Source organism: Mesorhizobium qingshengii, from assembly GCF_027563465.1.
Classification (GTDB): domain Bacteria; phylum Pseudomonadota; class Alphaproteobacteria; order Rhizobiales; family Rhizobiaceae; genus Mesorhizobium; species Mesorhizobium qingshengii_A.
On record NZ_JAPFQA010000001.1, the window covers coordinates 1 to 55,997 of the forward strand.

Sequence of the window (55,997 nt, forward strand, 5' to 3'; positions counted from 1 at the left end):
ACATTCATCCTAATGGGCAAACAGGCCGGACCAGCTAATCCAAAAGTGGAGTCTTGGCCGGGATACCCGCAAAAATGCGGCCGCACGCAATTCTGGCTGTTTATAGCTGCCGCAATCCCGAGGGCAACCAGTGCATCGAAGTGATGCGAAACCACCAGCGTGCGAGCGCATTGGCACTGCGATCCATCGACGTTCAAAGACTGCGTGGATGCGGCAGGAGGCTGGCAGCGGGATTTGAGGCGAAAGGACGGTCGCCAGCAATTGCGCGGGCGTTCTGGAGGAAGCCCCGTGCGGAGGATCTGGAATACCTCCCCGCGTGACCACGGGCGGTCGCTCTGCAACCAGGTCTTTTTTGCGGGAAGAACGTCTCCCTCACAATCGTTCTACAGGTCTGATGGGCGATGGGGTTAGAAAAATGTCTCGAAATGACGCGGAACTATGCGCTCGGGCGAGTGCACGCGGCATCACGATCTATCAGCGTTCAAAGACAGTGTGGATTGCGGCGGGAAGCTATCGGGGGCGGGATTTTGAAGTGAAAGGACGGTCTCCGGCAATCGCTCTCGCATTCTGGGTGGAAGCCGCTCGGTATAGAGGCTCGGGAATATAAAGCAGTCCAGGCCCCGTTGGACGGAAATTGGTCGCGCCCAGTTCGGAACTCTTGCCTCACACAGAGCAGTGAAGTCGGATGCAAGTAACTCGAAAGCCGTTAAGAGCTGATCCGCACCCACTTCCCGCTGGCGGACTGGGATTGGCGGGCAAAATAATGGTACGAAGTGCGTGACCAGTCCCTGATCACACTGCCACGGTTGTCCAGGATCAAGTCTCCCTTGTCGGTTCGCACCGTGAGCACCGTGTGACCCTCGCCGCCGAGCGTCGCGACCGTCAGGAGCAAGGCGGAAGCTGGCCATCCACGCTTCAAAAGCTCGCTCTTCTTCAGGATCGCAATATCCTCGCAGTCGCCCTGTTTGGTCGGCACGCGCCAATCGTCGACGCTGCCCGCCGTGACGAGGTCGCTACGCTCCTCGATCCGGCGATTGACGGAGGTGTTCACGGCTTCGAGTTCGGCCTTGCGTGCCGGCGTCAGCGTCACCAGCTTGACCTGCCCGTCGGTGCTGCAGAGTCTTGGGTGGCTGGTGCAGAAAACGCGAGCGGCCGGCGAGGGAATGCATACCCCTTTGTGACCATCATCGCATTGGTTGTCTGCATGGTTTCACTGCAACCGGTTGCCACCATGGCTAAGGCAACAAGCGTAGCGAAACGTACCACGTACCGTCTCCTTTAGTTGTCAACTCAACGAACAAGCCTCGCACAATGTGGTAAATCAATCCTTAAAAAGGTATTCTCGACCAATATACATAACAATATGTTACCGAATTGTAGAAATTGGTTGATAGCGCCTTGGTTTGGGGCCATGTGCGCTTTCCGTTGGAGGAAGAAATGCTACGATATCGGGCTTGGAGGGGAAGGACTCATTCGATCTTGCTCATTTCATCTGCTTCTTTGGCCATGAATTGGGCGAGTTCAACAGCAGCACAGGACAGTATTCGGCCGCGGCTGACAGCAGCCCAATGCCAACCACTTACCGACGCCAACTATGCGCGGTGTTGTATCGCGATCAATCGCAGGAGTATCCTTTCGTCGGACCAAATTGAACAATGCCCACCCCTCACAACTTCGCTGATAGCGGCAACGCTTGCACGTCTGGGTGACAACACCGTTCCCGGCGCTGGAGATGATTCCAGCGCCGGTGATATCGGAGGCAAGAGCGGCGACACCGGTGGCAAGGGCGGTGATTCCGGTGGCAAGGGTGGCGACACCGGCGGCAAGGGTGGCGATTCCGGCGGCAAGGGCGGCGATTCCGGCGGTAAAGGTGGCGATTCCGGCGGCGGTTCCGGCAACTAGGCTCCGGGGGTTGCCGAAGCGCCTGCTGGGGGTATCACTTCACGTCCAGCCTCCGCACGAATCCGTGTTTTGCCTCGGCGAAGCTGCGCTCCAATACGGCCGGTTGAAGATCCGGGGGCCGCCGAGGCCCCCGGAAGTCGGTCTAGGCCGATGCGGCCTTCGAAAAAAGCGTTCTGTAATCGAGCGCCTTCAACTGCCCGACGCCGTCCAGCACCATGCTGCCCGCGACATAGACAATGACCGCAAGGCCGAGCCAGCCGATCCAGCGGTATCTGGCCAGCAGCGCCGCCACCAGCGTCGAGGCGACCGCCATCAGGACCACCGACAGGATGAGACCGAAGATCAGCGCATCCATGTCGTCGCTTGCCGCGCCGGCCACGGCGAGCACATTGTCCAGCGACATCGAAACGTCGGCGACAATGATCTGAATGATCGCTGTGCGTAGCGCCTTGGCCGGTCGTTTCGCCACAAGGCTGGCCGTGTCGGGATCGACGTCCATGCCGTTTCCGCCATCGGCATCGCCGGCGGATCGCAATTCCTCGAACATGTTCCAGCAGACCCAGAACAGCAGCAGGCCGCCGACGAGCATGATGCCTGGGATTTCCAGCAATTGCACCGCCACCACGGCAAAGACGATACGGATCACCGCTGCCGCGGCAATGCCGGCCACGATCGCCTTCTGGCGCAGGTCTCTTGCCAGGCCGGCCGCCGCCATGCCGATCGCCACGACATTGTCGCCCGAGAGAACGAGATTGATGGTGATGACTTCCAGATAGGCTGCGATCGTCGCCTGGTCGATCTCAAACGGCATCAGGCAAGCTCCGCTGGGGTAAGCAGCAGGCCCATCGCCGGCATTGCTCGAAAAAACAGCGGCATGCCGGCCGGGCTCGTCAAGAAAATCAGCAGCAATGTGACGTCCCCCGCCCGACGGCGTCCAGCAAGATGGCTGGATCGTACCATGGATATGGTGCTTTGCGTCCGAGAAGAAGGGCCACTGCCGCCGAGGAGATGGGGAAACTGTTCATCACCGCCGAACTGGGCGGCGGCGGCACTTCGCATACGCATACCGTGCGGATCGCGCGGCGCGGCGGGCTCAACGCTGCGCCATGCGGGCATCGTCACCGGCGCGGTCGAGACGAGCCCGATGCAATGGCTCGACATGCCGTCGGGTGACTGTTTCTCTTCGCCGAGGATAACGGCGTGATCGAGACTATGGTCGATCTTGGCGAACCCGTCGAAGAAGATAAGGTGCTGGCGCGGGTTCATTCCGTCGACCGTACCGGTGTTGCGTCCCAGGAGATCCGGGCAAAGATGTCGGGCCTGCTGGCGGCGCGACATTTCCCCGGCCTGGTGAAGGCCGGCGATTGCGCGGGCGTGGTGGCTGTGGAAGTCTGACGATTCCGCGGGGGATTCCTTGTCTTGCATCCTTCGCGGAGCCCTCTGACGTGGCGGAAAGAAGCAGGATGGCGAGCGGAGTCGACATTGCATGAGGAAGTCACTATATAGCGGCGGCTTCGACCCGCGTGCCTGAAGGCAGTGCCCCCGGAGCAACTGTGAATGTGTTATGTGTTGCGCCATCTTTTGTGACGAAATCGGCTCGGAAACCGGAAAAAGCAAATAGAAACAGTGGCGCAAGCTGGGGCGACCCCAGCCAACGGTACCGACCCCACCAGAATCAGAAAATGTTCTTGACCCCTCGATTTCCTATGGCTCTGTGGACCTTGGACGGCATCGGCTTGCCGGGCGGCCACGACTCGGCTGGAATGGGGGCATGCATCCTTCGCCGGATGCCGACGTTTATGATTACCAACCGGCTTTGCCGCCAGGGAACAGCAGTATGAGTGAACACGCGATCGAGTTCTTGCGGGGATGGATCGGCGAAAAGGTCCAGTGCCAGCCGTCCCAGGCCAGGATCGAGAAGCAGGCCGAGACGCTGGCCAAGGAATGCGCCGCCAAGGCGGCGGAAGTCGGCATTCCCTTGGAGGACATCCAGGAGGAAGTCGGCGACATTCAGGAACTGATAGCTTCCCGGCTCGAGGAAGCGGCCGAGGCCGACGAAAACCAGCAGGCATCCAGCAAAGCCGCGGAATGACTGTCTAGACTTAGGGGCGACACTGGTCTTGAAACGCGGGTCCATTCGGCCCGCGTCTTTGTCTCGGCTGTCCTCAGCCAAACGTCTCTTTCAGCCACGTCTTCGGCAGCGCAGGGACGAAATTGCCGTCACGCCCGGTCATGTCGTCATTGGCGACCAATGCGTTGAGGATCGCTTCCTCCACACTCTGGATCACCGCATCGAAAAACGGATCGATGTCAGTGTCCGGGATGAAATCAGCGCTGGCGATCCGGCCTGACGGAGCCAGCGCAGCGGCAGGATTGGCGGTCGAGAAGGCGAGAAAAATGTCGCCGGAACTGTGATAGCCGAAGCCGCCGGTCATGGCGACGCCGAGCGGCACGCGCCGCGCCAAGCGCTTCATCTGATGCGGCAGGAACGGCGCGTCGGTGGCAATGATGGCGATGATCGAACCCTTTTCAGCGCGCGGCGTACCCTCGTGGATCGCCGGTTCGGCAAGCTCGGGCCCGGCGCGCAGGCCGCGAACCGTGAAATTATGCCGTTTGCCGAAATTCGACTGCACGAAGGCGCCGACCGTATAGCAGCGGCCGTGCCATTCGACGACGCGCGATGCGGTGCCGGAACCGGCCTTGAAGCCGAAGGTGATCATGCCGGTGCCGCCACCGACGCTGCCTTCCTCGATCGGGCCGCTGGCCGCGCCGTCAAGCGCCTGGCCGACATGCTCTGATGTCAGATGGTAGCCGTTGATATCGTTGAGGAAACCGTCGTAGGTCTCCGCCGCCACCGGCAGGCCCCAGGCGCTGTCGAGGGCCGCCGGCAGCACCTGGCTCATCCAGCGCAGCGTGCCGTCGCGTGAGACACCGCAGGAATGCGTGTTGGTGATGGTGACCGGGAAATTGAAAGCGCCGGTTTCCTCGACGATGTGCGAGCCGGTCAGCTCGCCATTGCCGTTCTGGCTGAAGATGCCGGCAAAGACCGGCGTGGCAAGATCGGCGCGCGGCCTGGGCAGTATCGCGGTCACGCCGGTGCGCACCGGTCCCTGGCCGACGACAAGCGCGCCATCGCCGGAAATCAGCGTCGCATAACCGACCGCGACGCCGGGCACGTCGGTGATCGCATTGAACGGTCCGGGCGTCCCGTCGAAGCCGATGCCGAAGCTTCGCGCGCGCGGTTTGCCGGAAGGTGTTGCCAGATGGTGCGGATTGTCGGTCATGGCCTCAGAACAGCGATCCCTGATTGCCGGGCTCCCTGGCCTTGGCCGCTGGCTTGGCCACCGCTTTCGGTTTGGCCGCGCCGCCGGTCGCGACCGCATCCGCGGTGCCGTCGGCGAATTCCAGCGAAAGCGCCATCCCCGACGTCACGTCGGCCGCCTGCTTGATCACCGCGCCGTCGGCGTCCTTCACCAGGGCGAAGCCGCGCGCCAGAACGGCCTTGTGCGAAAGCGTGGTCAGCAGGCGCTCGGCCTGGCTCAGTTGTCCGCGCAGGCGCTCCAACCGCACGGAAATGACACGATCTTGCCGGCGCGCCAGCGCCGTCAGCATGTCTCCCTGCAGTTTCTGGCGCCGTGCGATCGGTGCCGGCGACAGCCGCGTCGCGGTGCGCGAAAATCGCGCGCGGCGCTCGCGTACGATGGCGAAGAACGCCGCCTGCGCGCGGGCGAGGTCGCGGCCGGTCAGCGTGCGGGCTTCGTTGATGCGCCGCGACAGCGTGGCCGGTGTCAGCCTTTGGCCCTGAAGCCGTGCCCGCTTGCGGTCGACGCTGACGGACAGGGCCCGGCCGAGCCGGCTCGTCGCTTCGTCGAGGCGTCGGCGCGGCAGCGCCAGCAATTGGTCGGGCGAGGGCAGCGCGCGGGCGGCGGCGCGGACTGCCTGCCGCTTGCGTTCGAAATTGCGCGACACTGCCGCCTTGAGCCGCGCGCCAAGACTGGCAAGCGTCGCCTCGAGGTCGGCCTTCACCGGCACGGCTATTTCGGCCGCACCCGTCGGTGTCGGCGCCCGCACATCGGCGACGAGGTCGATCAGCGTCCAGTCGGTCTCGTGGCCGACGGCCGAGATCACCGGAATGCCGGAGGCGGCGACGGCGCAGGCGAGCGCCTCGTCGTTGAACCCCCAGAGGTCTTCGAGGCTGCCGCCGCCGCGCGCCACGATCAACAGGTCCGGGCGCTGAATGGCCCCATCCCAGGCCAGCGCGTTGAAGCCGTTGACGGCGGCGGCCACTTCCGCGCCTGACGTCTCGCCCTGCACGCGCACCGGCCAGACCAGGACATGCAATGGAAAGCGATCCTTGATCCGGTGGATGATGTCGCGGATGACGGACCCTGTCGGCGAGGTGACGACGCCGATGACGCGCGGCATGAATGGCAGCAACTGCTTGCGACCGCTGTCGAACAGGCCCTCGGCCTGCAGCCGGCGCTTGCGTTCTTCCAGCAGCGCCATCAGCGCTCCGGCGCCGGCGGGCTCCAGATTGTCGATGACGATCTGGTAGTTGGACTTGCCGGGATAGGTGGTGAGCTTGCCGGTGGCGATCACTTCCATCCCCTCCTCGGGGCGGAATTTCAGCCGGCTCATCGTGCCCTTCCACACCACCGCGTCGAGCCGGGCGCGGTCGTCCTTCAGCGCGAAATAGGCATGGCCGGACGAATGCGGCCCGCGATAGCCGGATATTTCGCCGCGCACCCGCACATTGCCGAAGACGTCCTCGACCGTGCGCTTCAGCGCGCCGGAAATCTCGCTCACCGTGTATTCGGTGGCGTTGGTGCGTGATTCGGATGCTGCCTCGCTCATCGCCCGATTGGGCGATGGTTGGGCGTCTGCGTCAAGGCACCTTTCATAACGCGATCTTAAGCCTGGTTTGATTGAGTTGGATCTAAAGGAACTGGCTAAGGACGTATGAGCGCAGGCGCACACCGCAGCCCACTGACATACCAGGTTACGCTGACGGTGCTGGTGCTCGCCGCCTTGGCACTGCTGATGGTCGTCGGTCTTGGCTCTTACGCGATGGTCCAGGCCGACCGCACCTCGCTTGAGCGACAAAAGATATTCTTCGCCAACGGCTTGCAGGATCAGATTGCCGCCGTCGAACGCGAGCAGGAAAGTGTCACGGTCTGGGACGATTCCGTCTCCAACGCCAAGGCCAACAATCAGACCTGGATGGTCGAAAACCTCAGCGTCTGGATGTATTCCTATTACGGCCACAATCGAGTCTATGTGCTGGACGAAGCCAACCGGCCGATCCACGCGATGCGCGAAGGGCAAGTGGTGGCACCAGCCGCCTATGGCGAGGACGAGCCTGCTCTGCTGCCCACCATTGAAAAGCTGCGCCGGCTGATTGCCCAACCGGCGAAAGAGAACGCATCCGGCGGGCCGCTCAAATTGGTCGCCGAGGATCTAGTGTCGCTTGACGGAAGGCCTGCCATCCTCAGTGTCATGCCGCTGGTGCCGAGTTCGGACCGTGTCTTTCAGGCGCCGGGAAGCGAGTATCTGCATGTCTCGGCTGAATTCATCGATGATGCCGTCGTCGGCAGGATCGCCGAGAAATACCTGCTCGATGGCGCGCACCTGCTGCCATTGTCGCAACCGGTCGGCTCTGCCTCCATTCCGCTAGTCGATTCCCGTGGTGTCATTCTCGGCTATGTCGGGTGGGATCAGGAGCGTCCTGGCCTGACACTCGTGCGCAAGGCCGGTCCGGCTCTGATCCTCGCGGTTTTGGTCGCCGCGAGCGTGCTGGCGTTCCTGTTGCGTCGTCTGCGCCGCGCATCGTCGGCCCTGCAGATCAGTCAGAGCCAGGCCCAGTATCTCGCCTTTCACGATACCCTCACCGGTCTACCCAACCGGGCCCTGTTCGAGGACCGGCTGCGTCGCGTGTTGCTGACGGCCAACCACGACGGCGTGAAGGTGGCGCTGCTCTATCTCGATATCGATCGGTTCAAGCATGTCAACGATACGCTCGGCCATCCCGCCGGCGACGAGCTCGTGCGCCAGACCGCCTCGCGGCTACAGCAGACAATTCGCGAAGTCGATACGGTGGCCCGGCTCGGCGGTGACGAATTCGCCATCATCCTCATCGATGTCCGCGACGTTCGGGATGCCGAGGATATGTCGGAGCGCCTGCAGCAGAAATTCCAGCTACCCTTCAGCCTGATGGACGATCAGGTTTTTGTCAGCGCCAGCATCGGTATCGCCTTGTCGACGGCCCCCGAGACCGATGCCGATGACCTGCTGCGCAGGGCCGACATCGCTCTGTATGAAGCCAAGAGGAATGGCCGTGGTCGCTACCAGGTCTTCGCCGGCGACATGGACGATCTGTTGCTGCGCAAGCGCAAGGTCGAAAGCGAACTTCGCAACGCCTTGGCCGGTGGCGGCGGCATCAAGCTGACATATCAGCCGATCTTTGCCGCCGACGGCAGGACTATCCTCGGTGCTGAAGCGCTTGTGCGCTGGACGCACGAAGTCCACGGCGCATTGCCGACACAGCAGTTCATCGCCATTGCCGAAGAGCGCGGCATGATCGGCGAACTCGGCAAATGGGCGCTGCTCGAAGCCTGCCGCTTTGCAGCCGGGACACGCTTGCCGTGGGTGGCCGTCAATGTTTCACCCTTGCAGTTGCGCGATGTCGGATTTGCCGAACAGGTCGCCTCGATCCTTGCCGAGACCGGGCTGGCGCCGGGGCGCCTGCAACTCGAGATCACCGAAAGCGTGTTGCTCGAAAACAACGACACGACCCTCACTGCCCTGGCAAAGCTACGCAGGTTGGGGATCAGTGTGGTGCTCGATGATTTTGGTACCGGCTATTCCTCACTGGGTTATCTGCGCCGTCATGCCATCGACAAGCTGAAGATCGACCGTTCATTCGTTCGTCTTCTCGACGAGGACAGCAGCGCTACCGCCATCGTCAGGGCATTGATCGACCTTGCGATTGCTCTCGATGTCGAGGTGACCGCGGAGGGCGTCGAGACGGAAGTGCAGAAAGCCCTGCTCGTCGGCATGGGTTGTCACCAACTGCAAGGCTATCTTCTGGCCCCGCCACTGGAACCGTTCCAGTTGCTGGGTCTCCCCGGTCTCTCGCTCGGTCAGAACGAGCCAGCCCCGGTCCGGGCGTAGCCTGCCTACCAGCCCGGCAGGATCTGGTTCGGCTTGGTCCGCTTCATCTTGGCGAAGGCGAGGGCCGCGAAGTCGAATGTGCCGGTCTCTTCGCCCAGCGGCACGGAGATGTTGTCCAGGCTTTCCGAAATATGGCGGGCGAGCGCGTCGACGATCTCCGGTCGCGATGTCTGGCCGCGCATGATGCCGATGCGGCAATCGGGCAGGGCGCCGAAGCCGTCGGCTTCGCCCAGCACCCGCATGCCGGGCCTGAGCGCGCATTCCGGCAGCACCGAGATCGCCAGGCCCGAAAGCACCGCTGCGGTGATGACGGTTGCCGAGAAACTGGTGAACAGGATGCGATAGTCGCGGTTCTGCCTGTCGAGCACGTCGACAGCGGCGCGCCGCCAGATGCAGTTCGGCCGGCCAAAGGCCATCGGCAACGTCTGCTGCTCGTGCGTTGCATGGTTGGCCGAGGTGACCCACAGCAGCGGCTCGCGCCGCACCACTTCCGACTGGCCGCGCGTGTCGTTGTGCGTCACCAGCGCCAGATCGAGATTGCCGCGCTTGATATGTTCGACCAGCCCCGGCGTCGGTTCGCAGATGACGGTCAGTTCGACGCGCGGATTGGAGCGCGTGAACCGCGCCATGATCTCGGGCAGGAAACGATCGGCATAGTCGTCGGGCGTGCCGATGCGGATCGTGCCTTCCAGCCGCTGGTCATCGAAGGCCGCCAGCGTTTCGCGGTTGAGATAGAGCAGCCGCCGCGCGTAGGAGAGCAGCTTGTCGCCTTCCTCGGTCAGCTTGTTGGTGCGCCCATCCTTCTCGAACAGCGGCTTGCCGATCCGCTCTTCCAGCCGGCGCATCTGCATCGATACCGCCGACTGGGTCCGGTGCACCTCTTCGGCCGCCCGGGTAAAGCTGCCTGTGTCGGCAATCGAGATGAAGGTCTGCAACTGATCGAGATCGAGCGGCGCTTTCATCGGTCCAATCCATCACTAGTGTTGATGCTAAAGATTAGAAACATTCGTTGGATTAATCAATCGGGCGATGGCAAATTGCCGATGTCCACATGAAGGCATGTGATTGGGACCGGAACGGTCGCTGTAGCCAGCGCTGATCGCCTGGTTTCGTCCGCCCCTACGGCGCTGCGCGTCCTTTGGACGCGCAAAGGACGCTGTAGCACTTTGATTTTGCGCATGATCCTTTTCCGAACCTTCGGTTCGGGGTCATGCGGCGGTCTGAAGGAGGCCGATAATGACCACGTTCGATTTCGCCACCGAGACCTCGCGCATCACCTCGCGTCCGGCCGTTGCGACGCGCCTGGCAAACACCGTCTCCAACGCCTACCGCGCCTGGAAAAACCGCCGCGCCTTCTATCGCCTCGGCGAAATGTCGGATGCCGAACTCGCCGATATCGGCCTGACGCGCGCCGACCTCCATGTCGCCATTGACGCGCCGTTTGGCCGCGACCCGACGGCGATCTTGCGCGAAATCGCAAGCGATCGCGTCGAGACGATCGAGGATATCGCCCGCAAGGCGGCCTGACCGGCTGAGTTCCGGTCCAGTTGAACCTTTTCAGGGTTCAGCGCGACCAAGGTTCTGCAGGCTCCCCACTCCCTGCCGGTTCCCCGCCGGCCTGCCTGCACGTTGCCCGGTCCTCCCAAGGACCGGGCTTTTCTTTTTCTGCGTTGCCGAAGACCGGCCGTTGGCTTGCCGGCTACCGCCGGTCCATATCGCGCTTGAACTGGTCGAAGATCGTTTCCACGCCCTTCTGGTACTCGTCGCGCTGCTGGGCGCCGGTTTCGAACATCTTGCCGAACAGATCGTCGAACGGGTTCCTCGGCCGGCCGCTCGGGTTGGTCTGCGGCTGCGGTGCCTGAGGTTGCGGTGCCGGCTGTCCGCCGGGCGTGCCGAAGCCGCCGCCACCACCTTGCCGCAGCATCTCCTCGAAGATTTTCCCCAGCGGGTTGTCGCCGTAGGGGCTCTGCGTCTGTTGAGGCTGCGGTTGCGCCCGGCCTTGCGGCTGTGGCGCGCCGCCGCCGAACATGTCCTGCAGCACCTTGCCGAGCGGATTGTCGCCATAGGGATTGGGTGCCGGTTGCGGCTGGCTTTGCGGCTGCGGCGTCCCGCCGCCGAACATGTCCTGCAAAACCTTGCCGAACGGATTGTCCATCGGATTCTGAGGCTGTGGGGCTGGGGCCTGCATGCCTACACCTTGCCGCATCATCTGCTCGATGATCTCGCCGAGCGGATTGCCGCCGCCACCGAAACCGCCTGCGGCCTGCATCTGGCCCCCCGTCAACTGGTTCGTCGTCTGCTTGAACAGTCCGCCCATCACCATCGAGGCGATCGCTGGCAGCATCTGCTGCAGGATCTGCTGGCTGACGCCGCTCGCCTGCGCCGCCTGGCTGGCCACGGCGCGCGACAGGTCCTTCGAGCCGAACAGATGCCCCAATATGCCGTTGCCCTCGTTGACGCCTTGTGGCGAGAAGGCTCGCGTTGCGTCCTCGAAATACTTGGCGTGCTGGCCACTCGCCATCGCCGTCATGAAGGCGCCGAGCCCATAGGGATCCGCGGTGTTGCGTTGCAGTCCCTGCGAGAAGGCCGGCAGCAATGCGGCAACCGCCGCCTGCGTCTGTTGCATCGAAAGCCCGTATTGCTGGGCAAGCGCCTGCATGCCGCTGCCATTCTGGGCCTGCGCCAACATGTCGAACAAGGTAGGCATCGGCTTCTCCTCCGGGAAATCCTCGGCGGAGAGCCTAATTCGTTTCGATGCCCGGTTGAAGCGACTTTTGCCGCTCCCTAACGCGCAGGGGTCAATAGGCGTATTCCATGAACACCGGTTCGATCGAACCGCCCCAGCGTGTGTGAAAGGCGGAGAGCAGTTCCTCGGCGCTGGTGGTGCCGCGCGCGACCACTTCGTCCAAAGTGTTGAGGAACGATGTCTCGTCATAGCCGTCGCGGTTCTTCTTGCCGCGGTTCTTGAGACCCATGCGCGAGATGACCAGCACGTCACGCGCGATCTCGCGCAGCGTGGTGTTGCGGAAGGGCGCGGAAATGGCTTGTTCCGGCACGGCATTGCGCATCGCCAGCACTTCTTCATATGTCCAGCTAGAGGTCAGTGCCTCGGCGGCATCGAGCGCTGCCTCGTCATAGAGCAGCCCGACCCAGAACGCCGGCAGCGCGCAGATGCGCCGCCACGGTCCGCCGTCGGCGCCGCGCATTTCCAGAAACCGCTTCAACCGCACGTCGGGGAACAGCGTCGACAGATGGTTCGCCCAGTCGCCCATCGTCGGCAGCCCGTCCGGCACTTCGTTGCGCGCGGCACCGGCCATGAACTGACGGAAGGTGATGTGAGTCATGTCGTGATAATGGCCGTCGCGAATGACGAAATACATCGGCACGTCGAGCGCCCATTCGACATAGTCGGCAAAGCCGAAATCGGGTGAGAAGCAGAATTCGAGCAGGCCCGAGCGCTGGTTGTCGGTGTCGCGCCAGATGTCGCCGCGCCAGCTTTGCAATCCGTTCGGGCGGCTCTCGGTGAACGGCGAATTGGCGAACAGTGCCGTCGACAGCGGCTGCAGCTTCAGCGACACCTGCATTTTGCGCCGCATGTCGGCCTCGCTCTCGAAGTCGAGATTCACCTGGATCGTGCAGGTGCGGTACATCATGTCCAGGCCCTTGCTGCCGACCTTGGGCATGTAGCGCGTCATGATCTCGTAGCGCGACTTCGGCATTTTCGGGGTCTCGGCCAGCGACCATTTCGGGCTGCCGCCAAGGCCAAGAAAGCGGATGCCCATCGGTTCGGCGATCTCGCGCACTTGCGCCAGATGCGCATTGCCCTCGCGACAGGTTTGGTGGATCGTCTCCAGCGGCGCGCCGGACAATTCGAACTGGCCACCGGGCTCCAGCGAGATCGCACCCTGGCCTGTGGGCTCGACCAGGCCGATGATGCGGCCGTCGTCGATGATCGGATCCCAGCCGAGCTTTTCCTGCATGCCTTCGAGGATGGCGCGGATGCCGCGCTCGCCGCCATAGGGCACAGGCGCGTTGCCGTCGACATAGAACGGGAATTTCTCGTGCTCGGTGCCGATGCGCCACTTGTCGCGCGGTTTGTTGCCTTCGGCCAGGTGCTCGACGAGTTCGTCGATGCCTTCGATGGGCCTGAAATCGGTTGTGTCGCGCGCCATGGTTCAACCCTCAAAGGCGATCAGACGATCGCCGGCGGTAAATGGACGAAATGTCAGCAGCCGATCAAGCGAAAAATCCTGAGCCAGAGGTCAAGTGGAATTGATCACCAGTCTCCGACCGTTGCCTGGATCACCGCAAGTGCGGCCACCGCCGCCGTATCGGCGCGCAGGATCCGAGGGCCAAGCGGAATGGCTGTCACGAAGGGCAGGGCGCGCAGTATCTTGCGCTCGTCATCGGAGAAGCCGCCCTCCGGCCCGACCAGCAGCCCAAGCTTCTTCTCCGTCACCGCCTGCAGGGCAGGCAGCGGATTGTTGGTCGCGGCGTCCTCGTCGCAGAAGATCAGCCGCCGCTCTCTGTCCCAGCCGGTCAGCAGGCGATCGAATTTTTCCGCTTCGCGCACATCCGGCACCGCCAGGATGCCGCATTGCTCGGCCGCCTCGACAACATTGGCGCGCAGGCGATCGATGGAAGGCTTGGCCACTTGCGTGTGCTGGGTGACGACAGGCTGCAGGATGCCGGCGCCCATCTCGACCGCCTTCTGCACGAGATAGTCGAGCCGGCCCTGCTTCAGCGGCGCGAAACAATAGACGAGATCGGGCAGCGGCGGCTGCGGCCGTTGCGGGACCAGCACTTTCAGCCGCACCGCCCTTTTTGTTTTCGCTGATATGGCCGCCGACCACTCGCCGTCACGCCCGTTGAACACAAGGATCTCCGCGCCTTCGCCGAGCCGCAGCACATGCATGAGATAATGGCTTTGCTGCTGACCGGCATCGAACTCGGCATCCGCCCCGAGATCGTCGGGCACGAACAGGCGTTGCATCTTGTAGTTGGCGCGCATCGCCGAGGAATGGGCGAGCGGGCCGCCGACGTCAAGCCATGCGTGCCGGCCGTGCCGCAAAGACGACACGGCACTGTCGGAATACCGATGCCGGTCTTTTGCTCCATCGCGCAGTCTGGCTGGAGTGCAGGATAACGCGATCCGGAGACCTGGAGTGGACAGGATTACACGAGGCGGCTGTTTGTGCGGTGCCGTCAGCTATGAATTGACCGGTGAACTACGTCCGATCGTTGCTTGCCATTGCAATCAGTGCAGAAAGGCAACCGGCCATTTCGGGGCGGCCACGCAGGTTGAACAGAAGCAGGCGACCATCACCGGCGACACGCTGCGCTGGTTCAGATCGTCCGAACATGCCGAGCGCGGCTTCTGCTCCATATGCGGTGGAAATCTGTTCTGGCGCCGGTTTGGCAGCCCGTTCATTTCCGTCTGGGCCGGGACCATAGACGGCAAGACCGGTCTGAAAATGGAAAGCCAGTTGTATCCGGAATCCGCAGGCGACTACTACGACTTGCCGGCGATACCCGTGGTGCCGCAATCGGAATTGAAGTAGCGCCGCTGGTCAGTCCGCCCAAACCGGACGATATCCGGCGCCAAGCACGGCAACGGTCGTCGTAGGCGTAATCATGAACGGATCGACAAGCTCGGGCGCATCGAGACCGATCGCCGGTCTGTAACCGCCGAAACCCCAGGGCAGCGCCGCACCGTCACGCAGCGCGTAGGGCCTGTCGCCGGCTGCGATCATCGTGCCGTCCGGCAGGGCCGCCAGCGACGCGTTATCGAGCTTCACTGCTTGCCCACCGGACGCCAGCCGTTCCTTGTGCAGCCGCTTGTCCACCTGCGGCGCGCGCGGCTCGGCAATGCCAAAGGCTTCGCCGAAACGGTGGACAAAGTCCTTGGCCCGTTCGCGCCGGCAATAGAAGCAGGGGCGGTGCCCGGCAGCCAGCGCCGTCACCTCGTCGAGGAAGAACAGCTCGGTCCAGCCGGCCTTGCCACCGGGCCTGTTGCGGCCCATCGGCTCGCGCCGCACGTTGCGGAACTCACAGACGCAGATGATCCAGGCTTGAAGCGCCCAGCGCTTTTTCAGCAGCGTCTTCGTTTCGGGATCATGGATGATGCCGCGATTGCCCATGAACAGGCCGCGCTCGGGCACGGCGTACAAGGCGCCGAACGGGTCGACCCGGTTTTGCAGTGGCATAGCTTTCTCCCAAATGCGCATCTTGGCTGCAAGGCCGGCGGCATGATATCGCTCGTCGCATCTTTTTCATGTCAGCAGGGTTTTCCATGCGGGTGCTGGTGGTCCAGAACTACGACAATACCGGCCTCGGTCAGCTCGGCGCCGCTCTTGCGGAAGCCGGCGCCGACCTCGATCTGCGCCTCCCTTACAGAGGCGATCCGCTGCCGGATGACGCGGCCGAACATGACGCCTTGGTGGTGCTCGGCGGCGGTCAGAATGCACTGGCCGATGATGAATATCCCTATTTCCCGGCGCTGCTCGAACTGACCCGCGATTTCGCCGGCAAGGATCGCGCCGTGCTCGGCATATGCCTCGGCAGCCAACTCGTTGCCCGCGCCTTTGGAGGCGAGAACCGCATCGGCGGCGCCAATGAGTTCGGCTGGCGCGGTGTGTCGCTGACGTCGGATGCAAAGGCCGATCCGGTGCTGGCTGAGCTGCCGGAAGAATTCCCGATCTTCCAGTGGCACGACGACACCTTCGTGCTGCCTGAGAACGCCGTGCGGCTTGCCGGCAACGATGTCGCCGAGAACCAGGCGTTTCGCGTCGGCCGCGCCGTCTACGGCTTCCAGTTCCATTTCGAGGCCGATCGGCCGATGGTGCAGGACTGGAGTTCATCCTTCGCGCCGACCATCGCCGCGCGCCACCCCGACTGGGCCGGCAAGCTCGATGGCGAAATGGCCCGCAACGGGCCTGACGCGGACGCTGCTGGCCTCGCCATTGCCCGCGCCTGGGTGGCGACGATCTGAGCGGTCGCCCCTGCGCACTCGCGGCGTGACATACGCGGCGTGACATAATTGGCACGCGGCGGTGAATCCGCCTGGGGAAAACCGCTTTCATCCTTGGCTTGTGGCCGCCCGCCATCCTAGAAGGCGCGCGCTCCGCATCGGCAGTGCAACCGCGATGAACCTTTTGTGTGACCCGCGCGACACACCGCCGATACAGAACACACCTAGAAGCGCGAAATCGTCGAAACTTTGAAGCGAATTCTCCGTTTCAACGCATTGGTAACCACCTCGTGAACAGATGCCGAAAGCTCAACAAGAGATGACTTCCGTGAAAGCAGCGCTTCTGTCCTTTGCCATGCTGTCAGCCATTGTGCTTTGCGGTCTGGGTATCTATGCCGCCGACGCAGCCAGCAACCACAACGCCGTCGACGGTTACGGCGTCACCGCCTCACTGCGCTAAAAGCTGGAGCGTCTTTCGCGTCCTCGGACGCGGACGCTCATGCTTCCCTTATCGCCATTTCCAGGATGCGTTTGTCCGTGCCGTCGACGACGAGCGCGCTCAGCATGCCTGACTGCCAGGCAAGCGTGTCGACATTGACACGATTGGCCATCACCTCGGCCCCCGGTACCGGCGTGTGGCCGTGCACCACGATCTTCGGATAGAGGCCGGAATGGTTGTGGAAGACGTCGCGGATCCAGATCAGATCCTGTGGGGTTTGGCTCTCGAGGGGGATGCCTGGCCTGATGCCGGCATGGCAGAAGAAAAAGTCGCCGAAACTCACTGAGAATGGCAGCGACCGCAGGAAGTCGATATGGCTTTGCGGCACGGCCTCGACCAGGGCTTGATGTCCCTTGCGCATGGCGGCCTCGGCCTTGCCGAACCACGCGCTGGTGCCCTCGATAATTTCCACGCCATAGGATTGCGCCGTCTGGATGCCGCCAAAACGGATGAAAAGCCCTTCCGGGTCGGGGGTTTTGAGAAAATCGAGAAAACCGATGTCGTGGTTGCCGGCCAGCACCAGATGACGCGGATCGCGTTGCCGCGCTTCGATCAGGAAGTCGATCACGCCCTTCGAGTCTGGTCCGCGGTCGACATAGTCGCCAAGATGAATGACGCGCCAGTCGGCCGGCGCCTCCCGCTCGATCTCTGAATTGATGCGCTGATGCATGGCGGCCAGCAGGTCGAGCCGGCCATGCACGTCGCCAATCGCGTAAAGACGCACGCCGTCCGGCCCACGCGCGTCTAGAAAATGAATGCCGGGTTCTGCCAACGTCTCGTTGTCTCCGTGGTCAGGCCGTCACGGACTTAGCGCCGGAGCTGGTCCTTGCCCATGTCGGTGACCAGACGCTTTCCGCACAGCGCCAGCGTTATGTCCATCTCCTTGCGGATGATTTCCAACGCCTTGGTAACCCCTTCCTTGCCGAGCGCGCCCAGGCCGTAAAGAAATGGCCGGCCGATATAGGTGCCCTTGGCGCCAAGGCAGAGCGCCTTCAGCACATCCTGGCCGGAGCGGATGCCGCCATCCATATGCACTTCGATCCTGTCGCCGACCGCATCGGCGATCTCTTCCAGCGCCATGATCGACGACGACGCGCCGTCGAGCTGGCGCCCGCCATGGTTGGAAACGATGATTGCATCGGCGCCGGTCTTCACCGCCATCAGCGCATCCTCCTTGTCGAGTATGCCTTTCAGGATCAGCTTGCCGCCCCAGCGCTCCTTGATCCAGGCGACATCGTTCCACGACAGATGCGGATCGAACTGCTCCGATGTCCACGATGCCAGCGAGGCCAAGTCGCCGACGCCCTTGGCGTGGCCGACGATGTTGCGGAAGGTCCGCCGCTTTGTGCCGGCCATGGCGGCGCACCAGCGCGGGCGGATGGCCATGTCAACGATGTTCTTCAATGTCAGCCTGGGCGGCGCCGAAAGTCCGTTGCGGATGTCCTTGTGGCGCTGGCCGAGAATCTGCAGGTCGAGCGTCAGCACCAGGGCCGAGCATTTCGCCGCCTTCGCCCTGTCGATCAGGTTGAACACGAAATCCTTGTCGCGCAGCACGTAGAGCTGGAACCAGAACGGCTTCGTGGTCACGGAGGCGACATCCTCGATCGAGCAGATGCTCATCGTCGACAGGGTGAACGGCACGCCGAATTCCTGCGCCGCCTGCGCCGCCAGCATCTCGCCATCGGCATGCTGCATGCCGGTCATGCCGGTTGGCGCCAGAGCCACCGGCATCGAGACCTTCTCGCCGATCATCGTCGAAGCCAGCGACCGGTTGTCCATGTCGACCAGGACGCGCTGGCGGAATTTGATCTTCTGGAAGTCCTCCTCGTTGGCCCGATAGGTGCTCTCGGTCCATGCGCCTGAATCGGCATAGTCGAAGAACATCTTGGGCACCCGCCGGCGAGCGAGGTCCTTGAGGTCGGCGATGGTCAGGATTTGGCTCATGGGCTTTCCGTTTCGATATCAGGAGCGTTTGCGTGCAGGTTCGGTATCGGTCGCGTCGACGCGCTGCTTCAGCCTGAGCCGCGACACGCGCTGCCAGTCGCCGCTGCGCTCGGCCTCGGCCATCGACCGCTCGACATAGATCATGTGGTCCATCGCCGCTTGGCGGGCGGCAGCCGGGTCGCCGGCCTTCACCGCTGCATGGATCGCCCGGTGCTGGGCAAGCAGCGCCTCGCGCGCGCCAGGCACGGTGAACACCAGGAGCCGGTTCTGGAACACGCCTTCCGACAGCAGCCGATAGCACGAGCGCAGCGTGTGCAGGAGCAGGATATTGTGCGCGCATTCGCAGATCGCGTGATGGAACTCGACGTCGATTTCGGCTTCGTCGTCGAAATCGCCGGTCCGGTGCGCCTCGTCCATGCGCGCCATGATGCGGTCGAGCAGCGCCAGATCGTCCGGGGTGGCACGCCGCGCCGCGTATTCGGCCGCGATGCCCTCGATCTCGCGGCGGTATTCCAGATAGTCGGTCACCGCCTTGCGGTGCGTCGAGATCAGGTCCGCCACCGGTTTGCTGAACAGCTGGCCGATGATGTCGGCGACATGCGTGCCGCCGCCGGCCTTTGTCGTCAAAAGGCCGCGCCCTTCGAGCGCCTTCAGCGCATCGCGCAGGATCGGCCGCGACACGTCGAACTGGCGCGCAAGCTCGCGTTCGCCCGGTAACCGGTCACCGGTGCGCAGGACACCTTCGAGGATGAGGCTCTCGATCTGCTGCACCACCTCGTCGGCGGTGCGCGAATGCTCGATCCTGGAAAAAATGTCGCTCAACAGGGTGCCTGGAAGGTGAACCGGTGTCGCGCAGGATAAAGCCTGCGTCGCCAACTGGTCAAATTATTTATCCAATTGGTCGTAGCGGGTCGGTTTTGCCGCCCGGCGCCATATCATCTTCGGCTAAACTTTGCTGTTTGCGTCATCTGGTGATTGGCTCTAGAGGGACGCGATTGCAAGAGGGTTCACAGAAACCCGGGGGACAAGCCGTGTCAGACGACCCGTCCAATCTCGAGTTCCAGCCGCGCGCCAAGGGCAGCGTCATGGGTTTTCCCGCGCATGAGGGACGGCCGGGCGCGCTCGGCGAGGTCCATGCCCGGCCGCATCCGCTGATCGAAAAGCCGCGCGTCCTCGTGCAACTCGCCTTCATGACCGAGGGCGGCTCCGGCGTCGATCACGCGGTGCTTTCCGAACTGTCGCGGCGCCTCGGCATCGCCGCGCCCGACCGCCAGGCCCGTCACCACGCCATGAAGTGGGGCAAGGGCTCGCTGCGCTGGGAGCGGCATACGGAGTTCTCGACCTATCTTTGGGAAGGGCCGCTCTCCGAAAGCGGTCGGATGCAGGAGGACTCGCCGTTCGGCAACGGGTTTTCCCCGCCAGGAACCGTCATTTCGGGCATCAGGCTCGAAATCCGCAAATGGACGCAGGCGAGTGAGCGACTGATCGCCGGCTTCGATCCGACCAGCCTGTGCTATTCGCTGGTCGAGCGCGGCAATGCCGCCATCGTCACCGACTTTCGCCAGGATGGCGACGGCATGACGCGCATGCTGGTGCTTGATCGCGGCCTGACGCCGGCGCGCACCGGAGCACTGTCGCAACGGCTGATCGACATCGAGACCTATCGCACGCTGGCCATGCTCGGCCTGCCGCTGGCGCTGACCCTATCGGGCCGTGCCCGCCGCATCGAGGACAGGCTGGCCCAGACCACGCTGGAGATGAAGGTCGCCGAGACCCGCGACAGCCAGACCTTGCTGGCCGATCTCACCGAGCTTGCCGCGGAGCTGGAAGCCGACGCGGCGTCGAGCCTCTACCGTTTCGGCGCCAGCCGCGCTTATGACGGGATTGTCGGCGAGCGGCTGGAGGCGCTCGAGGAAGAAGCCGTGCCCGGCTACGACACCTGGGGTGGGTTCCTGCAGCGCCGCGTGGCGCCAGCGATGCGCACCTGCCGATCGGTCGAGGAGCGGCAGGCCAACCTGTCGCGCAAGCTGACCCGCGCCACCACGCTGCTGCGCACCTGGGTCGATGTCGAGGTCGAGAAGCAGAACCGCGACCTGCTCGCCTCGATGAACAACCGCGCGCGCCTGCAGTTGCGCCTGCAGCAGACCGTCGAAGGCCTCTCGGTCGCCGCCGTCTCCTATTACGTGGTTGGCCTCATCGGCTACGTCGCCAAGGGCGCCTCGATCTTCGGCCATGCCTTCGCGCCCGAGGTCGTCACCGCCGCTTCGGTGCCGGTCGCCATCCCGCTGGTCTGGTGGGGCGTGCGCCGCGTGCGCCGGATGCATTCCGAACCCGGCAAGCTGGCGGGCGAATAGCCACCGCTTTTACCCTCCCCCTTGTGGGGAGGGTCGGCTCATGATCGCAGCGTAGCGAAGATCGTGAGACGGGGTGGGGGTGCTCATAAAACGCCGCGCCGACCCCCACCCCGCTCACTTCGTTCGCGACCCTCCCCAGAAGGGGGAGGGTGAAGCAGCGGCAGATTGCCGCTGCGGAAGCTTGTCCCGGCCTTGACGTTGGAGTCTTCACCAAGCCAGCATTTGCAACGGACGCGCTTCACTGGTAAAAGAATTTGACCAGTCAATCGAAATGAGGCTGTTGATGTCCGGCCTGGCCATGCCGAAACCAGACGACGCCACGATGCGCCGGCGCGACGAGATCGTCGCCGACATGCGCATCATCGTTCCGGGCGAGGGTGTCGTCGACGCGGCCAACGCCATGCGTGCCTTCGAGAGCGACGGGCTCACGGCCTACCGGCAATTGCCGCTGGTCGTGGTCTTGCCCGAAACGGTGGCGCAGGTTTCCCGCGTGCTGAAATATTGCAACGACCGCAACATCCGTGTCGTGCCGCGCGGCTCCGGCACCTCGCTGTCGGGTGGCGCGCTGCCACTCGAGGACGCGGTGCTGCTGGTCATGAGCCGCTTCAACCGCATCCTCGAGATCGATTTCCCCAACCGCGTCGTCGTCGTCCAGCCGGGCGTCACCAATCTCGGCATCACCACCGCCGTCGAGCAGGAGGGCTTTTATTACGCCCCCGATCCATCCTCCCAGATCGCCTGCTCGATCGGCGGCAACGTCGCGGAAAATTCCGGCGGCGTGCACTGCCTGAAATACGGCCTCACCGCCAACAATGTGCTCGGCATCGAGATGGTGCTGATGAACGGCGAGGTGGTGCGGCTCGGCGGCAGCCATCTCGACGCCGAAGGTTACGACCTGCTCGGCGTCATGACCGGTTCCGAAGGCCTGCTCGGCGTCGTCACCGAGGTCACCGTGCGCATCCTCAAGAAGCCGGAGACGGCCCGCGCCTTGCTGATCGGCTTTCCGACCAGCGAGCAGGGCGGCCAGTGCGTCGCCGACATTATCGGCGCCGGCATCATTCCTGGCGGCATGGAAATGATGGACCGGCCGGCGATCCACGCGGCGGAAGATTTCGTCCATGCCGGCTATCCGCTCGATGTCGAGGCGCTGCTGATCGTCGAGCTCGACGGGCCGGGCGTCGAGGTCGATCATCTCATCACCGCGGTCGAGGCGATCGCCATCCGCAACGGCTCGACCACCTGCCGCATATCGCAGTCCGAGCAGGAGCGGCTGAGCTTCTGGGCCGGCCGCAAGGCGGCTTTCCCAGCCGTCGGCCGCATCTCGCCCGACTATTACTGCATGGACGGCACCATTCCACGCAAGGAACTGCCGCGCGTGCTCGCCGGCATGCGCGAGCTGTCGGAGAAATATGGGCTCGGTGTTGCCAATGTCTTTCATGCCGGCGACGGCAACCTGCATCCGCTGATCCTCTACGATGCCAATGTGCCGGGCGAACTCGACAAAGCCGAGAGCTTCGGCGCCGATATCCTGCGGCTCTGCGTCAAGGTCGGTGGCGTGCTCACCGGCGAACACGGGGTGGGCGTCGAGAAGCGCGACCTGATGCCGGAGATGTTCAACCAGATCGACCTCGACCAGCAGATGCGCGTCAAATGCGCCTTCGATCCCAACCATCTGCTAAACCCGGGCAAGGTGTTCCCGCAGCTTCGCCGCTGCGCCGAACTCGGCCGCATGCACATTTCCGGCGGCAAGCTGCCGTTCCCGGACATTCCGAGGTTTTGAGATGATGATGTCTCAGAATGGGGGTTCCTCTCCCCCGCAAAGCGGGGGAGAGGTGGCTCGGGCAAAGCCCGAGACGGAGAGGGGGTCTGCGACCGACCTGCCAAGCCGCCGCTCGCCCGAGAAGATCGCCCGCGCCCGTGTGCTTCGCCACGGTGATAATCAGGCGGAGGCAACCCTCTGGAATGAGCTGAAAGCCAGAAGGCTGGGCGGCTACAAATTCGTTCGCCAGATGCCAATCGGGCCATATTTTGCGGATTTTGCCTGCCGCAGCGAAAAATTGGTCGTCGAGCTTGACGGAAGTCAACACGTCGACAGCTCCTATGACAGGCGGCGTGACGACTTCATGCGTGATGAAGGCTTCTCGGTGTTGCGCTTCTGGAATGTCGACATTTTTAAGGCCCACCGGACTGTCTGCGAGACCATACTTGCGGCACTGGAGGGGCGATTAGCCGAAGACGTGATCGCCTCAGATCTAAGGTTCGTTTTTGCGGCCAAGAAGGTCGGAGGCGACGCCCTATGATAGCCCCCTCTCCGTCTCGGGCTTCGCCCGAGCCACCTCTCCCCCGCTTCGCGGGGACGAGAAACCAGGATCGACCATGACCACCTTCACCCCGACCACGTCAGACGAAGTTCTGTCCACCGTCGCCTGGGCGGTGGCGGAGGAATCGCCGCTGGAAATCCTCGGCCATGGTTCCAAGCGCGGCATCGGTCGGCCGCTGCAGACCGAGCATACGCTCGACCTGTCGAAGCTCACCGGCGTCACACTCTATGAACCCGCAGAACTGGTGCTGTCGGCGAAGGCCGGCACGCCGCTGGCCGAGATCGAAAGGCTGCTGGCGGAAAACGGTCAGCAGCTGGCCTTCGAGCCGATGGACTACGGCCCGCTACTCGGTGGCGAACCGGGGAAGGGCACGATCGGTGGCGTGCTCGCCGCGAACCTTTCCGGTCCGCGCCGGCTGAAGGCGGGCGCGGCGCGCGACCATATTCTGGGCATCAATGTGGTCTCCGGGCGTGGCGAAGCGTTCAAGTCCGGCGGCCGCGTGGTCAAGAACGTCACCGGCTACGACATGTCGAAGCTGATGGCGAACAGCTGGGGCACGCTGGCCGTCTTCACCGACGTTACCTTCAAGGTGCTGCCCGCCGCAGAGACCGAGGTCACGCTCGCCATCCGTGGCCTGCTCGACGATGCCGCAGCAAGCGCCATGGCGCTGGCGCTCGGCTGCAGCGCGGAAGTGTCGAGTGCCGCCCATCTGCCGGAGCGCATCGCCGCGCGTGTCGCCGGCGGCACGCTCGGCAGCGATGCCGCCACGCTGCTGCGCGTCGAAGGTTTTGGCCCCTCGGTCGCCTACCGCATCGCCGCGCTGAAAACGCTGTTCGCCAATGCCGGGCCGCTGCAGGAGATTTCCGGCGAAGCCTCACGGCTGATCTGGCGCGATGTGCGCGATATCAGGCCTTTCGCCGACGGCAGCGAGAAGCCGGTCTGGCGCGTGTCGATGACGCCGTCCCAAGGCCACCAGATGGTGTTGACGCTGCGCATGCAGGCTGCGGTCAGCGCCTTCTATGACTGGCAGGGCGGGCTGGTATGGCTGCGCATGGAAGAGGGTGATCCGGAAGCCGCTCTGCTGCGCGGGCTGTTGCGGAAACATGGCGGCGGCCACGCGACGCTGGTGCGAGCCGCACCCGCCCATCGCGCCGCCGTGCCGGTGTTCGAACCGCAGGCGCCGCATCTGGCCGCGTTGTCGGCCAGGCTCAAGGCCGAGTTCGATCCCAAGGCCATTCTCAATCCCGGCCGCATGGCGCCGGGCGTAGGCTCTGCTACTCTCGGCATCGCAACCTAGGGAGCGACACCATGAGCGACATCAATTCCGGCCAGAACGACAAGCCCGCACCGCGCCAGACCGACCGCTGGCTGGAACCAGGGCCGACCAATGCACTGGTCATCTACATCCTCTATCTCGCCGGCCTGGTCATCGGCATCAGCGGCCTTGTCGGCATCGTGCTGGCGTATGTCAACCGCGGCAAGGCCGGCGGCTTCGTCGAGAGCCATTACACATTCCTGATCCGTACCTTCTGGATCGGCCTGCTCTATGCGCTGATCTCGGTGGTGCTGATCTTCGTGGCGATCGGCTTCCTGCTGATGTTCGCCGTCGCCGTCTGGTTCATCGCCCGCTGTATCCTCGGCCTTCAGGCGCTGCAGCGCGGCGAGCCGGTCAAGAACCCGGAAAGCTGGTTCCTCGGACTTTAGAGCATGATCGCGAAAAGTGGGGACCGGTTTTCGGAAAAGATCATGCTCGGACAGTAAGGAATTCTCCTAGTGCAGACCAATTTTTCGCTTGCCCAGCTTGCCGATCCGCATGTCGCGGAATCGGAAAAGATCCTGCGCAAATGCGTGCATTGCGGCTTCTGCACCGCCACCTGCCCGACCTATGTGACGCTCGGCAACGAGCTCGATTCACCGCGCGGGCGCATCTACCTGATCAAGGACATGCTGGAGAACGGCCGTCCGGCCGACAAGGAGATCGTCACCCATATCGACCGCTGCCTGTCGTGCCTTGCCTGCATGACCACCTGCCCGTCGGGCGTCAACTACATGCATCTGGTCGATCATGCCCGCGCCCATATCCAGGAGACCTATCATAGGCCGCTGCTCGACCGGCTGACTCGCGCCATGCTGGCTTTCGTGCTGCCCTATCCCAAGCGTTTTCGCGCCGCGCTCAAACTGGCGAAACTCGGTAAGCCCTTCATCGGCTTGTTCGAGAAAATCCCGGCGCTAAAACCGCTTGGCGCGATGCTCAAACTCACTCCGGCCTCGATCCCGGCAGCCTCGCCGATGGCCTCGCCGGGCGTCCATGCCGGGCAGGGGACTAGGAAGGGTCGTGTCGCCATCCTCACAGGCTGCGCGCAATCGGTGCTTGATCCCGCCATCAACGAGACGACGATTTCGCTGCTGACACGGCTGGACGTCGAGGTCGTGGTGCCGCCGGGCGAGGGCTGTTGCGGCGCGCTGGTTCATCACATGGGACGCGAAGAGGCGGCGCTTGCCTCTGCCAGGCAAAATGTCGACGCCTGGATTCGCGCCATCGAACAAGGCGGGCTCGACGCCATCGTCATCACCGCGTCCGGCTGCGGCACGACGATCAAGGACTATGGCTTCATGCTGCGCCTCGATCCGGCCTATGCCGACAAGGCCGCGCGCGTCTCGGCGCTGGCCAAGGACGTCACCGAATATCTGGCCGCTCTCGACCTGCCCGAACCCGTGCGCAAGCCAGGCACGGTGGTCGCCTATCACTCGGCCTGCTCGATGCAGCACGGCCAGAAGATCACCCGCCAGCCAAAGGAGCTGCTGGCCAAGGCCGGCTTCATCGTGCGCGAACCGCGCGAGGGCCATCTGTGCTGCGGCTCGGCCGGCACCTACAACATCCTGCAATCCGAGATTTCGGCAAAACTGCGCGACCGCAAAGTGAAAAACATCGAGGCGACGGGTGCGTCGATCGTTGCCACCGGCAATATCGGCTGCATCACGCAGATAGCTTCCGCCGCCAGGATGCCGGTGGTGCACACGGTAAAGCTGCTCGACTGGGCCTATGGCGGGCCAAGGCCGGAAGGCGTCCCTGAGGAGAGACTGGTCGCTGCTGAGTAAGGTCGCGTTGCCGCTGTCAGCGTCACGGCAAATCCCCCTCATCCGGCAGCTTCGCGGCCACCTTCTCCCCGCTGGGGAGAAGAGGGAAGCGCTGGCGTTGTAAGTCTCCTCTCCCCTCGGGGAGAGGTCAGCCGAGCGAAGCGGAGGTTGGGTGAGGGGGCCTTGGCGCCGCCCTGCGCTTACTCCGCCGCGAGCCTGCCCGCCGTGCCGTAGGTTGCTTCGTAAAGCGCACGCTGCCGGCTGAGCGCCACCATCGTGTTGCGCAGCAGGATCGCAACGGTGATGGGGCCGACGCCGCCCGGCACCGGTGTGATCCAGGAGGCGACCTCGCGCACGCTCTCGGTGTCGACATCGCCGACGATGTGGGTGGAGCCGTCAGGTCCGATTTCGGAATTGATGCCGATGTCGATGACGGCCGCACCGGGCTTGACCATGTCGGCCTTGATCAGCCGCGGCTTGCCGACGGCGACGAACAGCGCATCGGCCCGCCGCGCATGGGCGGCAACCGAACGCGTCATGTGGTGGCAGACCGTTACCGTCGCGCCTTCGCTCATCAACAGGAACGCAATCGGCTTGCCGACGATTTCCGAATGGCCGACGATGACGACTTCCAGCCCCTTGAGGTCGAGGCCGGTTTCCTTCAGCAGTTCGACCGAGGCGGCCGCCGTGCAGGGCGCGAGGTCGAGCTGGTTGTAGACGATGTTGCCGATCGAAGCCGGATGCATGCCTTCGACATCCTTGAGCGGATGCACCGCCGCCTGCAGCGTCCTGATCGGGATATGCGCCGGCACCGGCCGCTGGATGATGATGCCGGTGACGCGCGGATCGGCGTTCAGGCCGTGGATCGAAGCTTCCAGTTCGCCTGCGGTGATGGTGGCGGGAAAGCGCCGTTCCTCGAAATCGATGCCGGCGAGCTCGGCCTTGGCGCGCTGGTTGCGCACATAGACGTCAACCGCCGCGGTGTCGCCGACGGTGATCGAGATCAGCTTGGGCGGAAAGCCCTCGGCCTTGGCAATCGCCGCATCCTCGCGCACGGCTGCGATAATGCGCTGGGCGACCGGGCCGCCTCTGAGATAGCGGCTGTCATCGGACAAGGGCATGGACGAACTCTCTCGATGGAACTTGCGCCGAGATAGCAAAAGAATACAGCGAAGGGCAGCACGAAAGCGAACCGCTATGCTCGTTGCGCGACGTGCGGTCGAGGTTTAGGCCCGATGCCAGGCCGCGTCTTGCTCGAAAACGGAAAGGGCAGCGCGGTTTCCCGTGCTGCCCTTCCTGACTGACCGCATCCCCATACGGCCCGTCCCCCGTTATCCCTGGACTGGCCCCGAAAAGCTGGTTGCTTTGCCGGCCAAGTGATTCGCGTCAGGAACTATATCACCTCGACCGTGGTTCCGACATTGACCCGTTCATAGAGGTCGACGACGTCTTCGTTGCGCATGCGGATGCAACCCGAAGACACCGCGCCACCGATCGTCCACGGCTGGTTGGTGCCATGGATGCGGTACTCCGTGGTGCCGAGATAGAGCGCGCGTGCGCCCAGCGGGTTCTCCATGCCGCCGGCCAGGTAGGTCGGCAGGTAGCGGCCCTTGGCGGCCTCGCGCTTGATCATTTCCGTCGGCGGGCGCCAGTCCGGCCAGACGCGCTTGTTGGTGATCTTGTGGGTACCCGACCATTCGAAGCCCGGTTTGCCGGTGCCGACGCCATAACGCCGTGCCTTGCCGTTCTTCTCGATCAGAAACAGGAAATTCTGCGTGGTATCGATGACGATCGTGCCTGGCTTCTGCGGACCGTCATAGGCGACTTCCTGCGGCAGGTAGATCGGATTGATCTGCGGGCGCATGACCATGCGCTTGGCCGGCGCCTGCACGGCCGCCGTCTGCACACGATCGGGCTGTGAATAGCGCAGGCGCGGCTGTTGCTGCACGGACTGGCGGTTCTGCCGCACGATGCCGGGCGCATGGCCAAGCTGCAGCACCCAGGGTGCGGAAAGGTCGGGGCTCACCATCACCGGCGGCCGGTCGGCATAGCGGTCGCCGGCAGCGGAGGGCGTGACGCCAGCGGCAAACACAGCCACGGCGCCGAGCAAGGGAAACAGAACTCTCTTCATCTGGAACGCACCTTGATCGTCGAACACAAACGGGTGGAAACGTCCTCCCGGTTCGGCGATCATTGGCGTGGAAGCAGCAACCGAAACATGAATCGGAATGCGTAAAATGCGCAAGTGTCAGTAAACCTTTTGGTGTGGTTACCGCCGGGTTCAGGAATCTGGTAAAGCCGCGGTAAATGCAGCGCAAAGGCGCGTTAACGAACGGATTTGTCGCCATGGAAAAAGAAAACACCGGCCTGCTTGCCGGCCCCGACGGTGTCGCGCGCTGCTTCTGGCACGGCAACCTGCCCGACTATCTGCATTACCACGACCATGAATGGGGCCGGCCGGTGGCGGATGACCGCAGGCTGTTCGAGAAGATCTGCCTCGAGGGCTTTCAGTCGGGCCTGTCGTGGCTGACCATCCTGCGCAAGCGGGAAAATTTTCGCCAGGCCTTCGCCAATTTCGAGTTCGACAAGGTCGCCGCCTTCACCGACAAGGATGTCGAACGCCTGCTTGGCAATGCAGGCATCATCCGTCACCGTGGCAAGATCGTCTCGACCATCAACAACGCCAGGCGCGCCCGCGAGATGGCCGATGAATTCGGCTCGCTGGCCGCCTGGTTCTGGAAGTTCGAACCCGGCAAGGACGAACGGCCCGAGATCGTCGACCTCGCCCATCTGCGCGCCAACCCGACCACGGCAGTCTCGGTGCGGATTTCGAAGGAACTGAAGAAGCGCGGCTGGAGCTTTGTCGGCCCGACCACGGTCTATGCCTTCATGCAGGCGATGGGCCTGGTCAACGATCATCTCGAGGGTTGCGCCTGCCGCAAGCAAGTCGAGAAGGAACGGAAGGCTTTCAAACGGCCGAAGTAGGGCTCAGGTACCGTTGGCGCCGGCCAGGAAGAGCCCCGCGACGATCGCCGCCACAGTGGCAAGCGCCGGATAGATCACCAGCAGGCCGGTCATCAACGCGTCGCGCATCGTAGGTCCCTTGCCATCGTTGGCCGTGACCTCGAACGGGCCCGCGGCCTGGCGGACTATTTTCGGTGCATGAGTGTCGGCCGGGCGCAGACGCGCGGACAGGTTGCTGGCGCTATCGTTGATGGAGTGGAATTTTGCCGCCGTGGCCATGGCCCCGAACCCCTTGTTTCGGCGTGCTTATCGGCTCCGATTGTGTCGGTACGATGCCGCACTCGTGGCAGGATTGTTTCATTTTCGGTGCGGTTTGTTTCAGAAGGGGCCGGAGCGAAAGTCGGCGCTCGCCCCATCATCTCCTAGAGGGCAGGGATGGTGCGCCTCGCCGGCCTTGCCGCACCAAGCGGCATCGGTTAGGACACGCGCACTCGAAACAAGTCCGCATTTACTCAACAAAAAGACCCCGCTCATGGCCGACAAATCGGAAAAGACGAAAGCGCGACTGCCGCGCGGTTTTGCCGACCGCAGCGCTGAGGACATCCGCGCCGTCGAGAAGATGATGGCGACGATCCGTTCGGTCTATGAGCTTTATGGTTTCGAACCGGCCGACCAGCCGCTGATCGAATACACCGATGCGCTGGGCAAGTTCCTGCCTGACCAAGATCGCCCGAACGAAGGCGTGTTCTCGTTCCAGGACGATGACGACCAGTGGCTGTCGCTGCGCTATGACCTGACCGCGCCGACGGCGCGCTTCGTCGCCGAGAACTACGAGCGCCTGCCCAAGCCCTACCGCAGCTACCGCTCCGGCTGGGTGTTCCGCAACGAGAAGCCCGGCCCCGGCCGCTTCCGCCAGTTCATGCAGTTCGATGCCGACACGATCGGCACGCCGGGCGTCGCGGCCGATGCCGAGATGGCGATGATGATGGCCGACGTGATGGAAGCGCTCGGCATCAAGCGCGGCGACTACGTCATCCGCGTCAACAACCGCAAGGTGCTCGACGGGGTGCTCGAAGCGATCGGCCTTGGCGGCGAGGACAATGCCGGCCGCCGGCTGACGGTGCTGCGGGCGATCGACAAACTGGACAAGCTTGGGCCGGAAGGCGTGAGACTTCTGCTGGGACCGGGGCGCTGGGATGGCGGCAAGGAAGGCGAAGGCGACTTCGCCAAGGGCGCCGGGCTGAATGCCACGCAGGCCGAGGCGGTTCTTCTCGCGACGGCGAGGAACGAACAGGCCGGCCAGGATTCCAATGTCAGTGCGAACGCGGTCTTCCAGGAAGGCGTTGGCGAACTCTCGACGATCGAAGCCCTGGTCAGGGCGGCGGGCTACGGCGAAGACCGCATTGCCATGGACCGCTCCGTCGTGCGCGGCCTCGAATACTACACCGGCCCGGTCTTCGAGGCCGAGTTGCTGGCCGAAATCCCCAATGAAGATGGCCAGATCGTGCGCTTCGGCTCGGTTGGTGGTGGCGGCCGTTATGACGGTCTCGTCTCGCGCTTCCGTGGCGAGCCCGTCCCAGCGACCGGTTTCTCCATCGGTGTTTCCAGGCTGATGACCGCGCTGAAGAATCTCGGCAAGCTCGACAGCGCGGATGTGATCGCGCCGGTCGTCGTGCTGGTGATGGACAAGGATACCGACAGCCTCGGCCGCTACCAGAAAATGGTGGCGGAGCTGCGTGCCGCCGGCATCCGTTCCGAAATGTATCTTGGCGGCGCCGGCATGAAGGCGCAGCTCAAATATGCCGACCGGCGCGGCTGCCCCATCGCCGTCATCCAGGGCGGCGACGAGCGCGCCAAGGGCGAACTGCAGATCAAGGACCTCATCGAAGGCGCGCGCATGTCGGCCGAGATCACCGGCAACGCCGAATGGCGCGCCGCGCGCCCGGCGCAGGTGACGGTGGCGGAAAGCGAACTGGTCGCCGAGGTGAAGAAGATCCTGGCGGCGCAGGCCGCTGATCGCGCGAAGTAAGAAGCGCGACCCGTGACCTCCCGCTACCCCGCAATATCAGCCGACATCATCAACCTCCTCGCAGCGCGCAACACGCATGCGGTCGAGGTCGCCGTGCTGCAGCCGGCGGACCCCTTCCTCGACATGGCCGGCGAGGATCTGCGCCGCCGTATTTTCCTTACCGAAAGCGAGACCGGGCAGACGCTATGCCTGCGGCCGGAATTCACCATTCCCGTCTGCCTTGACCACATCCGTTCGCAGGCCGGCACGCCGCGCCGCTATTCCTATCTCGGCGAGGTGTTTCGCCAGCGCCGCGAAGGCGGCAACGAGTTCTTCCAGGCCGGTATCGAGGATCTCGGCGACCGCGATACCGCTGAAGCCGATGCTCGCTCGATCGCCGACGCACACGCGCTGCTTGCCCTGGTGCTGCCGGGCCAGGCATTGGCGGTCACGCTCGGTGACCAGACCATTTTCGAGGCCGTGCTGGCCGCCCTTGGGCTGCCGCGCGGCTGGCGCATGCGCCTTGCCCGAGCCTTCGGCTCGGCGCCGATGCTGGAGGCGGCGCTCGCCGATCTCGCCAACCCGCCGCGCAACGGCCAGCTCTTCGGCCCGGTCGCCGCCCTTGTCCTCGACGGCGATCTGGAAGGTCTTTCCGCCCACATCGCGGGCGGCATGGAGGAGGCCGGCCTGTCGGCATCCGCCGGACGCTCGCCGGCCGACATCGCGCGGCGGTTGATCGAGAAGGCCGAACTGCGCAGCGTGCGGCTGTCCGACGAGGCATTCGCGGCGCTGAAGGGCTTTCTGGCGATCGACGTGCCGCTTGATGCCGCCGCCCAGGCGTTGGATCTCTTCGCCACGGGTGCCGGGCTTTCGCTGGCCCCCGCACTGGAGAAATTCGCGGCCCGCGCCAGGGCGATCGAAGCGCATGGCCTGCCGGCGCAGAAAATCCGCTACGATGCCGCCTTCGGCCGTCCGCTCGATTACTACACCGGTCTGGTCTTCGAAATCGCGGCGCAAGGCGGCGACCGCCCCTTGGCCGGCGGCGGCCGCTATGACCGGTTGCTGACCTTGCTCGGCGCGAAGACGCCGATCCCCGGCGTCGGCTTTTCCGTCTGGCTCGACCGCATCGATGCGCTGCGGGAGACGGGGCAATGATCACGCTCGCGATTCCGTCGAAAGGCCGCCTCAAGGAGCAGGCGCTGGATGTGTTGGCCAAAGCCGGCCTTGCCGTCAGCCTGCCCGGCGACGAGCGCAAGTATCGCGCCCGCATCGAAGGCGCGGAAAGTATCGAGGTGGCGTTCCTGTCGGCTTCCGAGATTGCCGGCGAGATCGGCCAGGGGGCAATCGATCTCGGCATCACCGGCGAGGATCTGGTGCGTGAAAATCTCGCTGACTGGGAGGCCCGCGCCGAAATCGTCGCCCGTCTCGGCTTCGGCACCGCCGATGTCGTGGTCGCGGTGCCTGACATCTGGCTTGACGTCGACACGATGGCCGATCTCGACGACGTCGCCGCAGATTTCCGCCAGCGCCATGGCAGGCGGCTGCGCATCGCCACCAAATACTGGCGGCTGACCCAGCAATTCTTCTCGCAGAAACATGGCATCCAGGTCTATCGCATCGTCGAAAGCCTCGGCGCCACCGAAGGGGCACCGGCAGCTGGGCTCGCCGATGTCATCGTCGACATCACCACCACCGGCTCGACGCTGCGCGCCAATCATCTCAAGGTGCTGGGCGATGGTGTGGTGTTGAAGTCGCAGGCTTGTCTGGTGGCGTCAAGGAAAGATCGTTCGGCGGCGGATGAGGCGCTCGTGCGCGATATCGCTGCGAGGATGGCAGCGGCGGTCGCATAGCAGTCCCTCCCTCGAGGGCAGGGCAATGGCGTATGAGAGGCCCCCTCATCCGGCCGCTTCGCGTCCACCTTCTCCCCGAGGGGAGAAGAGACTTGCGTCAACGCTGGCGCCTCCTCTCCCCTCGGGGAGAGGTCGGGTTGCCCCGAATTGCCCTTGTAATTCGGTTGGCAACCCGGGTGAGGGGGCCTTCATGCCTTCCAGTACCATCGACAGGATTTCCACTGCCGCGCCGGGCTGATAGACTCGGGCGCGCCTGGGAGGAGACAGCCATGCCGGTCAATCTCGACGAGCTGAAGAACGCCACCAACCTGCGCGGACGTGGAGCGCGCGGTGGCAGCACCTTCTTGGCACCCGTCGACGGCAAGGCGCATGTCTCGGGCGAGCGCGCCGTGCCGCTGCTCGACAAGACGATTCCCACGCTGTTTTCCGACACCGCCAGCAAATACGCCACGCAAGATGCCGCTGTTTTCGTCGGCCAGGACAAGCGCTTCACCTGGGGCGAGCTGTCGGACACAGTGGACGCGCTGGCAGCCGGCTTCCTGGCGCTTGGCCTCGTAAAGGGCGATCGCGTCGGCATCTGGTCGCCCAACCGTTGGGAATGGCTGGTGACGCAGTTCGCCACCGCCCGCATCGGCCTGATCCTGGTCAACATCAACCCTGCGTATCGGCTGACCGAGCTCGAATATGCACTGAACAAGGTCGGCTGCAAGGCGCTCGTCACGGCAGCCAAATTCAAGACCTCCGATTATCTCGGCATGATCGAGACGCTGGCGCCGGAGATCGCGACGGCGACACCGGGCAAGCTCAAGGCAACGAAATTGCCGACGCTGAAGATCGTCATCCGCATGGGCGAGGACAACTCGCCCGGCATGTTCAATTTCGCCGACGTGCTGGCAATGGCCGGACGCGACGAGCATGATAGCCTCGACCGCATTTCCGAGGGGCTCAAACCCGGCGACGCCATCAACATCCAGTTCACGTCGGGTACCACGGGCGCCCCCAAGGGCGCGACGCTGACCCACCACAACATCGTCAACAACGGCAATTTCGTCACCTCGGCGATCCGGCTCACCGTCGACGACCGGCTCTGCATTCCGGTGCCGCTCTACCACTGCTTCGGCATGTCGATGGGCACGATGGGCTGCGTGTCGAAAGGCGCGACCATGGTTTTCCCGGGCGAGGGGTTCGACCCTGGCGCCACGCTGAACGCGGTGGCCGCGGAGCACTGCACCGGGCTCTATGGCGTGCCGACCATGTTTGTCGCCCTGCTCGATCATCCGGATTTCGCGACCTTTGATCTCTCCAGCCTGCGCACCGGCATCATGGCCGGCTCGCCGTGCCCGATCGAGGTGATGAAGAAGGTGATCTCGCTGATGCACATGCAGGAGGTGACCATCGCCTATGGCATGACCGAGACCAGCCCGGTCTCGTTCCAGAGCAGCGTCGACGACCCACTGGAGAAACGCGTCTCGACCGTTGGGCGCGTCCACCCCCATGTCGAGGTCAAGGCCATCGACGCCGATGGCGCCACCGTCGCCGTCGGCGTGCCGGGCGAACTGTGCACGCGCGGCTATTCAGTGATGAAGGGCTATTGGGACGACGACGACAAGACCCGAGAGACGATCGACACCGACGGCTGGATGCACACCGGGGACCTCGCCACCATCGACGCCGAGGGCTATTGCAACATCGTCGGCCGGGTCAAGGACATGGTCATCCGCGGCGGCGAAAACGTCTATCCGCGCGAGGTCGAGGAATTCCTTTACCGCCATCCAAAGATCAAGGAAGTGCAGGTGTTCGGTATCCCCGATCCCAAATACGGCGAGGAGCTTTGCGCCTGGATCGTGCTCAAGCCCGGCCAGATCGTCACCGAGCAGGAGATCAAGGCCTTCTGCGCCGGCCAGATCGCTCATTACAAGGTCCCGCGCTACATCCGCTTCCGCACCGAATTGCCGATGACGGTGACAGGCAAGCCGCAGAAGTTTTTGATGCGCAATGCGATGGTCGAGGAGTTGGGGTTGGTGACGCAGAAGACGGCGTGAGGGGATGGTTGTTCGGATTGTTCGCTTTGCGCCGACAGCGGCTCTGAGCGTCGTCGCGGATATCGCCGTGACCTGACCCACTGCAGACAGCCAGACTAGTTCTGCGCAAGAGTCGACTGAAAATCCCTGGTATTGTTGCGGTTGGGATACGGCTGGTCCGGTACGGGCACGCCAAGATGCAGGCAGAGCGGCTCCCACCCGTCGCCCAGATTGTGGACCAGCAGCCGACCCGGCGGCACTGTCGCGATGACCGCCCTTACATTGGCTTCGTATACGGCCATAGCATTGGCGCGATCGTGCGGCCGGCTGTCGAAGACTTGCCTGGAGATCAAGGCAAGACCCAGCGATTCCTGATCCGTGCTCTGGCTGATGCCCTGCAGGATCGTCTTCTCGAAGCTTTTCCACCAGCTTTCCGGCGATCGGTATGTCAGGATAACCCGGGCGTCCGGATAGAACTCAATCAGGTCACGCCAATAATGCGCCGAAGGCCAGTCGATGCAGGACGCGTAGCCCGCAAACAGCTGGTTCCAGTCTGGTGCCGCCCCCTTCGCCAGCGCACGCCAAAGCCGCTTCTGGTCTTCATTGGCCATGACTTCGAACATGTGGTGACAGGGGCCGAAACCAAGGATCGTCAGCGCCTCGCGCATCGAATCCGTTCCTGTTCGGCCAAAGCCCGTACCGATTGCCCTTATCGCCATTGTCACCCCTGGTTCAGGCCCGCAGCCGTAACATCAGTAGCTTGCGAGCATCGTCCTTGGCGATAAGCCAAATACAGCCGCCAGCCACGTTGCCGCAAGGGTCGAAAGCTCTGGAATATTAGCTGCGAAAGATATGCCTGTCTTGCGCATAGTTCGGTCGGCTGTTCCGGGCGCACCCGCGACCCTCAAACGCGGTCGCCGGTAATGTCCGCTTCTGCAAAAGCGTCGTCAGACAGGCGGCGCCGTAGCTTGCCATCGCGGCAGACGACCGGTTTCTGTTCGCGTGAGCCACCGGCAATTCTCGTATCCACCAAAGAAAAAGGCGCGGGTTTGGTCCGCGCCTTTCCATGGTCAGTCTTCCAAAACTCAGTCCTTCTCGAAGACACGTGCCTTGGCGACGACGCCGGCGATGGCGCCGCCGATCAACGGGGCAACGATGAAGAGCCAGAGCTGGCTGATCGCGGCCCCTCCGGAAAACAGCGCCGGGCCGATCGACCGGGCCGGATTGACCGATGTGCCGGTCACCGGGATCATGGCGAAGTGAATTCCCGCCAGCGTCAGGCCGATGACCAGTCCGGCAAACGCCGGTGAGTGCTTTTCGGCCGTGACGCCGAGGATCACGGTGACGAAGGTGAAGGTGCCGATCAGTTCCCACAGGAATGCCGAGCTGACACCCCATTTCGTCTCGTCCCAGCCATTTGCGCCAAAGCCGCCGGTGTGTCCGCCAGCCTGGCCGGACACGATGATCCACAATGCCAGCGAGGCCAGGATGGCGCCGATGATCTGCGCGATCCAGTAGGGGATGACGTCCTTGGCTGGCAGCCGGCCGGCAAGGAAGACACCGAGCGTCACCGCCGGGTTGAGATGTGCACCCGAGATGGGGCCGATCGCATAGGCCGCCGCAATGAGGCCGATGCCGAACGCCAGGCCGATGCCTTCCTGGCCGAGCGGAAGCGCGCCGCCGAAGCCGCCCGTCACCACAGAAGCCGTACCGATGAATACCAATAGAAATGTGCCTAGAACTTCCGCCAGATAAGTCTTCATTGCCCTCTCCTCGTGTCGATCCGCCAGCCTGCGTTTCGCGCCGCGAATCACAGCAAAAAGAGTATTCGCAACCAGAAAAGTTGGAAAGCGGAGCGGTTGTGCTGGCTGGACTGCTTGTGCGCGCCGGTTGCGCGCTCTAGAGCAGGGCCGGAATAATTTTCTGCGTGACGGAACAACACCATGCGACTGGGCGGAAGGCTGGCGGCGGCCATCGAAGTTCTTGAAGACATCGGCCGGCGTCACCGGCCGGTCGCCGATGCGCTGAAGGACTGGGGCCTGTCGCATCGCTTCGCCGGCGGCGGTGATCGCGCGGCGATCGGCAACATCGTCTATGATGCGTTGCGCCACAAGCGTTCCGCCGGCTGGCTGCTGGGCGAGGACACGCCGCGCGCCATCGGCTTCGGCGCGCTGTTGCTCGAATGGGGCCAGACGGCGCAGTCTCTGAACGATGCGCTTGACGGCGACAAGTTCGCGCCGCCGCTTCTGACCGCGGCTGAACTTCAGGCAATCGCCGGGCGCCGGCTTGCCGATGCGCCGGACGCGGTGCGGGCGGATGTTCCCGACTGGTGCGCGCCGCTTTTCGAGCAAGCCTTCGGCGCCAGCTGGGTCGACGAGGGCGCGGCGCTGGCGACACGCCCGCCGCTCGACCTCAGGGTCAACACACTGCAGGCCAATCGCGACAAGGTGCTGGCTGAACTGTCGGGAACCGGCGCGAAACCTGCGGCCATCGCGCCGCACGGCATCCGCATCCCGCCGATCGATGGTGACGGCAGGCATCCGAACGTGCAGGCCGAGCCGGCTTTCCAGAAAGGCTGGTTCGAGGTCCAGGACGAAGGCTCGCAGGTGGCGGCAGCCCTTGCCGGCGCCGAGGCCGGCATGCAGGTGCTCGATTTCTGCGCCGGCGCCGGCGGCAAGACGCTGGCTCTGTCGGCGGCGATGGACAATCGCGGCCAGATCTTTGCCCACGATGCCGAAAAGGCGCGGCTGGCGCCGATCTTCGACCGCATCCGCCGTTCGGAAAACCGCAATGTGCAGGTGGTGACCAAGCCTTCGGAACTCGCGCCGCTCTCCAACCACATGGACATCGTTCTCGTCGACGCGCCCTGCACCGGCAGTGGCACCTGGCGGCGCCGTCCCGACGCCAAATGGCGGCTGACGCAAAGACAGCTCGACGCCCGTAAGGGCGAACAGTCGGCGATCCTCGATGCGGCCAAAGCCTATGTCAAACCCGGTGGGCTGCTCGTCTACATCACCTGTTCCGTGTTCGACGAGGAGAATGGCGAACAGATCGCGGCATTCCGGGAGCGCAACAGTGGCTTCGTGCCGGTCGATCACCGCCAGCTCTGGGACAGCCGTTTTCCGGGCCATGACGCGGCTGTGCGCATCGGCGCCGCCGGCGACATCTCGCTCTCGCCGGCGCTGAGCGGCACGGATGGGTTTTATTTCTGCGCCATGCGCCGGGCGAACTGACGCTGCCGTTGACAGGTGGCGATGCCGCCCCAGTTGCAGATGCGCGCCTCATGCCGCCATCAGGGGGGAATCCTTGCAAAGATACCTGACGCTTCTGCTCTTCCTCATCCTGGTGCTGGGTGGAGGCCTGCTGATCGGCTACGCAACGCTGCCGGGCGCCTGGTATGCATCGCTGGCCAAGCCGCCGTTCAATCCGCCCAACTGGATCTTCGGGCCTGCCTGGACGCTACTCTATGTGCTGATCGCCGTGGCCGGCTGGCGGACATGGCTGCGGCAGCCGACTGGAACCGAGATGAAGATCTGGGGCGTCCAGCTGGTGCTGAATTTTCTATGGTCGCCGACCTTCTTCGGCGCCAGGATGATCGGTCCTGCCCTGGTCGTCATTGTGCTTCTTCTCGCCAGCATTGTGCTGTTCATTGCCAGGGTCTGGAACCGCGACCGGCTTTCCGGCTGGCTGTTCGCGCCATATGCGGCATGGGTGGCATTCGCCACTTTGCTCAACGCATCGCTTCTCTGGTTGAACTAGCACACCCCCGGGATCGTTTTGTTGCAGTGCAGCAAAAGCATTTGCCTGCCGCCCATGCCTCTGCAATAAGCTTGTCCGCATAAAGGAAGGCAACGGCCATGGCAGCAAAGATCGTACCCGCCCCGGACTATGAAGACCGCGTCAGGACATCCTTCGCGCGCCAGAAGGCAATGGCGACGATCGGCGCCGAGCTGACCCTGGTGACGCCCGGCATCATCGAGATCGAGATGCCTTATTCGGCGGCACTGACCCAGCAGCACGGTTTCCTCCACGCCGGCGTCATCTCGACGGCGCTGGATTCTGCCTGCGGCTATGCCGCCTTCTCGCTGATGCCGGAAAGCTCCAGCGTGCTGACCATCGAATTCAAGGTCAATCTCCTGGCACCGGGCAAGGGCGAGCGCTTCCTGTTTCGCGGCTCGGTGACCAAGCCCGGTCGTACCATCATCGTTGCCGATGGCCAGGCCTATGCCTTCGCCACCGATGGCGAGGCGAAGCTGATCGCCACCATGACCGGCACGATGATGACCGTGGTCGGACGTGATGGGATCGAAGGGTGAGTGGTCGGTTCGCCGCAGGCGAATTCATCGTGCCGGTGGCGCGATGAAAGGTGACGAACGCCGGGGAGCTGCCGGAGGCAGCGGGGCCTCGGCCGGGCAGGAGCCGAACGCCCGAAGCCAAGGTGAAGGGCCGGGACCGGTGAGGGCACATCGCCTTTCTTCCCTTCCGGCGTAGGTGGCAGGGGCCAGCAGGAGCAGATCACCGTGACCGGAAAGCTGACGAGATTATCGGGCAAGGACGTCCTCTTCGTCATGGCGGCGCAGGCTGAATACGGTCCGCACCTCAACCGGCTCTTCACGCCACTGATGACGGGCGTCGGGCCGGTCGAGGCCGGCGTCAGGCTGGGCGCCGAACTCTCCTGGCTGAAGTCCGAGAGGACCATGCCGGACCTCGTCGTGTCGCTTGGCTCGGCCGGCAGCCGGACGCTGGAGCAGACGGAGATCTACCAGGCCAGCTCGGTCGGCTATCGCGACATCGACGCCTCGCCGCTCGGGTTCGAGAAGGGCGCGACGCCCTTCCTCGACCTGCCGGTGACGGTGCCGCTGCCGTTACGCATTCCAGGCATAAGGGAGGCCACGCTGTCGACCGGAGGCGCGATCATCACCGGCGCCGCCTATGACGCAATCGCGGCTGACATGGTCGACATGGAGACCTTCGCCTGCTTGCGCGCCTGCCAGCGGTTCGACATCCCGCTGATCGGGCTGCGCGGCATTTCCGATGGTGCCGCCGATCTGCGGCATGTCAATGACTGGACCGAATATCTGCACGTCATCGACGAGAAACTGGCCGGGGCGGTCGGGCTGCTGGAACAGGCGATCGGCGATGGCCTGCTCAGCACCTGACCGCGAATCGGATCAAGCGGCCAAGCGCGCGGGATCGCCGAAATCGATGCGCGAGATGCGCCCGCGCACCGCGCCGTTCGCATCGACATAAGCGATTGTTCCCGGCGAATGATCGAGTTTCCACGCGCCGGTGGGACCGTCCGTCCATTCGACCTTGTAGCCGTCGTCGAGTAGCATCCAAAGTCCATGGAACAGAGTGCCATCCGGCAGCAGCATATGCGCCCGGTTCTCGTCTTCGTAGTGGATGAAGGCATCCTTGCCGCCCATGTCGATGACATGCGTGGTGCCGATCATGATAACGGCCAGCGTATTCCTGTCGAGAATTGTCATGGTTCCTGTCCGCGTGCTTGAGTTCGAAAGAGCCTCGACGGGATGAATGTCGTCAAGTATCTTGACTATATGGAGTTCGGACAGAATGGTCAAGGAGCTTGACGAAAATCCCGAGGCGCTGCCCGATCACGTCGGCTGGCGGCTATGGCAGGCAAGCCGTGCCTGGCAGGCTGAATTCGCCGCCGCGATGCGGGCCGCCGGTCATGGCTGGTTCACCGAAGCACGTGCTGGCCTGCTTGGGCATATCGAAAGGAGCGGCATACGCCAGTCGGCCTTGATCGAACGCTCGGCAATCTCCAAGCAGGCGATCCAGCAACTGCTCGATGGCCTCGAGGCGGAGGGCATTGTCGAGCGCCTGCCCGATCCGCACGATGGCCGCGGCAAGCTGGTGCGCTATACGAGCAAGGGGCTGGACGCCTTGCGCGACGGCGATCGGGTCAAGATGGAGATCGAGCGGCACTATGTCGATCGCATTGGCGAGGAGCGGTTCACGGCGCTGATGGGTGCTTTGCGGGCGCTTGTGGCCGGACAGGCTGCGGCAATGGATGAAGACGCTGGCGTTGAAGGTGAAGTCGTGGAATCGAAGTGACAGCAAGGCCTCGCAACCCATTGCGCCGACTCATTTCTTTCTCTAAACGCTCGCCATGAAAACAGCCAATCATCCCGACACCGTCCTGATTGTCGATTTCGGCAGCCAGTTTACGCAGCTCATAGCCCGCCGCATCCGCGAGGCGGGCGTGTTTTCCGAGATCGTGCCGTTCCAGTCGGCCGAAGCGGCGTTCAAACGCATCAATCCCAAGGCGGTCATCCTGTCGGGCGGTCCCGCCTCGACGTCGGATATCGGCAGCCCGCGCGCGCCGCAGATCGTCTTCGACGCAGGCGTGCCGGTGCTCGGCATCTGCTATGGCCAGATGGCCATGTGCGTACAGATGGGTGGTGTCGCCGAAAGCTCGGACCATCGCGAGTTCGGCCGCGCCTTCGTCGAGATCGAGAAGGACAGTCCGCTGTTCGACGGCCTGTGGGCGACCGGCCAGCGCCACCAGGTATGGATGAGCCACGGCGATCGCGTCATCTCCCTGCCCAGGGGCTTCGAAGTGTTCGGCAAGTCGGAAGGCTCGCCCTTCGCCATCTTCGGCAATATCGAGCGCAAGATGTACGGCATCATGTTCCACCCCGAGGTGGTGCACACGCCGGATGGTGCCCGGCTGCTGCGCAACTTCGTCCACAACATCGCTGGCATCGAGGGCGACTGGACGATGCGTGCCTACCGCGAGCACGCGGTCGAGGCGATCCGCAAGCAGGTCGGCAAGGGCAAGGTCATCTGCGCGCTGTCGGGTGGGGTGGACTCGTCGGTCGCTGCGCTTCTGATCCATGAAGCGGTCGGCGACCAGCTCACCTGCATCCTCGTCGACCACGGGCTGATGCGCAAGGATGAGGCCGCCGGCGTGGTGGCGATGTTCCGCCAGCACTACAATCTGCCGCTGATCCTGGTCGATGCCTCCGACAAATTCATCTCGGCGCTGGAAGGTGAGGCCGACCCGGAGAAGAAGCGCAAGACCATCGGCCGGCTGTTCATCGAGGTGTTCGAGGAAGAGGCGAAGAAACTTGGCGGCGCGGACTTCCTGGCGCAAGGCACGCTCTATCCGGACGTCATCGAAAGCGTCTCCTTCACCGGTGGTCCGTCGGTCACGATCAAGTCGCACCATAATGTCGGGGGCCTGCCCGCGCGCATGAACATGCAGCTTGTCGAGCCACTGCGCGAGCTTTTCAAGGACGAGGTGAGGGCGCTTGGCAAGGAGCTCGGCCTGCCCGAAAGCTTCATCGGCCGCCATCCGTTCCCCGGTCCTGGTCTCGCCATCCGCTGCCCGGGCGGCATCACCCGCGAAAAGCTGGAGATCCTGCGCGAGGCCGACGCCATCTACCTCGACGAAATTCGCAAGGCCGGTCTCTACGACGCCATCTGGCAGGCCTTCGCCGTGCTGTTGCCGGTGCAGACCGTCGGCGTCATGGGCGACGGCCGCACCTATGAATTCGTCTGCGCGCTACGCGCCGTCACCTCGGTCGACGGCATGACGGCGGATTTCTACCACTACGACATGGCCTTCCTGGGGGCGGCTGCCACCCGCATCATCAACGAAGTGCGCGGCATCAACCGCGTCGTCTACGACGTCACATCGAAGCCGCCCGGCACCATCGAGTGGGAGTGAAGGGGAGTACCGTGGCGAGTATCGGATAGCAGGGGACACTCGAGCGAATCCTGGGCCAGCGATGGCAGCCGACAGATTCCAGGCGAGCCGCAGATCTGCCGCTCTGTCGGGCGTCTCCCCGCTCTTCGAATGGCGCCCATCCGCCGTCAGGCCACTTCGCGACTTCGTGGCCTTCAAATATTCGGTCGCGCGCTGCTCGAAGACGTTAGCGCGCGCGACCGGTTCTCGGCATCGATCACGCGGCCGTAGATCGATTACTGCTCCCTCTTGAACAAATCCTGGAAGATGAGCTGGCCCCAGGTGCGGCCGCGTGCGTGCACCAGCGCGCCACCTTCGCTGAGCTTTCCCAGCTTGACGGGTGCGAACCCGAGTTGTTTGGCCAAGGCCGCCACGGGAGCGATCGCGTCCTCGTCGTCGCTCGACAGAAAGACTACCCGGTGGCCGCCCTCGACGGCCGGATCGGTAGCCAGGATGGCCGCAACCAGGTGATTGAAACCCTTCACGAACCTGGCGCCGGTGAATGACTTCGCAACGAAGGCGGAGGACGGGAGGCCGTCCAGCTCCTCAAGGGGAACCAACGCGTTCATCGCGTCGATGACCGTCTTGCCTTTCCAGTTTGGCAGGGCCTTGGCGACCTCGCGATGCTCCCCGAACGGGACCGCCAGGATGATTGTGTCGGCCTCGAGTGCATCCCGCAGCGACTTGGCGACGACCGTGGGTCCAATCGCCCGAGCCTGCGGCGCCAACGCCTCGGGCGGCCGGCGGCTCGCGACGGCCACCTTGATGTTTTTACGGGCGAAGGCGTGGGCGAGAGCCTGGCCTACCGCACCGAATCCTACAATCGCATAGCTCATAATACTTCTCCAATCCTTGTTAAAACTAAGGTTCGCAAAGCGAACGTTGGTCAGGTTGCTCGCCCAATCGATCAAGTTCAGCGTGCACGCCTGGGAACGAGCAGCGTCAGCGCTCTAGGCTCCGCACCTGGTGATCCCGCGAATGGAGGGCCAACCGCGGGACGGTGTCGGGGTCAGACCTGCGACATGCCCCCGTCGACAACGAGATCGATGGCCGTCGTGAAGCGACTGTCGTCCGAGGCGAGATAGAGGACCGCGGCCGCGATCTCCTTGGAAAGCCCAAAGCGTCCCAACGGAACCAGCGAGACGAAGAAGTCCGTCAACTCTTTGGCAATTCCGGCGAAGGCAGCCGTGTCGCCGATCGCTCCCGGGCTAATGCTGTTCACCCGGATCTTTCGGCCCTTCAAGTCGTTCGCCCAGCTTCGCGCGAACGACCTGACCGCCGCCTTGGCACCCGCGTACACGCTTGCTCCACCATATCCCTTGAGGTGCGAATTCGAGGCGTTGAGGATGATCGAGCCGCCATCGCGCATCAGGGGTAGCGCCTTTTGGACGGTGAACAGCGTACCGCGGACGTTGAGATTGAGCGTATCGTCGACCAACTGCTCCGAGATCAACCCTATCGGCTTGTCGACTTCTCCGCCGCCGGCGCTGGCGAAGATGATGTCGATGTGGCCCTTTGTGGATTTCACCTTCTCGTAGAGCCGGTCGAGGTCCGCCAGGTTGGCGGAGTCGGCGCGCACGCCGGTCACGTTGCGGCCAATCGCCTTCACCGCCTCGTCGAGGACCTCCTGCCGCCGGCCGGTGATGAACACATAGGCCCCTTCCTCGACGAATAGTTTCGCCGTCTCAAGCGCCATACCGGAGGTACCACCCGTGATGACTGCAACCTTACCTTCAAGCTTTCCCATACCTTCTCCTGTCGTGGTGTCGGGACAGCATCTGGCCCCGAGACCCTCGAAATGGCTCCGCCGGCATCAGTTGTTGAGTGCGGAAGCGCGCACATCGGTGGTGCAAAATTGATCCGGCCAGTCGACTGACGCCAGCTGGGACGATCGGTGTCCGTCGGTCGGAATTGGGCCGGGCTCGTCGACATAAGCTTTGATGACCGCCCGTACTGCTGTACGATGCGTTGCATAGGGGATTTTGGAAGGCGCACCGCGCGGTGCAGGATTGCACCATGATCGATTGGGATGACATTCGCTACTTTCTTGCCGTGGCGCGCGGGGGCTCAGTGCGGGCTGCCGCCGAGCGCCTCGGGGTGTATCACTCGACCGTGCTGCGACGCATCGCACAGCTCGAGGAACGCCTCGGGGCGCAGATGTTCGAAAAGCTGCCTTCGGGCTACCGCCTGACGGCTGCGGGCGAGGAGGTCCTCGAGCTCGCGAACCAGATGGAAGCGTCGTCACACCTGCTGGAGACGCGCGTCTTCGGGCGCGACCAGAGCGTGCGCGGGCTTCTGCGGGTGACGTTGGCTCCGACCCTCGCGACACACCTGCTCATGCCGGACTTCGCCGATTTCGCGCGTCTGCATCCGGACATAGAGATGGAAATCTTGTCGTCCGGTGAGCTGGCAAATCTGACCAACCGAGAGGCCGACGTGGCGATCCGCGTCGTCTACGACCGCAAAACCCTGCCGCTCAATCTTCACGGCCTGAAGGGACCGGAGCTGTTCGGCGGCGTCTACATGTCCTGCGATCGACTGGCCGCATGGCGTGCGGGCGCGCCTGATCCCTTCCGGTGGATCGTCATAAGCATTCATGGAATTCCGGATTGGGCCAGCGAAGGTGAGGTTCGCACCACGGGGGTTCCATTCAGGGCCACGGATGCCGAGGCGCAGATCGTTGCTGTACGGCAAGGGCTCGGGATCACGACACTGCCGTGCTTCGCCGGAGATGCCGACCCCCTGCTGGTGAGGGTGCCGGGCACCGACCTGCACATGTACGGAACGCTCTGGCTTCTCACACAGGGGGAGACACGCAAGACGAAGCGCGTGCGGCTCTTCACGGAGTTCGTATCCCGCAGGCTCGCCGCGTACGCTCCGCTTCTCGCGGGGCTGTCCATATCGAGCGACTGACGCCCGGCAGGTCGCCGAAATTCTCCTTTAAATTCAAGAGCGAGAATTTCTGACGGATTCGGGATATGGTTCTTCGTCGTCAGGGGACGATTTTCCTCGATGAATCAATGCGTTATGATGCTTCAGAAGAATCGAGTGGGAGTAGGGCGCTGCAGGCTGTTACAAACAGTCGGCGGATTGTCCCTCCACCCCACATTCACACCTCGGTGGACTCAGCATCGGACTCCTTCCTAAGCAGGCTGACTGGTCTGAAACGCAGTCGGGTGCGGATGCAAAACGCTATACGCATTGCATAGGGCGGCGGCGTAGAATGACGTGCGATTAGGTGGGTCTGCTGCCCGCTGATAGCTCGCGAACAAGGTGGAGAATTCTATGAGGAACACGATGCTGGGTTTCGTGGCGCTTGCCCTGGCCGCCTGCCAGTCGGCTCCTGCAGTGCCCCAAACGGGCGCTCCCGCGTCAGATCCTGTTACCGTTCCTCCTCAGCCCGCCTTGAATCCCGGCGCAATTCCTTCGGGCTCGGCGCTCATGGATCAATCCGTGACGATCACTCCCCCTGCGAAGGGCGTCCCGACAAGGTACGCCGCATTTTCGGGTATCTGGGCTGGACGATTGGAGGGGACGTATGAAGCCAAGGTCGCTGTGCAGACGATTTCTCCGAATGGCGAAGTGACAGTCACCTTTGCCTGGGGGAATCTGGGCGATAACAATCCGGGAGAGGCCGCCGGCGCGGGAAGAATTGCGGGGAAGACATTGAAGCTTGGGCGCCTGCCGAATGGCGCCGACGTCAGTCTTGTGATGCTGCCCGATGGAACCTTGGCCGGAACCTATACGCTTGCCGGCCAGACCTACACGGGCGTGTTCGTCAGGCAGTGATCAAGGAAGCATCTAGACCAGTGAAGGACACAGTCTCAGGCAACTCCATCAGCCGGTCAGCTTCTCGAAATCCCTACGCCGTGAGCGCATGGTCTTTGGCCAGCAAGTACCAGTCTGTACCCAAGCTCCGGAACTCCGACAACGACGCCGAGGCATAAAGACTGTTCTGGAAAGCTCGGCTTGAAGGTCACCTGTCACACCGCAGAAGGCAGGCTAACCGTTATGAAACGATGCCAAGCGGCGCCGAGTACGAAAGAGGTTTCAGCTTCACCGAAGCCCGCCGAACGAAGGCCTTCCGAAACCTTGGGAAAATCGAGGTTCGATCCGAACCAGGAAGGTTGCGGCGGGAAGCTTGCGGCCGCCTGTGCCTGGCGGGTCCAGCGGCCCTCGCGCATCCAGCGCACAACGCTGTCAGGTTGGCCCTGGCAAAGATCCGAGCCGATGCCGAGATGCTCCGCTCCCATGATCTGAGCGGCTTCCGCGGCCATTTCCCCAAATTGTCTCAGCGTCGTGTCCGAGCCGTTCGGAAGATGCAGCGGATAGAGCGAAAGGCCGAGCAATCCCTGCTGTTGGCGGAGCGCCTGCAGGACGGTCCTGGAAACATTGCGGTTGCTGTCGCAGAGCCAGCGAGGATTGGCGTGGCTGATCACCACCGGCCGTTGCGAAAGCGAGATCGCTTCCAGAGCCGTTCGCTCACCCGCGTGCGACAGATCTATGATCATGCCAAGCCGGTTCATTTCGGCGATCGCCTCACGCCCCATCCGCGTTACGCCGCTGTCCTCCTTTTCCATCCAGCCGCAGCCCAGCAGGGACTGATTGTTGTAGGTGAGCTGCATGAAGCGGATGCCGAGATCGAAGAGCATTTCGATCAGGCCAATGTCGTCTTCGATCGGCATTGGGTTCTGCAGCCCGAGAAAAATCGCCGTTCGGTTCGTGGCGCGGGCACGCTCGATGTCGCCGCTGTCGCGCGCCAACAGGATGAGGTCCTCGTTGTCGCGAAAGCGTGTTCGCCAATCCACCAGGTGCCGCACCGTCTCGCGGAAGCCTTCATGGTAGCCGACCGTGGCGTGGACCGCGGTCAACCCGCCCTGGCGCATCTCTCGAAAAATCTCGCGCGACCAGTTGCAGTATTGCAGCCCGTCAATGCGCACCTGAGGTGCATCGGAAGCGGCGGTCATTCGGCCGTGCCCGCATGGATGTAGGACGTCTTCACCTGGGTGTAGAACTCGACCGCCGCGCGCCCCTGCTCACGCGGGCCGTAGCTGGAGGCGCGAACGCCGCCGAACGGCACATGATAATCGGTGCCGGCGGTCGCAAGGTTGACCATGACGCAGCCGGAGCGCGACGCGTGGCGGAATTTCGTGGCGCGCCCCAAGGAGCGCGTGGCGATACCCGCGGTCAGCCCATAGGGAGTGTCGTTGGCGAGGAAGATGGCCTCGTCGAGATCCCCAGCGGCAATGACGCAGGTTATCGGCGCGAACATCTCCTCCTGGTTGATCCGCATGCGCGAGCGTCCGTTCAGGAAGACAGTGGGTGCCATGTAGTGGCCCCGATGCGCCCGATCGAGCGCTTCGCCCCCCGTCGCAAGCTCGGCACCCTCGCTTTTGCCGAGCGCCACATAGTCGAGGTTGGCGGCCAGTTGCCCGGCGCTGACGACCGGCCCCATCTGGATACCGGGCTCCAGGGCATGGCCGACCTTCAAGGCCTTTGTTTTCGCCAGCAGTTTCTCGACGAAGGCGTCGTGGACCGGTCGATGGACGATCAGGCGGGACGCCGCCGTGCACTTCTGGCCCGAACCGCCAAAGGCGCCGTTCACGGCGAGATCGACCGCGCAGTCGAGGTCCGCGTCGTCCATTATCACGAACGGATTCTTCGACCCCATTTCGAGCTGAAGCTTCACAAACCGCGCGGCAGCCAATGCCGCGATACCCGACCCGACGGCGCCGGAGCCGGTGAAGCTCAGGCCCTGTATGTCGGCACTCGCGGCGAGTTCGCGACCGATCGCCGATCCCGGTCCCATCACGAGGTTGAACAGGCCTTTCGGGATTGCCTGCCGGCTGATGATCTCGGTCAGAGCCCAGGCGCTGGCCGGGGTGACGCTGGCGGGCTTCCAGACCACCGCATTGCCGAAAGCCAGTGCCGGCGCGATCTTCCAGGACGCCGTGGCGATGGGAAAGTTCCAGGGCGATATGATCGCGACGACGCCGAGAGGCTCACGCTCGATCAGGACATCGACGCCGGCCCGGACGGAATCGCCCGAAGAGCCGAGATTGCGCAGCGCCTCGGCGGCGAAATAGGTGAAGAATTGTCCGGCTCGATAGACCTCGCCGACGCCCTCGGCCAGAATCTTGCCCTCCTCGCGGGAAAGCAATTCGCCAAGCTCCTTCGAGCGCGCCATCAATTCACGCCCGATGGCATCCAGAACCGCCGCCCTCGCTTCGAGCCCAGCGGCTGCCCACTGCGCCTGCGCGCCCTGGGCCGCCGACACGGCGTCGTGGATGTCGGAAGGGCGAGCCCGGGCAAAGCGCCCCACGATGTCGGTCACGTCCGACGGATTGCTGTCCTCCACCCAATCGGCGCCGTCGCGCCACTCCCCCGCAACGAAGTTCTGACCGTTCAGCATCGTGTTCGACCTGCATCAATTCGGTTGACAACGACCTAACCAATGCGGTGAACTTCAATCAAGCTCAATTTTTGGCACAAATGTTCAGGCAAGCTTAACAGTGAGCAAAACCATAAGCCTCACCGGCATGCGAAGCTTCGTCGCGGTCTGCGAAACAGGAGGCGTGCGTGCCGCCGCGGATCGCATCGGCCGCACGCCGTCTGCCGTGTCGATGACTCTCAAACAGCTTGAGGACGACATCGGCGCGCCATTGTTCGAGAGCGAGCGCAAGGGCGCGCTCTCGCCGGTGGGCCGCATCGTCCTGGACGAGGCGCGCGCCATGATCGCCCACTACGATCGCGCCTGCCTGGCGATGACCAGCTATGCGGCGGACCGGCAGGGTCGCTGCGACGTCGCAAGCGTGCCATCCGTGGCGGTGACCTTGCTGCCGCGAGCGATAGCCCAGCTTCGCGCCGAGGGCAGCAAGTTCGACATTCACGTTCGCGACAGCGATTCCAACGCCATCGTCGAGGCGGTCGAAAACGGCATGGTGGAGGTCGGCCTGTGTGTGCTCGCAACGAAGAGGCCGCAGCTCAGTTTCGAGCCACTGTTTCATGAGCCGCTCGATTTCGTCTGCCCCGTCGATCATCATCTGGCAAAATCGAAGCGTCCGTTGAAATGGTCGCAGCTTGATGGCGAGAGCTTCATCCACAATGGCGCAGCCGCGGCACTTGGCATTGCGCAGACCGAGGCGCTTGCCGCGAGCTCCAGGCTCACCGCGACCAATGTGAGCTCCAACCTGGCGATGGTGGAGGCAGGGCTCGGCGTCACGATCCTGCCCCGACTTTGCCGCTGGAAATGCAGTCACGCGGTGCGCTTCGTGCCACTTGCCGATCCGCGTTCAAGCCGGACGGTCGGCTGGATCGCCAAGGCGGGCAGAAATCTGCAACCCGCGGCACGGCGGTTCGTCGAATGCATTCGCCTCCAGACACAGGCGAGCGAAGGAGAATTCGGCTATGCCGCGGCATGATTGGTGGACGACGGGATGAAACGTCTGACGCAAGCTCGGATCGAAACGCTCGTCTGCAGCGCGCTGATGCGCCACGGCGCAAGCGAACTGCAGGCCCGGGCCCTGGCCGCGGGCGTCGCAGCGGCCGAACGCGACGGCCTGAAGTCGCACGGTCTGATGTATCTGCCCACCTATTGCGAACATCTGGCCTGCGGCAAAGTCCTGGGTCTGGCCGAGCCACGCCTGACGCGGCCGGCCGCGGCGGTTCTCGCCGTCGATGCCGGCAACGGCTTTGCCCACGCCGCCATATCCACCGGCCTGCCGCCGCTGGTCGAAGCGGCCCGCTCGCAAGGTGTCGCGGCCCTCGCCATCCGCAACTCCTACAATTGCGGCGCGCTGGGCTATCACACCGAACGCATCGCGCAGGCCGGCCTGGTCGGGTTGGGATTTACCAACGCGCCGGCCTCGATCGCACCCTGGGGTGGCCGCAAGGCGGTCGTCGGCACAAACCCCTGGTCGCTGGCTGTCCCGGACGGACGAGGCGGCGCGCGGTTCGTCATCGATCAGAGCGCGAGCGTGGTTGCCAAGAGCGAAGTCATCAAACGGGCCCGCGCGGGCGAGCCGATTCCGTCCGGCTGGGCCCTCGACGAAAGCGGCGAGACAACCACCGACGCCAGCGTGGCGTTGAAGGGCACGATGGCGCCGGCGGGCGGCTACAAGGGCGTCGGGTCGGCGCTGCTGGTGGAGATCTTCGCCGCATGCCTGACTGGAGCAAACCCAGGGGTTGTCGCCAGCCCCTTCTCCGGCACCGCCGGAGGTCCTCCGGGGACTGGCCAGTTCTTCCTGGCAGTTGCGCCCGACGCCACCTCCGCGGGTGCGTTCGCGGCAACGCTTGAGACCGTTGCCGGCGCCTTCGTCGGCGACACAAGGCTTCCCGGAACTAGGCGCTTTGCCGCGCGCGAGCGCAGCTCCAGGGAAGGCATCGAGGTGGCGTCGGAAACGCTTGCCACCCTCGAAAAGCTCGCCGGTCTTGCCGCATGACGGCAATCGCGCTGCGCCCGCCCCAGGTCGTCATGCGCCTGCAACGGCTCGGCGCGGCGCATCCGACGCGCCTCAGCTTTCTGCGCCAGTTGATCCGGCGCGCCGCCAAGGAGCGATGGCGTGTGCGGAAGGAACGGTTCGAGCTGGACGACCATGGATTCGGACGAGCGGTTTATGCGGTCGAGACACCAGGAAGGATCTACAGCCTGGTCGCGTTCTCGACGCCGCTGGACGATGACAAGCGCTCCGACCGAGTGATCGCACAGGCCTGGGACACGAGCTACGTCCTTTATGACGGATTGCCGGATGCGGCCGAAATCGCCCGGCTGGAGGAAAATGCGCCCTTGCAGGAGGCGGGACGCTTCACGAACCGCGAGCTGGTGCTGGCGCGGGCAAACAAGAGCGTGAGGCTGTTCGAGGCGGTAGCCGCGGCGCTGGCACAAGGACGACAGCCGGTCGAGGAGCAATTGCTTGGTGTCGGCTACTTGCTGCGCACGACGGCGGTCTACGGCAACGGCAAGTTCGGCATCGCCGATCGCGACGAGATCGCGTCGCGACCAGAGCTTTCCGGATCATTCCAGGCCGAGATGCTCACGATCTGGCTGATCCGGTCCTTCACCCTCGATCTGGTTGATCACATTGCCCATCGTCGCAATCCGACCGGCGCGGCAAGGCTGGCGCCGGATTTGCGCCGGGCGCTCGGCGTGGGAAACGCGACGGGCCTGGGCATGGCCCCCTTCCTCGTTCGCCATCCGCTGCTGACGCACAGCTGGTTCCTGGCCCGCGAAACCGCGCTGGCGCGGGTTCGCGCTGAACCGCACGCCGGCGAGGCGGAACGAAAGGCCTTTTCGGGAGCTCTCGCCGACTTGCGCCAGCGCGTTGCCCGCTGGCACAGCGACGACATCCGTCAATCCGCCGCAACCCGGTCATTGGCCGACGATCTCGATACGCTGGCGGAAAACCTCGATCATCTTCTGACGAAGCCTCGCCCATGGGATGCGCTCTATCGCTTCGCGGAAGAACAGTTTTCCCTGGAGGGACAGGAGGCCTGCGTTGCGCTGATCCTCGAGCCGCACGGCGCCTTGATCGATGAGCTGGGCGAGACGATGAAGGCCGACGAGACGCCCGGCCATGCCATCGACGGCAGCATGAGTTGCGGTACTCTTCGGCAGGCGATTCTGGATTGTTATTCCTGGGCGACAAGTATCGATTTCGCCGGGCCGGCCGCCAACGCGCGCTTCTGGTATGTTTCGGCGGAGAAGCTCGAGCCCAGGCTTGGCGAACGCTTCGAGGAAGATGGAGCTGAACTCGAACAGCCGCTCGCCACGGCGCGCGATGCGATCAACCTTGCCGCCGCGCTGGCGCAAGGGCCAGCCTCAAGCCGTGTCGCGGAGTTTCTCCTTCGCCGGCCAGAGTGGCGCCATGCCGTGCGGCGCGCCCAGATCGTTGCCAGTTTTCCCTATGCCGAGATTCACGACAATCTGATCGCCGCGGATTTGCGGCCCGTCGACATATTGCGAGCCAAGCTTGCGTTTTTCGGTGCGCGCAGTTTCGATCCCCGCTCGGACCGCTGGCTGCGGATCGCCCTCTTCGGCGGCGAGCCCCTGATCGAGGATGTCGCCTCGACGGCGCCGGACGGAGAAGCCGCGTGATCGACATGTCGCTCAACGAGGTGGAAACGCTCAGCACCAAGGCGGCGCGCGGCGCGGGATTTTCATGGGGGCAGGCCGAGGAGATCGGACGGGCGGCGCGCCGGATCGCGGTCGAAGACGGAGGCTGGGGCTTTGCCATGCTGAGCCTGGTCGAGAATGCGCACTTCTTCCAGCCACCGGATCTTGCTCGCGTGGCACGCTGGCGCAACGGCGAGGCTGATGTCGCTACCGGAAGGCCGCTCTGTCCCATCCGAACGGCGGCCCTGCTGCTCGACGATCCGCCCCCAGCGGGCGTGATGCCGCTCACGATCTTCGATGTCGGCCTGCCGATCTGGCTCGACGCCATGCTGCGTCGCTCGAAGATGCGCTTGGCGCATCCGGTGGGACTGCGGACATCCCGGGCCGATGTCGTCATCGAACGAAGCGTTGATATCTGGCAGCCGGTCGCGGGCCGGCGCGGAGCGGTCGACCAGCAGACGCTTACCGCGCTGAATTCCTTTGCTGTGCGAACCTACGTGCCGGAAAGCGAACGGTCGCGCGTCCGCGGCGCCGGCGGGGTCCGTGTGGACGATGAATAGGAGAACAAGGCAATGAACGCAGCCGACGGCCAAAAGATTGCCATGCGCGGAGCGGGTTATTACTCGGCGAATACCGCGGGAGCCAAGAACGTAATTGACAAGGTCGGCGATCTCGTCGTCAAGGCTGTCGCCAAGATGCCGCGACTGGCTGACGGCCTACCGTTTGCGATAGCCGATTTCGGTGCCGCGGACGGGGGCACCTCAATGGACATGATGCGGCGGCTGGTTGGCGCCATTCGGGAAGCAGAACCGGAAAGAGCGATATCGATCACCTATACGGACCTGCCCCACAATGATTTCTCGACCCTGTTCCGGCTGAGCCAGGGACTTCTTGGAACCTCTACGGAGGTGCCGCTGGCCGAAACTCCCGGTCTCTACATCTTCGGTAGCGGAACCAGTTTCTATCGCCAGATCCTGCCGGACAATTCCTTGTCGTTCGGCTTCTCCGCCACGGCGATGCACTGGATCAGCAAACGACCTTGCATGATCGCCGACCATGTCCAGGCGGTTGGCGCAACCAATGTCGAGCGCGAGCAATTTCGCGCCCAGGCCCTTCGCGACTGGGAGACGGTCCTGCTTGCCAGGGCGCGCGAGTTGCGGTCCGGCGGAAGGCTCGCCCTTGCCAACTTCTGCGTCGACGAAGCCGGGCGCTATCTCGGACATACGACAGGGATCGACATGTTCGATACCTTCGCGCGCCTTTGGCGCGATCTGCTTCGGGCCGGGCGGATCAGCGAGACGGAATACGTCAACGCGACGTTCCAGCAATTCTACAAGACACCGGAGGAGTTCGGCGCGCCATTCCGCGACCCTGCTTCCTCGGTGTCGCAGGCCGGATTAAGGATGGAGACAATGTTCACCATAGTGACACCCTGTCCCTACGCCGAGGCGTTTCGGAGCCATCACGACGCAGAGGCATTCGCCAAGGCGTATGTGCCAACGCTCCGCTCATGGTCCGAGACCGTTTTCGCAAACGCGCTCGACAGTTCGCGCTCCGCGCACGACCGTTCCGCAATCGTTGACGAACTTTACGGCGCTTACGAAGCTGAAGTTGCGCGAGCACCTGAAGGACACCGGATGGACTACGTCCACTGCGTGACGGAGATCGTCAAATTGTAAGAGATGCGGGCAGCAGGATACGGCTACCGGCGTAAACCCAGCGCCCGAGCCTCCTCTGGTCCCGAAGCACAAGCATGTGACTCACTATCCAGATAGTGAAGATTGACTTGTGCGACGCATTGATTAATTCTTTAAAACGCGTCGGATTTCCAGGGCCGCTCCGAGGCACGGGAAATAGACGCTGGTGGCGTCAATTGCCAGTGGAAAGGTTCTGGCGTCCAGGCACGTTGCTCGACTGGCGCTATCCACTCGACGATGAATTGGAAAGGTAATCAGCTTGTCTCAGGAAAGCGGCGCAAGGCGAAAGCGTGCTACGAAAGCAGAGCAGCGAGCCGAGACGATCGAGCAGATTCTCGACACCGCCGAATATCTGTTCTCAAAGCATGGGCTCCATGGCGTCGCGTTGAAGGACGTCGCTCGAGCCGTCGGTGTGCACCATACGCTGATCAACTACTACTTCACCGACAAGAAGATGCTTTTTGATGCTGTCTTTGCCCGCAGGGCCGCGGTCACCAGTGACCGGCGGATGAAGGCGCTTGCCGACTACGACCATGCAATGAATGGCAAGCCCACGGTGGAGGGCGCGTTGCACGCATTTCTCGACACCGATCTCGACCTCTACATAGAAGGCGACGAGGGTTGGAGGAATTACGCTGCCCTGGGTGCGCAGGTGGCGAACACGCCGCAATGGGGCGCCGAACTGATGGACAAGCATTTCGATCCCGTCGTGCTGAGACTGATTGATCTGCTCAAGAAAGCGCTTCCCGGATGCGCTGAAGAAGACATCTTCTGGGGGTATCATTTCGTCACCGGGGCGCTGATGCTCACGCTGGCGCGAACCGGCCGCATCGACAAGCTGTCCGGCGGACTGTGCCGATCGGACGACTTCATGGCGGTAAAGGAACGCATGGCGACGTTCATGGCGGCGGGCATCCGGTCCATCTGCGTGAAGGCGGGGGCGACGCGCGAAAAGCCAGGGACGACGCGCAAAGGCTGACCGTTGTCGCCGGCAAGCAGACACCCTGGGCGGACCCTGTCCCGGCGCAATCTCGGGCTAAGACCGGCATCGTCTTTGTCATGCCGGGGGCAGCCCGTTGAGCACTTGCTCTCGCGCGGTATCGTGCGTGGAAGTGGACCGCTCGTCTCGAAATCCTCCTGAAATGGCCATCAGCGCGACGGCCGGCCACTTGGCCGAGGCCGCTTGCCGCAACCGCGGCCGATGCCGAGCACCACGCCTGCGAAATGATATTCGCTATCTTGTTAGTGAATATAATCTTTGCTACAGCTTCGTCCGGGAGGAGAGGACATGCAACGCAAAGCAAGGATTGCGAGCGTCACCCGTGTGGGCTGCGCCATGCACCCCACCGACGCGTTCCGCCCCGCATGTCAGGCCGTCAACGCGTCGGACGGTG

Annotated in this window: 53 protein-coding genes and 2 pseudogenes; 32 read left to right on the forward strand and 23 right to left on the reverse strand. The window is 63.6% G+C overall.

Annotated elements, in window-relative coordinates:
• Positions 1-706: 706 nt before the first annotated feature.
• The 3 genes and pseudogenes from OOJ09_RS00005 to OOJ09_RS00015 all read right to left on the reverse strand — a co-directional run bounded on the left by OOJ09_RS00005 (position 707) and on the right by OOJ09_RS00015 (position 2,713).
• Positions 707-1,233 (reverse strand): annotated as a pseudogene (locus OOJ09_RS00005) (transglutaminase-like cysteine peptidase).
• A gap of 288 nt (positions 1,234-1,521) precedes the next feature.
• Complete coding sequence (locus tag OOJ09_RS32045; RefSeq protein WP_420107489.1) at positions 1,522-1,878, reverse strand: hypothetical protein; 357 nt, start codon at positions 1,876-1,878, stop codon at positions 1,522-1,524.
• 166 nt (positions 1,879-2,044) lie between these two features.
• Complete coding sequence (locus OOJ09_RS00015; protein ID WP_269903219.1) at positions 2,045-2,713, reverse strand: YjbE family putative metal transport protein; 669 nt, start codon at positions 2,711-2,713, stop codon at positions 2,045-2,047.
• Positions 2,714-2,895: 182 nt separating this feature from the next.
• Between OOJ09_RS00015 and OOJ09_RS00020 the strand changes: the two are divergent.
• Both OOJ09_RS00020 and OOJ09_RS00025 read left to right on the forward strand, forming a co-directional pair.
• Positions 2,896-3,297, forward strand: a pseudogene (locus OOJ09_RS00020) (N-alpha-acetyl diaminobutyric acid deacetylase DoeB); the annotation flags it as partial.
• Positions 3,298-3,739: 442 nt separating this feature from the next.
• Positions 3,740-3,994: a DUF768 domain-containing protein gene (locus OOJ09_RS00025; protein WP_091586006.1), complete on the forward strand. Its 255-nt coding sequence runs from the start codon at positions 3,740-3,742 to the stop codon at positions 3,992-3,994.
• 73 nt (positions 3,995-4,067) lie between these two features.
• Here the strand turns inward: OOJ09_RS00025 and OOJ09_RS00030 are convergent, their stop codons facing one another.
• Together OOJ09_RS00030 and xseA are read right to left on the reverse strand one after the other, a co-directional pair.
• Positions 4,068-5,186, reverse strand: coding sequence for a P1 family peptidase (locus tag OOJ09_RS00030; RefSeq protein WP_269903220.1), 1,119 nt, complete (start codon positions 5,184-5,186; stop codon positions 4,068-4,070).
• Positions 5,187-5,190: 4 nt separating this feature from the next.
• On the reverse strand, positions 5,191-6,756 hold the full coding sequence (gene xseA / locus OOJ09_RS00035; RefSeq protein ID WP_269903221.1) for an exodeoxyribonuclease VII large subunit: 1,566 nt from the start codon (positions 6,754-6,756) through the stop codon (positions 5,191-5,193).
• Positions 6,757-6,861: 105 nt separating this feature from the next.
• On the opposite strand from xseA, the gene OOJ09_RS00040 reads away from it, so the two are divergent.
• On the forward strand, positions 6,862-9,072 hold the full coding sequence (locus OOJ09_RS00040; protein ID WP_269903222.1) for an EAL domain-containing protein: 2,211 nt from the start codon (positions 6,862-6,864) through the stop codon (positions 9,070-9,072).
• 5 nt (positions 9,073-9,077) lie between these two features.
• Here the strand turns inward: OOJ09_RS00040 and OOJ09_RS00045 are convergent, their stop codons facing one another.
• Positions 9,078-10,034 (reverse strand): LysR substrate-binding domain-containing protein, encoded by a 957-nt coding sequence (locus OOJ09_RS00045; RefSeq protein ID WP_269903223.1) that lies wholly within the window; start codon positions 10,032-10,034, stop codon positions 9,078-9,080.
• A 274-nt stretch (positions 10,035-10,308) separates the two neighbouring features.
• On the opposite strand from OOJ09_RS00045, the gene OOJ09_RS00050 reads away from it, so the two are divergent.
• The gene (locus OOJ09_RS00050; RefSeq protein WP_269903224.1) at positions 10,309-10,599 is read left to right on the forward strand and encodes a DUF1127 domain-containing protein; all 291 of its coding nucleotides are present in this window, start codon (positions 10,309-10,311) and stop codon (positions 10,597-10,599) included.
• A gap of 172 nt (positions 10,600-10,771) precedes the next feature.
• Here the strand turns inward: OOJ09_RS00050 and OOJ09_RS00055 are convergent, their stop codons facing one another.
• The 3 genes from OOJ09_RS00055 to OOJ09_RS00065 form a co-directional block, all read right to left on the reverse strand.
• Positions 10,772-11,779 carry a DUF937 domain-containing protein gene (locus OOJ09_RS00055; RefSeq protein WP_269903225.1) on the reverse strand — a complete coding sequence of 336 codons (1,008 nt, stop codon included), beginning with the start codon at positions 11,777-11,779 and terminating at the stop codon, positions 10,772-10,774.
• 91 nt (positions 11,780-11,870) lie between these two features.
• Positions 11,871-13,244 (reverse strand): glutamate--cysteine ligase, encoded by a 1,374-nt coding sequence (locus OOJ09_RS00060; RefSeq protein ID WP_269903226.1) that lies wholly within the window; start codon positions 13,242-13,244, stop codon positions 11,871-11,873.
• A gap of 104 nt (positions 13,245-13,348) precedes the next feature.
• A complete protein-coding gene (locus OOJ09_RS00065; RefSeq protein ID WP_269904030.1) occupies positions 13,349-14,083 on the reverse strand; it encodes a 16S rRNA (uracil(1498)-N(3))-methyltransferase in 735 nt (244 codons plus the stop codon).
• A gap of 154 nt (positions 14,084-14,237) precedes the next feature.
• Between OOJ09_RS00065 and OOJ09_RS00070 the strand changes: the two genes are divergently transcribed.
• Entirely contained in the window at positions 14,238-14,633 is a 396-nt protein-coding gene (locus OOJ09_RS00070) for a GFA family protein (RefSeq protein WP_269903227.1), read from the forward strand.
• Between the two features lie 9 nt (positions 14,634-14,642).
• On the opposite strand, the gene OOJ09_RS00075 is transcribed toward OOJ09_RS00070, so the two are convergent.
• Entirely contained in the window at positions 14,643-15,278 is a 636-nt protein-coding gene (locus OOJ09_RS00075) for a hypothetical protein (protein ID WP_269903228.1), read from the reverse strand.
• A gap of 86 nt (positions 15,279-15,364) precedes the next feature.
• Between OOJ09_RS00075 and OOJ09_RS00080 the strand changes: the two genes are divergently transcribed.
• Together OOJ09_RS00080 and OOJ09_RS00085 are read left to right on the forward strand one after the other, a co-directional pair.
• The gene (locus OOJ09_RS00080; protein ID WP_269903229.1) at positions 15,365-16,063 is read left to right on the forward strand and encodes a type 1 glutamine amidotransferase; all 699 of its coding nucleotides are present in this window, start codon (positions 15,365-15,367) and stop codon (positions 16,061-16,063) included.
• Positions 16,064-16,370: 307 nt separating this feature from the next.
• The gene (locus OOJ09_RS00085; protein ID WP_256750304.1) at positions 16,371-16,502 is read left to right on the forward strand and encodes a hypothetical protein; all 132 of its coding nucleotides are present in this window, start codon (positions 16,371-16,373) and stop codon (positions 16,500-16,502) included.
• Between the two features lie 37 nt (positions 16,503-16,539).
• Here the strand turns inward: OOJ09_RS00085 and OOJ09_RS00090 are convergent, their stop codons facing one another.
• Genes OOJ09_RS00090 through OOJ09_RS00100 form a run of 3 tightly spaced genes read right to left on the reverse strand, consistent with a single transcriptional unit; the run spans position 16,540 to position 19,307 of the window.
• Positions 16,540-17,313 (reverse strand): metallophosphoesterase family protein, encoded by a 774-nt coding sequence (locus OOJ09_RS00090; protein WP_269903230.1) that lies wholly within the window; start codon positions 17,311-17,313, stop codon positions 16,540-16,542.
• Positions 17,314-17,348: 35 nt separating this feature from the next.
• Positions 17,349-18,485: an alpha-hydroxy acid oxidase gene (locus OOJ09_RS00095; protein WP_269903231.1), complete on the reverse strand. Its 1,137-nt coding sequence runs from the start codon at positions 18,483-18,485 to the stop codon at positions 17,349-17,351.
• 18 nt (positions 18,486-18,503) lie between these two features.
• On the reverse strand, positions 18,504-19,307 hold the full coding sequence (locus tag OOJ09_RS00100) for an FCD domain-containing protein (protein ID WP_091585982.1): 804 nt from the start codon (positions 19,305-19,307) through the stop codon (positions 18,504-18,506).
• Positions 19,308-19,516: 209 nt separating this feature from the next.
• Between OOJ09_RS00100 and OOJ09_RS00105 the strand changes: the two genes are divergently transcribed.
• The 6 genes from OOJ09_RS00105 to glcF all read left to right on the forward strand — a co-directional run bounded on the left by OOJ09_RS00105 (position 19,517) and on the right by glcF (position 26,259).
• On the forward strand, positions 19,517-20,839 hold the full coding sequence (locus tag OOJ09_RS00105; RefSeq protein ID WP_269903232.1) for a DUF3422 family protein: 1,323 nt from the start codon (positions 19,517-19,519) through the stop codon (positions 20,837-20,839).
• Between the two features lie 283 nt (positions 20,840-21,122).
• Positions 21,123-22,619 carry an FAD-linked oxidase C-terminal domain-containing protein gene (locus tag OOJ09_RS00110; protein WP_269903233.1) on the forward strand — a complete coding sequence of 499 codons (1,497 nt, stop codon included), beginning with the start codon at positions 21,123-21,125 and terminating at the stop codon, positions 22,617-22,619.
• Between the two features lie 52 nt (positions 22,620-22,671).
• Positions 22,672-23,139, forward strand: coding sequence for an endonuclease domain-containing protein (locus OOJ09_RS00115; protein WP_269903234.1), 468 nt, complete (start codon positions 22,672-22,674; stop codon positions 23,137-23,139).
• Between the two features lie 76 nt (positions 23,140-23,215).
• On the forward strand, positions 23,216-24,457 hold the full coding sequence (locus tag OOJ09_RS00120; RefSeq protein WP_269903235.1) for an FAD-binding protein: 1,242 nt from the start codon (positions 23,216-23,218) through the stop codon (positions 24,455-24,457).
• A gap of 11 nt (positions 24,458-24,468) precedes the next feature.
• Positions 24,469-24,864 (forward strand): DUF4870 family protein, encoded by a 396-nt coding sequence (locus tag OOJ09_RS00125; protein WP_269903236.1) that lies wholly within the window; start codon positions 24,469-24,471, stop codon positions 24,862-24,864.
• Positions 24,865-24,933: 69 nt separating this feature from the next.
• On the forward strand, positions 24,934-26,259 hold the full coding sequence (gene glcF, locus OOJ09_RS00130; RefSeq protein WP_269903237.1) for a glycolate oxidase subunit GlcF: 1,326 nt from the start codon (positions 24,934-24,936) through the stop codon (positions 26,257-26,259).
• 179 nt (positions 26,260-26,438) lie between these two features.
• Here glcF and OOJ09_RS00135 read toward each other — a convergent pair whose 3' ends face one another.
• Together OOJ09_RS00135 and OOJ09_RS00140 are read right to left on the reverse strand one after the other, a co-directional pair.
• Positions 26,439-27,359, reverse strand: coding sequence for a bifunctional 5,10-methylenetetrahydrofolate dehydrogenase/5,10-methenyltetrahydrofolate cyclohydrolase (locus tag OOJ09_RS00135; protein WP_269903238.1), 921 nt, complete (start codon positions 27,357-27,359; stop codon positions 26,439-26,441).
• A 272-nt stretch (positions 27,360-27,631) separates the two neighbouring features.
• Positions 27,632-28,369, reverse strand: a complete 738-nt coding sequence (locus tag OOJ09_RS00140; protein ID WP_269903239.1) for a L,D-transpeptidase — start codon at positions 28,367-28,369, stop codon at positions 27,632-27,634.
• A gap of 215 nt (positions 28,370-28,584) precedes the next feature.
• Here OOJ09_RS00140 and OOJ09_RS00145 point away from each other — a divergent pair, with 215 nt between their 5' ends.
• A complete protein-coding gene (locus tag OOJ09_RS00145) occupies positions 28,585-29,223 on the forward strand; it encodes a DNA-3-methyladenine glycosylase I (RefSeq protein ID WP_269903240.1) in 639 nt (212 codons plus the stop codon).
• A 3-nt stretch (positions 29,224-29,226) separates the two neighbouring features.
• Here the strand turns inward: OOJ09_RS00145 and OOJ09_RS00150 are convergent, their stop codons facing one another.
• Complete coding sequence (locus tag OOJ09_RS00150; protein WP_269903241.1) at positions 29,227-29,481, reverse strand: hypothetical protein; 255 nt, start codon at positions 29,479-29,481, stop codon at positions 29,227-29,229.
• 253 nt (positions 29,482-29,734) lie between these two features.
• Between OOJ09_RS00150 and hisS the strand changes: the two genes are divergently transcribed.
• The 4 genes from hisS (at position 29,735) to OOJ09_RS00170 (ending at position 35,102) form a co-directional block, all read left to right on the forward strand.
• Positions 29,735-31,231 carry a histidine--tRNA ligase gene (gene hisS, locus OOJ09_RS00155; protein WP_269903242.1) on the forward strand — a complete coding sequence of 499 codons (1,497 nt, stop codon included), beginning with the start codon at positions 29,735-29,737 and terminating at the stop codon, positions 31,229-31,231.
• Between the two features lie 12 nt (positions 31,232-31,243).
• On the forward strand, positions 31,244-32,365 hold the full coding sequence (locus OOJ09_RS00160; protein ID WP_269903243.1) for an ATP phosphoribosyltransferase regulatory subunit: 1,122 nt from the start codon (positions 31,244-31,246) through the stop codon (positions 32,363-32,365).
• Positions 32,362-33,060: an ATP phosphoribosyltransferase gene (gene hisG, locus OOJ09_RS00165; protein ID WP_269903244.1), complete on the forward strand. Its 699-nt coding sequence runs from the start codon at positions 32,362-32,364 to the stop codon at positions 33,058-33,060. The genes OOJ09_RS00160 and hisG overlap by 4 nt, the downstream gene beginning before the upstream one ends.
• Positions 33,061-33,329: 269 nt before the next feature.
• Positions 33,330-35,102, forward strand: coding sequence for an AMP-binding protein (locus tag OOJ09_RS00170; protein WP_269903245.1), 1,773 nt, complete (start codon positions 33,330-33,332; stop codon positions 35,100-35,102).
• Between the two features lie 95 nt (positions 35,103-35,197).
• Here OOJ09_RS00170 and OOJ09_RS00175 read toward each other — a convergent pair whose 3' ends face one another.
• Together OOJ09_RS00175 and OOJ09_RS00180 are read right to left on the reverse strand one after the other, a co-directional pair.
• Entirely contained in the window at positions 35,198-35,800 is a 603-nt protein-coding gene (locus OOJ09_RS00175) for a sulfotransferase family protein (RefSeq protein ID WP_269903246.1), read from the reverse strand.
• 366 nt (positions 35,801-36,166) lie between these two features.
• Positions 36,167-36,844, reverse strand: a complete 678-nt coding sequence (locus OOJ09_RS00180; RefSeq protein WP_269903247.1) for an MIP family channel protein — start codon at positions 36,842-36,844, stop codon at positions 36,167-36,169.
• A 180-nt stretch (positions 36,845-37,024) separates the two neighbouring features.
• On the opposite strand from OOJ09_RS00180, the gene OOJ09_RS00185 reads away from it, so the two are divergent.
• The 4 genes from OOJ09_RS00185 (at position 37,025) to OOJ09_RS00200 (ending at position 40,240) form a co-directional block, all read left to right on the forward strand.
• Positions 37,025-38,314 carry an RsmB/NOP family class I SAM-dependent RNA methyltransferase gene (locus OOJ09_RS00185; protein ID WP_269903248.1) on the forward strand — a complete coding sequence of 430 codons (1,290 nt, stop codon included), beginning with the start codon at positions 37,025-37,027 and terminating at the stop codon, positions 38,312-38,314.
• A gap of 73 nt (positions 38,315-38,387) precedes the next feature.
• Positions 38,388-38,840 carry a TspO/MBR family protein gene (locus tag OOJ09_RS00190; protein WP_269903249.1) on the forward strand — a complete coding sequence of 151 codons (453 nt, stop codon included), beginning with the start codon at positions 38,388-38,390 and terminating at the stop codon, positions 38,838-38,840.
• 98 nt (positions 38,841-38,938) lie between these two features.
• Positions 38,939-39,397, forward strand: a complete 459-nt coding sequence (locus tag OOJ09_RS00195; protein ID WP_269903250.1) for a PaaI family thioesterase — start codon at positions 38,939-38,941, stop codon at positions 39,395-39,397.
• Positions 39,398-39,601: 204 nt separating this feature from the next.
• Entirely contained in the window at positions 39,602-40,240 is a 639-nt protein-coding gene (locus OOJ09_RS00200; RefSeq protein ID WP_269903251.1) for a 5'-methylthioadenosine/S-adenosylhomocysteine nucleosidase, read from the forward strand.
• 12 nt (positions 40,241-40,252) lie between these two features.
• Here the strand turns inward: OOJ09_RS00200 and OOJ09_RS00205 are convergent, their stop codons facing one another.
• The gene (locus tag OOJ09_RS00205; protein WP_269903252.1) at positions 40,253-40,570 is read right to left on the reverse strand and encodes a hypothetical protein; all 318 of its coding nucleotides are present in this window, start codon (positions 40,568-40,570) and stop codon (positions 40,253-40,255) included.
• An 85-nt stretch (positions 40,571-40,655) separates the two neighbouring features.
• Here OOJ09_RS00205 and OOJ09_RS00210 point away from each other — a divergent pair, with 85 nt between their 5' ends.
• A complete protein-coding gene (locus OOJ09_RS00210) occupies positions 40,656-41,159 on the forward strand; it encodes a MarR family winged helix-turn-helix transcriptional regulator (protein ID WP_269903253.1) in 504 nt (167 codons plus the stop codon).
• A gap of 55 nt (positions 41,160-41,214) precedes the next feature.
• Positions 41,215-42,777 (forward strand): glutamine-hydrolyzing GMP synthase, encoded by a 1,563-nt coding sequence (gene guaA, locus OOJ09_RS00215; RefSeq protein ID WP_269903254.1) that lies wholly within the window; start codon positions 41,215-41,217, stop codon positions 42,775-42,777.
• 254 nt (positions 42,778-43,031) lie between these two features.
• On the opposite strand, the gene OOJ09_RS00220 is transcribed toward guaA, so the two are convergent.
• Both OOJ09_RS00220 and OOJ09_RS00225 read right to left on the reverse strand, forming a co-directional pair.
• Positions 43,032-43,631, reverse strand: coding sequence for an NADPH-dependent F420 reductase (locus tag OOJ09_RS00220; protein WP_269903255.1), 600 nt, complete (start codon positions 43,629-43,631; stop codon positions 43,032-43,034).
• Positions 43,632-43,804: 173 nt separating this feature from the next.
• Positions 43,805-44,542, reverse strand: coding sequence for an SDR family NAD(P)-dependent oxidoreductase (locus OOJ09_RS00225; RefSeq protein ID WP_269903256.1), 738 nt, complete (start codon positions 44,540-44,542; stop codon positions 43,805-43,807).
• 269 nt (positions 44,543-44,811) lie between these two features.
• On the opposite strand from OOJ09_RS00225, the gene OOJ09_RS00230 reads away from it, so the two are divergent.
• Positions 44,812-45,708 (forward strand): LysR family transcriptional regulator, encoded by an 897-nt coding sequence (locus OOJ09_RS00230; RefSeq protein ID WP_269903257.1) that lies wholly within the window; start codon positions 44,812-44,814, stop codon positions 45,706-45,708.
• 372 nt (positions 45,709-46,080) lie between these two features.
• Complete coding sequence (locus OOJ09_RS00235; RefSeq protein WP_269903258.1) at positions 46,081-46,584, forward strand: hypothetical protein; 504 nt, start codon at positions 46,081-46,083, stop codon at positions 46,582-46,584.
• Positions 46,585-46,778: 194 nt separating this feature from the next.
• On the opposite strand, the gene OOJ09_RS00240 is transcribed toward OOJ09_RS00235, so the two are convergent.
• On the reverse strand, positions 46,779-47,762 hold the full coding sequence (locus tag OOJ09_RS00240; protein WP_269903259.1) for a membrane dipeptidase: 984 nt from the start codon (positions 47,760-47,762) through the stop codon (positions 46,779-46,781).
• Positions 47,759-49,207 (reverse strand): aldehyde dehydrogenase family protein, encoded by a 1,449-nt coding sequence (locus OOJ09_RS00245; protein WP_269903260.1) that lies wholly within the window; start codon positions 49,205-49,207, stop codon positions 47,759-47,761. Before OOJ09_RS00245 ends, OOJ09_RS00240 begins: the two co-directional genes overlap by 4 nt.
• Positions 49,208-49,307: 100 nt before the next feature.
• Here OOJ09_RS00245 and OOJ09_RS00250 point away from each other — a divergent pair, with 100 nt between their 5' ends.
• From OOJ09_RS00250 to OOJ09_RS00275, 6 genes are all read left to right on the forward strand, one after another.
• Positions 49,308-50,216: a LysR family transcriptional regulator gene (locus OOJ09_RS00250; protein ID WP_269903261.1), complete on the forward strand. Its 909-nt coding sequence runs from the start codon at positions 49,308-49,310 to the stop codon at positions 50,214-50,216.
• 15 nt (positions 50,217-50,231) lie between these two features.
• Entirely contained in the window at positions 50,232-51,236 is a 1,005-nt protein-coding gene (locus tag OOJ09_RS00255) for an Ldh family oxidoreductase (RefSeq protein ID WP_269903262.1), read from the forward strand.
• Complete coding sequence (locus OOJ09_RS00260) at positions 51,233-52,888, forward strand: hypothetical protein (RefSeq protein ID WP_269903263.1); 1,656 nt, start codon at positions 51,233-51,235, stop codon at positions 52,886-52,888. Before OOJ09_RS00255 ends, OOJ09_RS00260 begins: the two co-directional genes overlap by 4 nt.
• Positions 52,889-52,893: 5 nt before the next feature.
• Positions 52,894-53,466 (forward strand): DUF3726 domain-containing protein, encoded by a 573-nt coding sequence (locus OOJ09_RS00265; RefSeq protein ID WP_269904031.1) that lies wholly within the window; start codon positions 52,894-52,896, stop codon positions 53,464-53,466.
• A gap of 12 nt (positions 53,467-53,478) precedes the next feature.
• Positions 53,479-54,585, forward strand: a complete 1,107-nt coding sequence (locus tag OOJ09_RS00270; RefSeq protein ID WP_269903264.1) for an SAM-dependent methyltransferase — start codon at positions 53,479-53,481, stop codon at positions 54,583-54,585.
• A 277-nt stretch (positions 54,586-54,862) separates the two neighbouring features.
• Complete coding sequence (locus OOJ09_RS00275) at positions 54,863-55,582, forward strand: TetR/AcrR family transcriptional regulator (RefSeq protein WP_269903265.1); 720 nt, start codon at positions 54,863-54,865, stop codon at positions 55,580-55,582.
• Positions 55,583-55,997: the final 415 nt, after the last annotated feature.

Coding starts and splice junctions, on each gene's coding strand:
- OOJ09_RS00120 (WP_269903235.1), top strand. CDS start 23,216: ATGACCACCTTCACCCCGACCACGTCAGACGAAGTTCTGTCCACCGTC.
- OOJ09_RS00060 (WP_269903226.1), bottom strand. CDS start 13,244: ATGGCGCGCGACACAACCGATTTCAGGCCCATCGAAGGCATCGACGAA.
- OOJ09_RS00210 (WP_269903253.1), top strand. CDS start 40,656: ATGGTCAAGGAGCTTGACGAAAATCCCGAGGCGCTGCCCGATCACGTC.
- OOJ09_RS00205 (WP_269903252.1), bottom strand. CDS start 40,570: ATGACAATTCTCGACAGGAATACGCTGGCCGTTATCATGATCGGCACC.
- OOJ09_RS00125 (WP_269903236.1), top strand. CDS start 24,469: ATGAGCGACATCAATTCCGGCCAGAACGACAAGCCCGCACCGCGCCAG.
- OOJ09_RS00135 (WP_269903238.1), bottom strand. CDS start 27,359: ATGCCCTTGTCCGATGACAGCCGCTATCTCAGAGGCGGCCCGGTCGCC.
- OOJ09_RS00145 (WP_269903240.1), top strand. CDS start 28,585: ATGGAAAAAGAAAACACCGGCCTGCTTGCCGGCCCCGACGGTGTCGCG.
- OOJ09_RS00175 (WP_269903246.1), bottom strand. CDS start 35,800: ATGGCGATAAGGGCAATCGGTACGGGCTTTGGCCGAACAGGAACGGAT.
- OOJ09_RS00110 (WP_269903233.1), top strand. CDS start 21,123: ATGTCCGGCCTGGCCATGCCGAAACCAGACGACGCCACGATGCGCCGG.
- OOJ09_RS00220 (WP_269903255.1), bottom strand. CDS start 43,631: ATGAGCTATGCGATTGTAGGATTCGGTGCGGTAGGCCAGGCTCTCGCC.
- OOJ09_RS00255 (WP_269903262.1), top strand. CDS start 50,232: ATGAAACGTCTGACGCAAGCTCGGATCGAAACGCTCGTCTGCAGCGCG.
- OOJ09_RS00195 (WP_269903250.1), top strand. CDS start 38,939: ATGGCAGCAAAGATCGTACCCGCCCCGGACTATGAAGACCGCGTCAGG.
- OOJ09_RS00170 (WP_269903245.1), top strand. CDS start 33,330: ATGCCGGTCAATCTCGACGAGCTGAAGAACGCCACCAACCTGCGCGGA.
- OOJ09_RS00040 (WP_269903222.1), top strand. CDS start 6,862: ATGAGCGCAGGCGCACACCGCAGCCCACTGACATACCAGGTTACGCTG.
- OOJ09_RS00065 (WP_269904030.1), bottom strand. CDS start 14,083: ATGCGCGCCAACTACAAGATGCAACGCCTGTTCGTGCCCGACGATCTC.
- OOJ09_RS00150 (WP_269903241.1), bottom strand. CDS start 29,481: ATGGCCACGGCGGCAAAATTCCACTCCATCAACGATAGCGCCAGCAAC.
- OOJ09_RS00095 (WP_269903231.1), bottom strand. CDS start 18,485: ATGAGCCAAATCCTGACCATCGCCGACCTCAAGGACCTCGCTCGCCGG.
- OOJ09_RS00185 (WP_269903248.1), top strand. CDS start 37,025: ATGCGACTGGGCGGAAGGCTGGCGGCGGCCATCGAAGTTCTTGAAGAC.
- hisS (WP_269903242.1), top strand. CDS start 29,735: ATGGCCGACAAATCGGAAAAGACGAAAGCGCGACTGCCGCGCGGTTTT.
- OOJ09_RS00245 (WP_269903260.1), bottom strand. CDS start 49,207: ATGCTGAACGGTCAGAACTTCGTTGCGGGGGAGTGGCGCGACGGCGCC.
- OOJ09_RS00080 (WP_269903229.1), top strand. CDS start 15,365: ATGCGGGTGCTGGTGGTCCAGAACTACGACAATACCGGCCTCGGTCAG.
- OOJ09_RS00015 (WP_269903219.1), bottom strand. CDS start 2,713: ATGCCGTTTGAGATCGACCAGGCGACGATCGCAGCCTATCTGGAAGTC.
- OOJ09_RS00075 (WP_269903228.1), bottom strand. CDS start 15,278: ATGCCACTGCAAAACCGGGTCGACCCGTTCGGCGCCTTGTACGCCGTG.
- guaA (WP_269903254.1), top strand. CDS start 41,215: ATGAAAACAGCCAATCATCCCGACACCGTCCTGATTGTCGATTTCGGC.
- xseA (WP_269903221.1), bottom strand. CDS start 6,756: ATGAGCGAGGCAGCATCCGAATCACGCACCAACGCCACCGAATACACG.
- OOJ09_RS00180 (WP_269903247.1), bottom strand. CDS start 36,844: ATGAAGACTTATCTGGCGGAAGTTCTAGGCACATTTCTATTGGTATTC.
- hisG (WP_269903244.1), top strand. CDS start 32,362: ATGATCACGCTCGCGATTCCGTCGAAAGGCCGCCTCAAGGAGCAGGCG.
- OOJ09_RS00230 (WP_269903257.1), top strand. CDS start 44,812: ATGATCGATTGGGATGACATTCGCTACTTTCTTGCCGTGGCGCGCGGG.
- OOJ09_RS00225 (WP_269903256.1), bottom strand. CDS start 44,542: ATGGGAAAGCTTGAAGGTAAGGTTGCAGTCATCACGGGTGGTACCTCC.
- OOJ09_RS00140 (WP_269903239.1), bottom strand. CDS start 28,369: ATGAAGAGAGTTCTGTTTCCCTTGCTCGGCGCCGTGGCTGTGTTTGCC.
- OOJ09_RS00025 (WP_091586006.1), top strand. CDS start 3,740: ATGAGTGAACACGCGATCGAGTTCTTGCGGGGATGGATCGGCGAAAAG.
- OOJ09_RS00235 (WP_269903258.1), top strand. CDS start 46,081: ATGAGGAACACGATGCTGGGTTTCGTGGCGCTTGCCCTGGCCGCCTGC.
- OOJ09_RS00270 (WP_269903264.1), top strand. CDS start 53,479: ATGAACGCAGCCGACGGCCAAAAGATTGCCATGCGCGGAGCGGGTTAT.
- OOJ09_RS00265 (WP_269904031.1), top strand. CDS start 52,894: ATGTCGCTCAACGAGGTGGAAACGCTCAGCACCAAGGCGGCGCGCGGC.
- OOJ09_RS00045 (WP_269903223.1), bottom strand. CDS start 10,034: ATGAAAGCGCCGCTCGATCTCGATCAGTTGCAGACCTTCATCTCGATT.
- OOJ09_RS00055 (WP_269903225.1), bottom strand. CDS start 11,779: ATGCCTACCTTGTTCGACATGTTGGCGCAGGCCCAGAATGGCAGCGGC.
- OOJ09_RS00030 (WP_269903220.1), bottom strand. CDS start 5,186: ATGACCGACAATCCGCACCATCTGGCAACACCTTCCGGCAAACCGCGC.
- OOJ09_RS00050 (WP_269903224.1), top strand. CDS start 10,309: ATGACCACGTTCGATTTCGCCACCGAGACCTCGCGCATCACCTCGCGT.
- OOJ09_RS00260 (WP_269903263.1), top strand. CDS start 51,233: ATGACGGCAATCGCGCTGCGCCCGCCCCAGGTCGTCATGCGCCTGCAA.
- OOJ09_RS00240 (WP_269903259.1), bottom strand. CDS start 47,762: ATGACCGCCGCTTCCGATGCACCTCAGGTGCGCATTGACGGGCTGCAA.